Annotated in this window: 36 protein-coding genes and 3 tRNA genes (1 of these 39 cut by a window edge); 31 read left to right on the top strand and 8 right to left on the bottom strand. The window is 58.6% G+C overall.

Annotation, left to right across the window (positions count from 1 at the left end; genetic code table 11):
- Positions 1-1,169 precede the first annotated feature (1,169 nt).
- The 4 genes from ACZM8Y_RS03375 (at position 1,170) to ACZM8Y_RS03360 (ending at position 5,563) form a co-directional block, all read left to right on the top strand.
- On the top strand, positions 1,170-1,649 hold the full coding sequence (locus ACZM8Y_RS03375) for a MucR family transcriptional regulator (RefSeq protein WP_482333267.1): 480 nt from the start codon (positions 1,170-1,172) through the stop codon (positions 1,647-1,649).
- A gap of 402 nt (positions 1,650-2,051) precedes the next feature.
- Positions 2,052-2,939, top strand: coding sequence for an acetamidase/formamidase family protein (locus tag ACZM8Y_RS03370; protein WP_482333270.1), 888 nt, complete (start codon positions 2,052-2,054; stop codon positions 2,937-2,939).
- 278 nt (positions 2,940-3,217) lie between these two features.
- Positions 3,218-4,585: an APC family permease gene (locus tag ACZM8Y_RS03365; protein WP_308771767.1), complete on the top strand. Its 1,368-nt coding sequence runs from the start codon at positions 3,218-3,220 to the stop codon at positions 4,583-4,585.
- A 90-nt stretch (positions 4,586-4,675) separates the two neighbouring features.
- Positions 4,676-5,563 (top strand): acetamidase/formamidase family protein, encoded by an 888-nt coding sequence (locus ACZM8Y_RS03360; RefSeq protein WP_482333272.1) that lies wholly within the window; start codon positions 4,676-4,678, stop codon positions 5,561-5,563.
- Between the two features lie 666 nt (positions 5,564-6,229).
- Here ACZM8Y_RS03360 and ACZM8Y_RS03355 read toward each other — a convergent pair.
- Complete coding sequence (locus tag ACZM8Y_RS03355) at positions 6,230-6,463, bottom strand: hypothetical protein (RefSeq protein WP_487480123.1); 234 nt, start codon at positions 6,461-6,463, stop codon at positions 6,230-6,232.
- A 629-nt stretch (positions 6,464-7,092) separates the two neighbouring features.
- Here ACZM8Y_RS03355 and ACZM8Y_RS03350 point away from each other — a divergent pair.
- From ACZM8Y_RS03350 to ACZM8Y_RS03330, 5 genes are all read left to right on the top strand, one after another.
- A complete protein-coding gene (locus tag ACZM8Y_RS03350; protein WP_479859315.1) occupies positions 7,093-8,073 on the top strand; it encodes an asparaginase in 981 nt (326 codons plus the stop codon).
- 293 nt (positions 8,074-8,366) lie between these two features.
- Positions 8,367-9,503 carry an efflux RND transporter periplasmic adaptor subunit gene (locus ACZM8Y_RS03345; RefSeq protein ID WP_337431982.1) on the top strand — a complete coding sequence of 379 codons (1,137 nt, stop codon included), beginning with the start codon at positions 8,367-8,369 and terminating at the stop codon, positions 9,501-9,503.
- A 211-nt stretch (positions 9,504-9,714) separates the two neighbouring features.
- The gene (locus ACZM8Y_RS03340; protein ID WP_489501575.1) at positions 9,715-9,963 is read left to right on the top strand and encodes a hypothetical protein; all 249 of its coding nucleotides are present in this window, start codon (positions 9,715-9,717) and stop codon (positions 9,961-9,963) included.
- A 15-nt stretch (positions 9,964-9,978) separates the two neighbouring features.
- Complete coding sequence (locus ACZM8Y_RS03335) at positions 9,979-13,110, top strand: efflux RND transporter permease subunit (protein WP_482333275.1); 3,132 nt, start codon at positions 9,979-9,981, stop codon at positions 13,108-13,110.
- A 563-nt stretch (positions 13,111-13,673) separates the two neighbouring features.
- Entirely contained in the window at positions 13,674-14,123 is a 450-nt protein-coding gene (locus ACZM8Y_RS03330; RefSeq protein WP_479859576.1) for a universal stress protein, read from the top strand.
- A gap of 999 nt (positions 14,124-15,122) precedes the next feature.
- Here the strand turns inward: ACZM8Y_RS03330 and ACZM8Y_RS03325 are convergent.
- Together ACZM8Y_RS03325 and ACZM8Y_RS03320 are read right to left on the bottom strand one after the other, a co-directional pair.
- Positions 15,123-15,199: transfer RNA gene (locus ACZM8Y_RS03325), tRNA-Pro, on the bottom strand.
- Positions 15,200-15,343: 144 nt separating this feature from the next.
- The gene (locus tag ACZM8Y_RS03320; RefSeq protein WP_308771078.1) at positions 15,344-16,366 is read right to left on the bottom strand and encodes an NAD-dependent epimerase/dehydratase family protein; all 1,023 of its coding nucleotides are present in this window, start codon (positions 16,364-16,366) and stop codon (positions 15,344-15,346) included.
- A 278-nt stretch (positions 16,367-16,644) separates the two neighbouring features.
- On the opposite strand from ACZM8Y_RS03320, the gene panB reads away from it, so the two are divergent.
- From panB to lpxK, 3 genes are all read left to right on the top strand, one after another.
- Complete coding sequence (gene panB, locus ACZM8Y_RS03315; RefSeq protein ID WP_308771079.1) at positions 16,645-17,529, top strand: 3-methyl-2-oxobutanoate hydroxymethyltransferase; 885 nt, start codon at positions 16,645-16,647, stop codon at positions 17,527-17,529.
- A 33-nt stretch (positions 17,530-17,562) separates the two neighbouring features.
- A complete protein-coding gene (gene panC, locus ACZM8Y_RS03310; protein WP_308771080.1) occupies positions 17,563-18,417 on the top strand; it encodes a pantoate--beta-alanine ligase in 855 nt (284 codons plus the stop codon).
- 576 nt (positions 18,418-18,993) lie between these two features.
- Positions 18,994-20,049 carry a tetraacyldisaccharide 4'-kinase gene (lpxK, locus tag ACZM8Y_RS03305; protein WP_337431347.1) on the top strand — a complete coding sequence of 352 codons (1,056 nt, stop codon included), beginning with the start codon at positions 18,994-18,996 and terminating at the stop codon, positions 20,047-20,049.
- On the opposite strand, the gene ACZM8Y_RS03300 is transcribed toward lpxK, so the two are convergent.
- A complete protein-coding gene (locus tag ACZM8Y_RS03300) occupies positions 20,046-20,702 on the bottom strand; it encodes a flavodoxin family protein (RefSeq protein ID WP_482333364.1) in 657 nt (218 codons plus the stop codon). The two genes, lpxK and ACZM8Y_RS03300, sit on opposite strands and share 4 nt — an antisense overlap.
- 152 nt (positions 20,703-20,854) lie before the next feature.
- Between ACZM8Y_RS03300 and ACZM8Y_RS03295 the strand changes: the two genes are divergently transcribed.
- A complete protein-coding gene (locus ACZM8Y_RS03295) occupies positions 20,855-21,244 on the top strand; it encodes a winged helix-turn-helix transcriptional regulator (protein WP_482333362.1) in 390 nt (129 codons plus the stop codon).
- 277 nt (positions 21,245-21,521) lie between these two features.
- Positions 21,522-24,050, top strand: a complete 2,529-nt coding sequence (locus tag ACZM8Y_RS03290; RefSeq protein ID WP_482333361.1) for a ribonuclease R family protein — start codon at positions 21,522-21,524, stop codon at positions 24,048-24,050.
- Here ACZM8Y_RS03290 and ACZM8Y_RS03285 read toward each other — a convergent pair.
- The 3 genes from ACZM8Y_RS03285 to ACZM8Y_RS03275 all read right to left on the bottom strand — a co-directional run bounded on the left by ACZM8Y_RS03285 (position 23,935) and on the right by ACZM8Y_RS03275 (position 27,267).
- Positions 23,935-25,428 carry a phospholipase D-like domain-containing protein gene (locus tag ACZM8Y_RS03285; protein ID WP_482333359.1) on the bottom strand — a complete coding sequence of 498 codons (1,494 nt, stop codon included), beginning with the start codon at positions 25,426-25,428 and terminating at the stop codon, positions 23,935-23,937. The two genes, ACZM8Y_RS03290 and ACZM8Y_RS03285, sit on opposite strands and share 116 nt — an antisense overlap.
- A 1,195-nt stretch (positions 25,429-26,623) precedes the next feature.
- A complete protein-coding gene (locus ACZM8Y_RS03280; protein WP_302553204.1) occupies positions 26,624-27,046 on the bottom strand; it encodes a universal stress protein in 423 nt (140 codons plus the stop codon).
- Positions 27,047-27,132: 86 nt separating this feature from the next.
- A complete protein-coding gene (locus ACZM8Y_RS03275) occupies positions 27,133-27,267 on the bottom strand; it encodes a hypothetical protein (protein WP_302553202.1) in 135 nt (44 codons plus the stop codon).
- A gap of 76 nt (positions 27,268-27,343) precedes the next feature.
- Here ACZM8Y_RS03275 and guaB point away from each other — a divergent pair, with 76 nt between their 5' ends.
- From guaB to ACZM8Y_RS03230, 9 genes are all read left to right on the top strand, one after another.
- Complete coding sequence (gene guaB, locus ACZM8Y_RS03270) at positions 27,344-28,804, top strand: IMP dehydrogenase (protein WP_482333357.1); 1,461 nt, start codon at positions 27,344-27,346, stop codon at positions 28,802-28,804.
- A gap of 111 nt (positions 28,805-28,915) precedes the next feature.
- Positions 28,916-30,457, top strand: coding sequence for a glutamine-hydrolyzing GMP synthase (guaA, locus tag ACZM8Y_RS03265; RefSeq protein ID WP_479859299.1), 1,542 nt, complete (start codon positions 28,916-28,918; stop codon positions 30,455-30,457).
- 12 nt (positions 30,458-30,469) lie between these two features.
- Positions 30,470-30,805 (top strand): Sec-independent protein translocase protein TatB, encoded by a 336-nt coding sequence (gene tatB, locus ACZM8Y_RS03260; RefSeq protein WP_302553199.1) that lies wholly within the window; start codon positions 30,470-30,472, stop codon positions 30,803-30,805.
- Positions 30,806-31,212: 407 nt separating this feature from the next.
- Positions 31,213-31,953 carry a twin-arginine translocase subunit TatC gene (tatC, locus tag ACZM8Y_RS03255; protein ID WP_479859302.1) on the top strand — a complete coding sequence of 247 codons (741 nt, stop codon included), beginning with the start codon at positions 31,213-31,215 and terminating at the stop codon, positions 31,951-31,953.
- Positions 31,950-32,537: an imidazoleglycerol-phosphate dehydratase gene (locus tag ACZM8Y_RS03250; RefSeq protein ID WP_302553197.1), complete on the top strand. Its 588-nt coding sequence runs from the start codon at positions 31,950-31,952 to the stop codon at positions 32,535-32,537. The genes tatC and ACZM8Y_RS03250 overlap by 4 nt, the downstream gene beginning before the upstream one ends.
- Positions 32,537-33,175, top strand: a complete 639-nt coding sequence (locus tag ACZM8Y_RS03245; protein WP_302553196.1) for a nucleoid-structuring protein H-NS — start codon at positions 32,537-32,539, stop codon at positions 33,173-33,175. The genes ACZM8Y_RS03250 and ACZM8Y_RS03245 overlap by 1 nt, the downstream gene beginning before the upstream one ends.
- Entirely contained in the window at positions 33,172-33,909 is a 738-nt protein-coding gene (hisA, locus tag ACZM8Y_RS03240; protein WP_482333354.1) for a 1-(5-phosphoribosyl)-5-[(5-phosphoribosylamino)methylideneamino]imidazole-4-carboxamide isomerase, read from the top strand. Before ACZM8Y_RS03245 ends, hisA begins: the two co-directional genes overlap by 4 nt.
- A gap of 642 nt (positions 33,910-34,551) precedes the next feature.
- Positions 34,552-34,627: transfer RNA gene (locus ACZM8Y_RS03235), tRNA-Ala, on the top strand.
- 896 nt (positions 34,628-35,523) lie between these two features.
- Positions 35,524-35,599 (top strand) — tRNA-Ala (locus tag ACZM8Y_RS03230).
- Positions 35,600-36,159: 560 nt separating this feature from the next.
- Here ACZM8Y_RS03230 and ACZM8Y_RS03225 read toward each other — a convergent pair.
- Positions 36,160-37,008 (bottom strand): bifunctional methionine sulfoxide reductase B/A protein, encoded by an 849-nt coding sequence (locus tag ACZM8Y_RS03225; protein ID WP_482333347.1) that lies wholly within the window; start codon positions 37,006-37,008, stop codon positions 36,160-36,162.
- 249 nt (positions 37,009-37,257) lie between these two features.
- On the opposite strand from ACZM8Y_RS03225, the gene ACZM8Y_RS03220 reads away from it, so the two are divergent.
- From ACZM8Y_RS03220 to ACZM8Y_RS03185, 8 genes are all read left to right on the top strand, one after another.
- Positions 37,258-38,127, top strand: a complete 870-nt coding sequence (locus tag ACZM8Y_RS03220) for a YitT family protein (RefSeq protein WP_302551765.1) — start codon at positions 37,258-37,260, stop codon at positions 38,125-38,127.
- Between the two features lie 140 nt (positions 38,128-38,267).
- Complete coding sequence (locus ACZM8Y_RS03215; protein ID WP_308770948.1) at positions 38,268-38,570, top strand: DUF3467 domain-containing protein; 303 nt, start codon at positions 38,268-38,270, stop codon at positions 38,568-38,570.
- A 1,215-nt stretch (positions 38,571-39,785) separates the two neighbouring features.
- On the top strand, positions 39,786-39,875 hold the full coding sequence (gene kdpF, locus ACZM8Y_RS03210; protein WP_302551767.1) for a K(+)-transporting ATPase subunit F: 90 nt from the start codon (positions 39,786-39,788) through the stop codon (positions 39,873-39,875).
- A 9-nt stretch (positions 39,876-39,884) separates the two neighbouring features.
- Complete coding sequence (gene kdpA / locus ACZM8Y_RS03205) at positions 39,885-41,591, top strand: potassium-transporting ATPase subunit KdpA (protein WP_308770949.1); 1,707 nt, start codon at positions 39,885-39,887, stop codon at positions 41,589-41,591.
- A gap of 177 nt (positions 41,592-41,768) precedes the next feature.
- On the top strand, positions 41,769-43,799 hold the full coding sequence (gene kdpB, locus ACZM8Y_RS03200) for a potassium-transporting ATPase subunit KdpB (RefSeq protein WP_337431685.1): 2,031 nt from the start codon (positions 41,769-41,771) through the stop codon (positions 43,797-43,799).
- A gap of 104 nt (positions 43,800-43,903) precedes the next feature.
- A complete protein-coding gene (kdpC, locus tag ACZM8Y_RS03195; protein ID WP_302551770.1) occupies positions 43,904-44,461 on the top strand; it encodes a potassium-transporting ATPase subunit KdpC in 558 nt (185 codons plus the stop codon).
- Positions 44,462-44,503: 42 nt separating this feature from the next.
- Positions 44,504-45,631 (top strand): universal stress protein, encoded by a 1,128-nt coding sequence (locus ACZM8Y_RS03190; RefSeq protein WP_302551771.1) that lies wholly within the window; start codon positions 44,504-44,506, stop codon positions 45,629-45,631.
- Positions 45,632-45,638: 7 nt separating this feature from the next.
- Positions 45,639-46,371 carry the beginning of a sensor histidine kinase gene (locus ACZM8Y_RS03185; protein WP_337431686.1) on the top strand. Its footprint extends 1,007 nt past the window's final position, so only the first 733 of its 1,740 coding nucleotides appear in the window; the start codon lies at positions 45,639-45,641; its stop codon lies off the right edge, out of view.

The raw sequence follows: 46,371 nt of genomic DNA, 5'->3' as shown, positions 1-46,371 counted from the left end.
CCCCTTCCCGTAACCTCCCCTCTCTCCCTCTTCGTGCCCCGTCGCTTCCAATGCAATGCCTTTAAGAAACCCCTGCCGTGGGGCGTGATATCCTTCCTTAACGCATGACAGGCATACCGTTTTTTCTATGCTTTCCCGCTTGGCAGACCCTACGATCATGGGCTTTTGGGACTGTCACTTGGAACTTCAACATGAAGCCGTGCCATAGGAAACGGTTGATGCTTTCTTTAAATCCCAATGGAATAACTAAAAATCCCCCAACCATAGTGTCCATCGGCAGAAAGTTGAATAAAAAGTCTATACTTGTAGTGTATTATGGAGATAAAATAACCAGATACTCTTACAGGACCAAAAAGCTCTATCGTTTGCTGCTGCACAGCTTTTAAGATGCGCTGCGAAAGCAAAGACGCGTTCCTCAGAGGCGCTCCTCTAGGCTGAGAACCTTTCGTTTTTACGCTTCAGCAGGTGGAAAACTACGGCTATCAGAACTGTCGGAGAACTGGAGGAAAGAGATTGGAGGGATATTCCACATAATTGTTCTCTGGTAGTGGGATAACAAGTAGCTCTGTTATGAGATGGAAATTGTAATATGAAAACTGTAATGAGGATACTGTTGATAAAAATAAGTATGGAATAAAAAGTTTTTTACCAAAAAGTTTTTATTATGCGATATATTTTAAAAAATATGAAATATCGAACTAATCGGTATGCTCTCTGTTTGTAACGACTATATTGGGTTTACTAAAATTTAGTTGAATAATGGAAGGGTATTGACGTAGAAAAAAGGTAATCTTTTCTCTGATAAGAAGGCTACGGAATATAAGCCGTTATGGTTGCATGTAAGATGGATTATTTTTTTTCATTATATTTTAGATCATATTTTTGAATGTAACACGGCGTTTTTTATTATGAAAAGCGTCTGATAAACCCCTTGGGCAACTATGTATTTTTCCTATATGATGAAAATCAAGTAAAAATCTAAAAGTATTCTCAAGGGAATTGGCTTGTATATCGGGCAATTTTCTGAAAGATATAGATAGCCTCTCTGTATGTTCAAGTAGATTTCGTTTATGGAAAAAATTTATTCCTCTGGGAGAGGGTATATACAGCGGTACAAAAATGGCTTAGGTATGACCCGCACAATGTTATTACGTTTTACAGGAGTTGATATGATGATCAGCGATGCCGAACTTCTTAAGCTCGTTATGGATAGATACCCCGAACAGCCGGTTCCGTTTCTTATTGAGCAATTTACACTCATGAAGGCTGGCCTTATACAGGCCAATAACAAGCTCGCGGGCATGGATTCCGAGGCGCTCTCCGAATCGTTGTGTTGTGAGGAAGAAGTTCAGAAGGAAAAAAACGATTCCGAGCCCAGCGCTCCCAAGAAAAAATACACTCGCCGCAATCTTGTGGTGAAGCCGGAAGAAGCCATTTCTGAACAGGAAATCGCTTGCTGCATTTGCGGCAAGACCTTCCAAAATTTGACCACCAAGCATATTCAGAGCCACGATTTGACTGTGGAAGAATATAAGAAGCTGTGCGGCTATGGCCCAGAGCAAAAATTGATCAGCAGCAAGCTGCTTAATAAGCTTCAGGCGAATGTCTTGAAGGCTCAGCAGGCCCGTGAAAAGAAAAAGGCGGAATAGTACCTGAGCCCAGCGACACAACGGGCCGTCTACCATAAAGGAGACGGCCCGTTGGCGTTTGGGGAGGGCTTTCTTGCCTTTCCTATGGACGGCTTTTGTGAATCCGGGATTGCGTTGCTAGGGTACGCCCATATCAGAGGGGACGTCTTGTAGGCCGCCACTGTGCGGCTTATAAGCCCATGAAAGCCGCGGGGGATTGGCCAGTAATTTGTTACCGATTCGTATTATATGATCAGACAAGGGAAGCCTGAGAATACTATTTTGATATAATATGTTGAATTTAATTGTTATTTATACAATGACAAACGGATTTAAAAAGTCTAAGATGCGCGCATCTTATTGTAAGCGAAGATTCAAAACCTGCTCGATTGCCGCGAACAGGCTTTTGCCAAGGAGGGTATTATGACGGAACTCACTCGATACGTATATGCCTTTGATAAGGCGAATGAGCCCATTGCACGCGCTAAGGATGGGGATGAATTCTCATTCCGTACATTGGATTGTTACTCCGGCCAGGTTTGTACGGAAGAAGACATTGTAGGCGAATCGTTCAATTTCTCGCGTACCAATCCGGCGACGGGGCCGCTCTATGTGGAAGGGGCCATGCCCGGCGACGTGCTTGTTGTGGACGTGTTGTCCATTGAAGTGGCTGATAAGGGGGCCGTCACCACCATCCCGAATATCGGCCCGCTGTATGGCCGCTGCGTGGATCGTACCCGTATCCTGCCCGTTAAGGACGGCAAAACGGAACTCGGCGGCCTGAGCATTCCGGTCAATCCCATGATCGGCGTCATGGGCGTTGCCCCGGCCGGGGAGCCCATTGCCTGCGGCTATGCGGGAAAGCATGGCGGCAACATGGACTCCAAGAAGCTGACCGCAGGCAGCCGGGTGTACCTGCCCGTACAGGTTGAAGGCGCACTGCTTCAGATGGGCGACATCCATGCCGTCATGGGCGACTGCGAACTGTGCGGCACGGGGCTTGAAATCGGCGGGGTCATCACCGTCCGCGTGAGCGTGCTCAAGGGCCGCAAGCTTGATTGGCCCGTCATTGAAACGGCCGATGCCTGGCATGTCGTGAGCGCCCGCAAGGACTATACCTCCGCGCTGATCGACGCCTCCGCGCAGATGCAGGAGCTTGTCTGCGCCGCCTACGGCCTCGATCCCACGGATACCTACCTGTACCTGTCCCTTGAGGGCGACGTGTGCATCAATCAGGGATGCCAGCCTTGCCCTGTGGAAATCGTACTCCGCATTTCCGTGCCCAAGCGTGCCGATAAGCCGCTGCTGTAGAAACTGGGGAGGGGGACGTGAGCCCTCCTCCCGTAACGGCCTTCCTTTTCTCGTATGGAAGGGAAAGGGACAACCTCCAGCTTTCCGAAAGGGGAAAGCGGAGAGAAAACGAGAGGGAACGGCCTTACCCGAAAGGGCGGGCCGTTTTGTATAAGGGAAGCGGGGTATGCCCCTGTGCTTCTGGAGGGAAGCCCGTCCGGGGAGGGAGTCCGCGGGCGGACGCTTCGGCGTGTTTGTTTCGTGCCGCAAGCGTTGAGTCAATATTTGTGGAGGTTACAATGGCTGAAGAAAAAGGGTCCGTAGAACAATTCGGGTACAGGCAGGAACTGCACCGTACCCTGAGCCTGTGGGATTTGACCGTGTACGGCTTGCTGTTCATGGTCATCATCGCCCCGCACAGTATTTTCGGATACGTGAACCGGGATGCTCAGGGCATGGCGCCTCTCGTGTATCTGGTCGGCTTCTGCGCCATGTTCTTTACGGCGCTGTCCTACGTCCAGATGGCGAAACGGTTCCCCATCGCCGGGAGCGTGTACTCGTACGTACAGCGTGGCGTGAACCCGCATGTGGGGTTCCTCGCCGGGTGGCTCATCCTGCTCGATTATGTTTTTGTCCCCAGCCTGCTGTACATCTTTGTCGGCAACTGGTGCCAGAGCCTCATCCCGCAAATTCCGGGCTGGGTCTGGATCCTCATGTTCATCGCCGTGAACACGGCCATCAACATAAAAGGCATTGAGACCACGGCCCGCGTGGATATGTTTTTCTTTGTCGTTGAAATCGGCATCGTCCTGATCATTGTGATCGGCGGCCTCAAGTATGTGCTCGGCGGCGGAGGGGCCGGGGAACTGACCATGACGCCCATCTATCAGGCGGACAAGGTCAACCTGGCCTTCATTGCTACGGCCTGCACCATTGCGGCCTTGAACTTCACCGGCTTTGACGGGATCAGCACTTTGGCCGAAGAAGTTTCCGAGCCAGAGAAGAACGTGGGCCGCGCCATCCTGATCGCGCTGGTCGTCATCGGCACGGTGTTCTTCCTCCAGACCTACATCGTCTGCCTCATGGAGCCCGACTACAACAAGTACAATGCCTCCACCGCCCTGTTCGACGCCTGCGCCGTCGCCATCGGCGACTGGTTCCGCATCATACTGCTGGTGGTGAATATCCTTGCCGTGGGCATCGCCAATACCCTGAACGCACAGGCCGCGTGCAGCCGGGTGCTGTTTTCCATGGGCCGCGACAGGCTGCTGCCCGGCGTTCTCGCCAAGGTGCACCCCAAGTTCCGCACGCCGTATGTCGCCATTCTGCTTATCGGCGTAGTGTCGCTGGCCTGCACCATCATCTTCACCGACGAACAGCTCACCAAGCTCGTCAACTTCGGCGCGATCAGCTCCTTTATGATGCTGAACCTCTCGGTAATCTGGTTCTTCTTTGTGAAGGAACAGCGCCGCAGCGGTATGGATCTCGTGAACTACCTCGTCTACCCTCTGGCCGGTACGCTTATCCTGCTGTACGTCTGGAGCGGCTTTGACCACCTGACCCAGATCCTCGGCTTCAGTTGGCTTGCTGTGGGCATTGTCTTTGGCTACATCAAGTCCAAGGGCTACAAGGAAGTTCCCGACGCCTTCAAGAAGAGCATGATGTAACCGTTTCCGTTCTCGGAACGCTTGATTGGGCCGCCGGACGGGTTTTTCCGCCGGCGGCTTCCGCTTCCGGGGCGTCTTTCAGGAGAATCTATGCGTATTCGTCGTGAGCGTCATATCTACAGTATGGGCGTTTCCGAACCCGTCGCAACGGTGGCGGCACCCTGTTCGTTGACAGTGGAGACCTGCGACTGTTTCAACGGGCAGGTGACGGAGGATGGGCAGTCGAAAGCCCGGCTCAACTTTTCGCACGTGAACCCGGCCACCGGCCCCATCGTGGTGGAAGGGGCGGAACCCGGTGACGTGCTCTGCGTGCATATCCGGGCCATCCGTCCCGGTAAAACCGGGGCGCTCATGACCGCGCCGGGCGCTGGGGCCCTGCCGAATCGGGTGAAGGGGGACACGCGCATCTGCCCCATAGCCGATGGGCATTTCACGTTTAAAGGCGTGGAGCTCCCCCTGAACCCCATGATTGGGGTCATCGGCGTGGCTCCTGCCGGCGAGGCGGTGCCTTGCGGCACGCCGGGCGATCACGGCGGCAACATGGATACCATCGGCATCCGTGAGGGCGCGATCCTGCGTCTGCCCGTTTTCGTGGAGGGCGCGTATCTTGCCCTTGGGGATTTGCATGCGGCAATGGGCGACGGGGAAGTCTCCGTAACGGGCCTTGAGGTTTTCGGCGAGGTGGATCTCGATCTTTCGCTGGAGAAAGGCGCATCCCTGCCCTGTCCGCTGCTGCACGACGGCGATGAGGTTTCTTTCCTCGCCAGTGCCGAGTCTGTGGACGGGGCGATCCATGCTTCGACGGGTTGCATGCACGATTTTCTTCTTGCCAAGACGTCTCTCAGTGCGGACGAGGCCCTCATGCTCATGAGCCTCTGCGGTCATGCCCGCATTTCCCAGATTGTCGATCCCCTCAAGACCGCCCGTTTCGCCATGCCCGTATCGGTGTTGGCCAAGTTTGGGGTTGTGGTGGAGTAGGGGATGTGAAGATTGGGGAGGGGGAGGAAGAACCTTTCTGAAGAAAGGCTTCTTCCTCCCCCTCCCCAAACCCCACCCCCACCATCTCCCAAGACTTTTGTAAACGGCTTGGCGGCGGGTGGGGTGGCATGGCCGGAGCGTGCCCATATGGAGGATGGCACCCCCACGTGCATGAGGAAGGCTCCATGATCGCGTCAACGCGTTCCTGTCCCGTAATGACACCCCCACATGCGTGGGGAAGACCGGTTGGAGGCCGGAGCGTGTCTGTATGGAGGATGGGGTGCGGGGCGGGGTTGTTTGTTGGGTGCGCTGGCGGAGAAAAGCATCTCAGGAATGTGTGGAAAGGTTTTCTGACGTGTTCCGTTTTCTCAGCGCGTTTTTTGAAGGCTGTGTCATAGAAAACGGTTGATGCTTTACTTCCTTGAAATTCCAAAGAAATAACCAATAAAATCCCCCAATTACAGACCCCTCCAGCGGAAAATTGGAGAAAAAGCATATATTTTTCAATATATTGTTGAAACAAAACAACCGTGTACTATGACAGAGCCTTTTTGAAAGGCTATGTTATAGAAAATAGTTGATGCTTTTTCCTTGAAACTCAAAAGGGATAACCGGAAAAATGCCTTAACCGTGGATTCCACCAAGGGGAAAACTGGGAAAAAAGCTCTACTTTTCACCGCACTGTGGAGATGAAACAAACACATACTTACAGAGCCTTTTGAAAAGCCCCATTATAGCCGCTTGTTGATGTGATGTTACAGCAGGTGAGAGCGTATTGGGTTTTTCTGGGGGGATTGTTGGTGAACCCCACGGCAAAAAGTTTGGCTGTGCCGTAGGAAGCGGTTGATGCCTTATTTCTTGAAATTCCAAAGGAATAACCAATAAAATAGGCTGCGCCATAGAAAATGGCTGATGTCTTTTTCCTTGAAGTTCCAAGGGAATAACCAACAAAATGCCTCAGCCATGAAGCCCGCCAAGGGGAAAGTTGGAGAAAAAGTCTGTATTTTTACCATATTGTGGAGATAAGGCAGACACATGCCATGACAGGGCCAAAATATTCCGCAGCGGTCACCTTGAATTATATGAAATAAAAACAGCAAGTTTTATCATGGTGGAGCCTCTTGGAAAGGCTGTGCTATAGAAAATGGTTGATGCTTTTTTCCTTGAAGCTCCAAAGGGATAACCGGAAAATGCCTTAACCGTGGATCCCGCCAAGTGGAAAACTGGAAAAAAGCTGCATTTTTTACCGCACTGTGGAGATGAAACAACCACATACATAACAAAGCCTTTGGAAAAGGGACTCTGTTGTTTTGAATGGGACAAGATCTGTTGGCGGAGGGGAGGCATTTGGCGGAAAGCCTGCGCGTGGCGTATGCCTGATTCCCATGCCCGCGTCCGGGGCCTCCCCATCGGTCAAAAGTCTTTGGGGAAGGAGGGAGGAGGTTTGGAGGAGGGAGGAAGGACCTTTCTCCAGAAAGGGCCTTCCTCCCTCCTCCAAGTATCTTTTTCCGCCTTCAAGGAAGAGCGACATGGACAATAAAAAAGTAATCGTACTGACGACGGGCGGAACCATCGCCATGAAGCTTGATCCGGCGCACGGCATCGTGCCCGCGGTGAGCGGCGAGGATCTGGTGGCTTCCGTCCCGGGGCTGCGCGAGGCGTGCCCCATTGAGGTCATGGAGTTTTCCAATATCCCAAGCCCGCACATGACGCCGAAACGGATGTTTGAACTCGGCAACAAGGTGGAGGAACTGCTCCGCCATGAGGACATTCTGGGCGTCGTGATCACGCACGGCACGGATACGCTGGAGGAAACCGCCTATCTGCTGGATCTCGTGCACAACAGCGAAAAGCCGGTCTGCCTGACCGGAGCCATGCGATCGGCGGCGGAGATCAGCCCGGATGGGCCTGCGAACCTGCTCTGCGCCGTACGCACGGCGGCGAGTCCCGAAGCCCGCGGGAAAGGCGTGCTTGTGGTCATGAATGAGGAAATCCACGCCGCACGCGAGGTCGTGAAATCCCACTCCGCGAACACGGAAACCTTCGTGTCGCCGTTTTGGGGGCCGCTCGGCTATGTGGACCCCGACCGCGTGGTCTTCCGCCGCAACACGCTCGGCAGGCAATCCATCCGTCCGCCGGAGCTGGTGGAGGACGTGCATTTGATCAAGCTGGCGAGCGGCTCGGATTCGCTGCTGATCGATTTTCTGGTGGAGCGGAACGTCAGAGGGATCGTACTTGAGGGCTTCGGCCGGGGCAACGTGCCGCCGGCCGTGCTGCCGGGCATCCGCCGCGCCGTGGAAAGAGGGATTCCGGTGGTCATCACCACGCGGACTATAGCCGGGCGCGTGCTGGACGTGTACGGCTACGAGGGCGGGGCCAAAACCGTGCTGGAGGCCGGGGGGATTCTCGGCGGCGAAACCAGCGGGCCCAAGGCCCGGCTCAAGCTGATGCTGGCCCTTGGTGTGGCGTCGAGCCGTGACGGGTTGGCGGTGTTTTTCGACACGCCGTGATCGATTTCATGAAAAAGACAAACAGGCAGGCTAAAGATGGCGCGGGGCGATTCCGCGCCGTCTTTTTTTGCGGTATGGATCGGGAAGCAAACGGAGCGCAATGGCCATGAGCCGCTTCCCTGTGGCCCTCCAGATGAAAAAAAGTCTCACATTTTTTTGGAACCCCCCGGATTGTGGGCTTTTTCATTGCGGCGTCTCTTGCTACACTACCTCCGTCCCTATGAGAAACGGGATCCCAGAGAACCCCGTAACCTGCCGCGCCGCATACCGGCAGGATGCCGAGGAGCCTTTTCATGAGCTACCCGAGAGCCCTGGCAAGGGCCGTTCTGTGTATGCTGTTGTCTATGATGCTGTTGGCCTGTGAGGAGGGGGGCAAGGGCGCCCCCGGTGCCTCCGGGCCGCGTGAAGTCGTCGTCATCAAACTGGAACCCCGGCGGGAAGTCTATACGACGGCCCTCGCCGGGCGCATCGCGTCGTTTCAGGTGGCGGAAGTCAGGCCGCAGGTCGGCGGCATCCTCCAGCAGCGTTTGTTTACCGAGGGCGCGGACGTGAAGGCGGGGCAGGCCCTGTATCAGATCGATCCCGCTACGTATGAGGCCGCTTTGGACAGCGCGCAGGCCGCGCTCATGAAGTCCGAAGCCAACGTCACCCCGGCGCGGCTGAAGGCGGAGCGTTTCCGTGAGCTGCTGGCGATCAAGGCGGTGAGCAAGCAGGAGTACGACGACGCGCAGGCCGCATTCAAGCAGGCCGAGGCGGATGTGGCGGTGAACCGTGCCGCCGTGAAGACCGCCCGCATCAATTTGGAATATACGAAAGTCCGTTCCCCCATTTCAGGGCGTATCGGCAAGTCGGCGTTTACGCCCGGCGCGCTGGTGACCGCTAATCAGGCGCAGGCGCTGACCTCCGTGCGCCAGCTTGACCCGGTGTATGTGGATATCACCCAGTCCAGCCAGGATTTGCTGCGGCTGCGCGCCCAGTTCACCAACGGGGAGCTGCGTTCCGTCGCCGAGGAAGCGCCTGTCCGCCTGAAGCTCGAAAACGGTGCCATGTATCCGCATGAGGGCCGCCTGCAGTTCACGGACGTCAGCGTGGACGAAAGCACTGGCATGGTATCCCTGCGCGCCCTGTTCCCCAATCCCGAACATATTTTGTTGCCCGGCATGTACGTGCGCGCGGTCATCACCGAAGGCGTGGATGAAAACGCCTTGCTGGTTCCGCAGCGGGCGCTGCGGCGCGACCCGAAGGGGCAGGCTTCCGTGCTCCTTGTGGACGGCGGCGGCAAGGCGGAAGTCCGGCTTGTCGACGTGGGCCGTACCGTGGGCGATTCGTGGCAGGTACTTTCCGGCTTGAATCCCGGAGATCTCGTTATCGTTGAAGGCGGGCAGAATGTCCGCCCCGGCATGAGCGTGAAAATCAGGAGCGAAGGATAGCGGGGGAGGCGGAAGGCGCCGGGAAAGGGCGCGCCGCCCATCCATGCGTTTCTGGGCTTCCAGAGGGCCGGCAAAGCTCTCTTTCCGTGCGCCTTCCCGCCGTTGGCGGCTTTGGGGCAGCCAACATCCGCCCGGCGATACGGGAAATATCCCGCCGGGGGCCTTTCCCGGCGTTTTCCCCAGCGGGCGTTTCCGTATTGCCGGGGATGAAATGCCCCTTACGGAAAAGGGAAGGCTCTGGCAGCGTTTGGGACGCATCCGTTTTTTCAGGGGCTTTGCCGTAGCTTTGGGCTGGCGCGGTTTTACCGCGATTGATTTTATTGTTTTTTTGAAGGCGGTTGGTGGTGGCCCCCATGACGGGAACATTTTCCCTGCCGATGCCTTTATCTGTCATGGAAGGCAATGCCAACCTCGTGCTGCGGCAGAGGCTTTTAGGAAAGCCCCATACATAACCATATAACTTCATAGAGAACTTATGGCACGTTTTTTTATAGACCGTCCGGTGTTCGCGTGGGTTATCGCCATCCTCATCATGATGGCGGGGGGGATTTCGATATTCCGCCTGCCCGTGGAACAGTATCCGCGCATCGCGCCCCCGGTCGTCACCATTACGGCGAAATATTCCGGGGCCTCGGCCCAGACGCTTGAAGATACGGTCGCACAGGTTATCGAGCAAAAACTGAACGGCATCGACGGGCTGCTGTATATCAATTCCACCAGCGACGCTGCCGGTCAGGTTTCCATCCGGCTTACCTTCGATCCCGATACCAATCCCGACGTGGCGCAGATGCAGGTGCAGAACAAGCTCCAGCTCGCCACCTCGTCCCTGCCGGAAGAAGTGACGCGGCAGGGCCTCACCGTAACCAAGGTGGCAGACAGCTTCCTCCAGATGTACGCGTTCGTATCGTCCGACGATTCCATGAGCGCGGCGGATCTGTGCGACTTCGTGGGCTCCACCATCCTTGACCCCCTGAGCCGTGTGGACGGCGTGGGCGAAGTGTCCCTGTTCGGCGCGCCCTATGCCATGCGCATCTGGCTCAACCCCTCGAAGCTCCTTTCGTACAGCCTGACGCCGTCCGACGTGATCAATGCGGTGAAGGAACAGAACAAGCAGGTTTCGCTTGGGGAAGTCGGCGGCAAGCCCATTCTGGAAGGGCAGCAGATGAACGTCACCATCAAGGCGCAGAAACAGCTTACGTCCGTTCCGGAGTTCGAGCGTATCCTGCTGCGCGTCAATCCCGACGGTTCCGCCGTGCGCCTCCGGGACGTGGCCCGTGTGGAACTGGGGCAGGAAAGCTATACGTCTTCGGCCCGCTACAACGGCAAGCCCGCGGCGGGCCTGGGCATCAAGCTGGCCTCGGACGCCAACGCCTTGAACACGTCGAATGCGGTGGCGGCCTTCCTTGAGGATATGCGCCCCTATTTCCCGCATGGCGTGGAAGTGGTGTCGCCCTACGATACCGTGCCGTTCATCAAGATTTCCATCATTGAAGTGGTCAAGACCCTGCTTGAGGCCATCGTGCTGGTGTTCGTGGTCATCTACCTGTTCCTCCAGAACTTCCGGGCCACAATCATCCCCTCGCTGGCGGTTCCCGTGGTTCTGCTCGGCACGTTCGGCGTTATGGCGGCGTTCGGCTTCAGCATCAACACGCTGACGATGTTCGGCATGGTGCTGGCCATCGGCCTGCTTGTGGACGATGCCATCGTCGTGGTCGAAAACGTGGCCCGCGTCATGGAGGAGGACGGGCTGTCCCCGCGCGAGGCCACCATCAAGACGATGGGGCAGATCACCGGCGCGCTCATCGGCGTGGCGGCGGTGCTGTCCGCCGTGTTCGTGCCGATGGCCTTTTTCGGCGGCACCGTCGGCGCCATCTACCGCCAGTTCTCGCTGACCATCGTGTCGGCCATGATCCTTTCCGTCGTCGTGGCGGTGGTGCTGACGCCCGTATTGTGCTCCAGCTTTCTGAAACCCGGCCACATGGCCTCGCAGCACGGCTTTTTCGGCTGGTTCAACCGGAGCTTCGACCGGGCGACCATGTCCTACCGGGGGGCCGTCGGCAGGATCATCAAGGTCGGCGGCAGGATGATGGCCATATACTTGGCCATGCTCGTGTGCGCGGGCTGGATCTTGTGGCGTATGCCCACATCGTTCCTGCCCAACGAGGATCAGGGCATCCTGACCGTGGAAATCCAGCTCGGCCCGGGATCGACGGAAACGGAAACCTTGAAGATCGTCAAACAGATAGAACGCCATTTCCTTGAAAATGAAAAGGAAAACGTACAAGGCATGATGCTGACCCTCGGACGCGCATCGGGCGGCAAAGGGCAGAGCTCGGCGCAGGGGAACATCCGTCTCCGCGACTGGAGTGAGCGCAAAGACCCGGAACGGCGCGCGCAGGCCATTATCGACCGGGCGAATCAGGCTTTTTCTTCAATCATCAATGCCCGGATATTCGTATCCGCGCCCCCGGCGATCCGTTCGCTCGGCAACGCCACCGGTTTTGACTTTGAATTGCAGGATCAGGCGGGGCTTGGGCATGAAGCCCTCATCGCGGCGCGGGATCAGTTGATGGATCTGGCGCGGCGCAGCCCTCTGCTGCGGAACGTCCGGACGTTCGGGCAGGACGACAGCCCACAGTTGGAAGTCGTCATCGATCAGGAAAAGGCCGGGGCGTTCGGGCTGTCCCTCGACGCCATCAACACGGATCTTTCCGCCGCGTGGGGCGGGAAGTACGTCAACGACTTCGTGGATCGCAGCCGCGTCAAAAAGGTGTATGTACAGGCCGATGCGCCGTTCCGCATGAAGCCCGAAGATTTCAATAGGTGGTATTTCCGCAACGATAACGGCGAGATGGTGCCGTTCACGTCCATCGGCGAGGCCCGCTGGACGTATGGGCCCATGCAGCTTGAGCGCTATAACGGCGTGTCCGCCGTGCGGATACAGGGCCGTGCCGCCGCCGGGATGAGTTCGGGTACGGCCATGTTGGAGATGGAGCGGCTGATGGGGGAACTTCCCGAAGGCATCGGCTACCAGTGGACGGGGATGTCCTTTCAGGAGCGCCTTTCCGGTTCGCAGGCGCCGTTCCTCTATGCCTTGTCCATCTTGGTGGTGTTCCTCTGCCTCGCCGCGCTGTACGAAAGCTGGAGCATTCCGTTGTCGGTCATTCTGGTAGTGCCCCTCGGCGTGCTTGGGGCTGTGGCGGCGACCAGTGCGCGCGGCTTGGCCAACGACGTATATTTCCAGATCGGCCTGTTGGCGACCATAGGGCTCGCGGCAAAGAACGCCATTCTGATCGTGGAGTTCGCGCGGGAGCTGTTCCAGCAGGGCGCAAGCCTCGCGGACGCCGCGATGGAGGCGGCCCGGCTGCGCCTGCGGCCCATCCTCATGACGTCCTTGGCCTTCCTCATCGGCGTATTGCCGCTGGCGATAAGCACTGGGGCGGGTTCGGGAAGCCAGAACGCCATCGGCACCGGCGTTATGGGCGGAACGTTCGCGGCAACGGCTCTTGGGATTTTCTTTGTGCCGGTCTTTTTCGTCTTGGTCTTCCGCCTGTTCAACCGGAAGGCACGGGAAGGCCGGGGAACCGCCGATCCGAAGAAGCGTTAGGGCCGGGGATGGGTATGGTTCCGCAGGAACCTGCGCCGGGAAATTGCGGGTGGGGTTGATGGGGCTACCCCCTGAAAAGGGAAAATGTCTCTCTCTCTCTCTCTCTCTCTCTCTCTCTCTCTCCGGCGGTATTGCGGGGGGAAGGCTTTCTTTCGGAAGCGTTTCCCCCCGCAAAGCCTCCCCGCCCGTCCGCGGCTTATGAGCTTGGGAAAATCCGGGCCATTCGCGTTTTCAATGCAGCTTGTATTCAATTATACGAAATTGAAAATGAATTTTTAGAAAAGGCTCTGTCATAGTACATGGTTGCTTTATTTTAGTAATATGCTAAAATATATACTTTTTTTCAGGTTTTTCCACTGATGGGCTCTGTGATTGGGGGATTTTATTGGTTATTTCTTTGGAATGTTAAGGAAATAAAGCATTAACCGTTTTCTATGACACAGCCTTAGAAAATCATTGCAAAGGTGAATGCCTTGAAAATCCGTCCGGCTTGACTTTGACGCAACGGGAGGTACTATAGAGATAATCCTGTATTGTCCAACCCGTTACGCTGGAGGCTTCTCATGGAACTGAAGAAGATCCTTTGTGCAGTTGACCCGAAGGACAGCGTCAATCCCGCCGTGGAGTACGCGAAGATGCTCTCGGAGCTTTCAGGGGCTTCGGTTTCGGTCATTTATGTCGTCTCGTCGCGTTCGGCATATGAGAATCTACAGGTTCCCGTAGAGGACATCGCCAAGGGCATGCGGAGCATCTGGTCCCGGGCTAGGGGGGATATGGACGCCTTTGTGGAGAAGCGGTTCCCCGGCATGGACGTCAACGGGCTCATCTATGAAGGGCGCCCCGCCGAGAAGATTGTGGAAATCGCCAAGGAACTCGGCGCAGACATGATCGTCATGGGGACACACGCCCGCGAAGGGTTGGATCGGTTGTTCTTCGGTTCCGTAGCCAATGAGGTGGTGAAGTCCGCCAAGTGCCCCGTGATGACTATCCGGCCTCCCAAGAAGTCCGGGTAGGCCGCTTCAAAAGGCATCGTCAGCAAGAGAGGATCTGAGAGGATTCTCTCTTTTTGTATGAAGCCCCGCCGGATGGGACCTTTTTGCCAAAAAAATTGGCTGTGCCATAGGAAAAGGTTGATGTTTTCTTGGAATTACAAAGGAATAACCAATAACCAGTGAAGTGCCCCAATCATGAACCCATCAGCGAAAACAGGAGAAAGAGCCAGTATTTTCAGCATATTTTAGGTTATATCATTGTATTACATATAATTATTTGAAATTATTTAAATAATATTTTGTAGTTTAAAAATAAATAATTTTAATATGTTATAATTAATTAACGACACGACCTAGATATAAAACAACCGCATAATGATGGGGGCAAAAAATTAAGGCTCTGTTATAGGATGTGGTTGTTTCATCTCCACAGTGCGGTGAAAAATACGGCCTTTTTTCCAGTTTTTCCCTTGGCGGGATCCACGGCTAAGGCATTTTTCCGGTTATCCCTTTGGAGTTTTAAGGGAAAAGCATTAATTATTTTCTATGGCTGTGTCATAGAAAACGGTTGACGCTTTATCTCTTGAAATTCCAAAGAGATAACCAATAAAATCCCCCAGTCATGGAGCCTTCCAGCGGAAAAATGGAGAAAAAGCATATATTTTTCAGCATATTGCCGAGACAAAACAACCATGTGCCATGACAGAGCCTTTTCCATAACACTGCCAAAATGAAATGTTCGGTAGGGGAGAATACGATACTTTTCCGTTTATCCCGTTTGGGGCGTTTTCTCCAAGGTCCTGTCGTTAGGATGTGGTTGTCTCATCCCCACAGTATGGTGAAAATACGGCCTTTTTCTCCGGTTTTTTTGTCGGCGGGCCCCATGCCTGAGGCATTTTGGATCATTCTTTTGGAACTTCAAGAAAACATCAGCCAGTCCCTATGATAGGGATTTCTCCAAAAACGAGAAAAGGGAACCAACTTTCGTTGATTCCCTTGGGGTTATTCTCTTTGAAGTGCTGGTCGGGATGAAAGGATTTGAACCTTCGACCCCTTGAACCCCATTCAAGTGCGCTCCCAGACTGCGCTACATCCCGACACGCAGATGGAGATACCTTTCTCATGCCCCGCTGTCAACAACTTTTTGCGGGAAGTGTAAACTTTTTCTGGCTCCGGGACGCTTTGTTATTTGTTTCAATATTTATTTCAACGGATTAAATGCTGCTCCGCATCAACCCTTTTCATAGATGGGCGTCGTACCAGTCACCCGCAAGGCGCAGGCCCTGACGGACGTCATATTCGGGCTCATAGCCCAACAGCGTGCGGGCTCTGGTGATGTCCGCCAAGGAATGGCGTACGTCTCCCGCCCGGAAATCGCGGTAGGTCGGTTTGGCTTCCGCCGCTTCGGGCTTGTGGCGGACGACTTCGTCACGGATAAGCCCGAAAAGTTCGTTGAGTGTGGTCCGCTGGCCGAAGGCCACATTGTAGACGAGGTTCCGGGCCTCTTCCGCGGCATAGGACGCCAGCAGGTTTGCCTGCACCACATTGTCGATGTAGCAGAAGTCGCGGGACGTTTCGCCATCCCCGTTGACGTATACGGCGTCCCCCTTCGTCAGGGCGGCGAACCACTGGGGGATTACCGCCGCGTACGCGCCGTACGGGTCCTGACGTTGGCCGAACACGTTAAAGTAGCGCAGGCCGATGGTCTTGAAGCCATAACTGCGCGCGAAAACCTCGGCGTAGAGCTCGTTCACGTACTTGGTCACGGCGTAGGGCGAAAGGGGCTTGCCGATACGGTCTTCCTGCTTCGGCAGGTTGGGCTCGTCGCCGTAGGTGGAGCTCGAAGCCGCATAGACGAAACTCTTTACCCCGCAGTCACGGGCTGCGACGAGCATGTTGAGGAACCCGTCAATGTTGCAGCCGTTGGTCATGATCGGGTTTTCGATGGAGCGGGGCACGGAGCCGAGCGCCGCTTCATGCAGGACGTGCTCGACGCCTTGGCAGGCTTGGCGGCAGGTTTCGAGGTCGCGGATGTCTCCCTCTATGAAGCGGAACCGCTCCCACTGCTCCGGGGTGACCAGTTCCCGCACCATGTCCAGATTGTGCTGATACCCGGTGAGGAAGTTGTCGAGGCCCACGACGCGCTGCCCGTGCGACAACAGCGTCTGCAACAGGTTGGAACCTATGAAGCCCGCCACGCCGGTGACGAGCCATGTGCTCGGTTCTTGTTCGATGTGTTGAAGAAGTTCGGTATAGTTGGACATCAATGGCTCCAAAGGAAAGGGTTCGGGGCTTGCCCCCCTGAAGCCGGAAGTGTAGCCGCGCCGTCCTCCACTGTAAAGCATGGCCCCCGCAATACATCCGCTTCCCTGATGCCTTTTGGGATATTTCAACTGGTATTTTGAATTGTTCCGGCGCCGTGCCCACTGAACCTGTGCATGTCTCCCCCTCCGCGCGTATTTTGTCTTTCAAGGCACTCCGTGATAAGCTCACCACGTTCATGGTTTTTTGGGGAAGGTTCCATTTCCTTTTTGCCCGCTCTATGAGGACGGCTGTGAGTACATATCAAACTTTTTCCACTGACGAGAAACCGCTTTCCATCCTGGATATACGGGATGCCAAAAACCGGCGGAAGCTGGCTATGGTCACCGCGTACGACACGCCCTCGGCCCGTATTGTGGATCGGGCCGGGGTCGATATGGTGCTGGTGGGCGATTCCCTCGGTATGGTCATGCTCGGGCGCAATGACACCCTGTCGGTCACTTTGGACGAAATGATCCATCATTGCCGCGCGGTTGTGCAGGGAATGCATCGCGCCCTCGTCGTGGCGGACATGCCGTTCATGACGTATGAGCCGGGGCCTGATGCGGCGCTTTCCAACGCGGCGCGCCTTGTCCGGGAAAGCGGCGTCAGGGCCGTCAAGCTCGAAGGCGCTTTTTTGCCCCAGATCCGCGCGCTGGTGGGCGCGGGCATCCCCGTCATGGGGCACATCGGCCTGACGCCCCAGCGGGCCGCACAGCTTGGCGGCTTCAAGGTGCAGGGCAAGCGCGCCGAAGCCGCACAATCGTTGCTTGATGAGGCGGCGGCGCTCGAAGCCGCCGGATGTTTCGCCATCGTGCTTGAGGCCATTCCCGCGCCTCTCGCGGCGGCGATTACGGCCCGGCTTTCCATTCCCACCATCGGCATAGGGGCGGGGGCCGACTGTGACGGGCAAGTGCTCGTCCTGCACGACATGCTTGGGCTGTACAGCGGGTTTACGCCGCGTTTCGTCAAGCGGTATGCCGAACTGGGTACCCTGATGGAGCAGGCCGTGCGGGATTATGCCGAAGAGGTACGCAGCGGGGCGTTCCCCACTCCGGCGCACAGCTTCAGCATGGATGAGGAAGAGCGCGCCCGGTTGGAAAATCGGCTGCGCGAAGCCGAGTAACATTTTCTTCCTGTTATGGAGATGGGAAAGACGATGCAGATCATTCATTCCCCGGAAGCGTTGCATTCCGTGTGCGCCGAGTGGCGGCGTCAGGGGCTGAAAACGGCCCTTGTGCCTACGATGGGGTATTACCACGCCGGGCACGCCAGCCTGATTTCCTATGCCCGTTCGGTGGCCGACAAGGTGATCGTCAGCCTTTTCGTCAATCCGACGCAGTTCGGCCCCAACGAGGATCTGGAAGCGTATCCGCGCGATTTTGAAAAAGACTCCGCGCTGGCCCGCGAGCTGGGCGTGGACGTGCTCTATGCCCCCGATCCGGCAGGCATGTATGCGCCCGATCACGCCACATGGGTGGAAGTGCCCGCGCTTGCCGGCACCCTGTGCGGCCTCAGCCGCCCCGTCCACTTCCGGGGCGTGTGCACGGTGGTCTTGAAACTGTTCATGCTGGCCCAGCCCAGCCTTGCCGTATTCGGTGAGAAGGATTGGCAGCAGCTCGCCATCATCAAGAAGATGGTTTCCGATCTGAACGTGCCTGTGGAGGTCGTCGGGCGGCCCATCGTACGGGAAGCCGACGGGCTGGCCCTCAGCTCCCGCAATGTTTACCTGACGCCCGAAGAGCGCGCCCAAGCCCCGCAGATCCGCAAGTCGCTCGAAATGGCCGCCGGGCTCGCCGCCGGAGGGGAACGCGACGCCGCCAGAATCATTGAGGCCGTCCGTGGCTATCTGGCCGAGCATCTCCCCACAGGTCAGGAGGATTACATCTCCATCGTCGACCCCGCCGCCCTGACCAAGGTTGATCGCATTGGGGATGCGGCTTTGTGCGCGCTTGCCGTCCGTCTTGGCAAGGCGAGGCTGATTGACAATATGTTGTTGAAGGTTGGGGAGTGAAGATGAATCGGGGGAGGGGAGAGGAAACCTTTCTGAGGAAAGGTTTCCTCTCCCCTCCCCCGAACCCCCTCCCTTCTCCTTCCAAAGACTTTTGACCTTATCGAATCCCTGTTCGGAGAATGGGGAGGCAAGGAAGTTTTTTTGTCTTGGCTGTGTTATAGAAAATGGTTGACGCTTTTTTCCTTGAAGTTCCAAAGGGATGACCGGAAAAATGCCTTAGCCGCAGCTCCCGCCAGGGGGAAAACCGGAAAAAGGCTGTATTTTCCACCGCACTGTGGAGATGAGAAACAACCACATAGTATAACAGGGCCTTTGTCTTTCTTGTCCGTGCAAAAAAGAAGCGTTGTGGGGACTCTCTTTTCCTTGAAAATGTATTTTTTGAAGTGGTTCCGTTAAAAGCCCCTCAATTTTTTCTCCGCAGCCGGAAAAGCTGGGAAAAGGGATTCGATAAAGGCGAAAGTCTTGGGAGTGGGGGATGGGGTTTGGGGAAGGGGGAGAACCTTTCTCCAGAAAGGTTCTCCCCCTTCCCCAATCTTCCTCTTCCTCCTCTTCTCCCTTCCCCAAAAAAGGAACGCCATGAACCCGTTGATCTGGCAAAAACGACTGAGGCCGCTGCTGACGCCGGTTTCGTTGCTGTACCGCCGCATACTCGCCGCGCGCAGGGCAAAATGGGAAAGCGAAGGCTCGCCCGCGTTCCGGCCCGCGTGCCCCTGCGTTTCCGTGGGGAACATCGCATGGGGCGGGACGGGCAAAACCCCCGTGGTGGATTGGCTGCTCGGCTGGAGCGAGGCGCGGGGCCTGCGGGCGGCGGTGCTGTCGCGGGGGTATAAGGCACGGCCCCCGGAATTGCCGCTGCATGTGTCGCCGTCACGGACGCCGGGGGAGGCGGGGGATGAACCGCTTATGCTGGCGCTTGAGCACCCGTCCGCTGCGGTGATGGTGGATCCGGATCGCAGGCGTTCGGGACGCTGGGCGGAGGAACGGCTGGGCCCGGATTTGTTCGTGCTGGACGACGGGTTCCAGCATGTGAAGGTGCGGCGCGATCTTGATATCGTCCTTCTGCGGCCCGACGATCTGGGCGACGGCTGGGGCCGCGTGATCCCCGCCGGGGCATGGCGCGAAGGCCCGGAAGCCTTGGAGCGGGCCGATGTTTTCATGATCAAGTGCCCGCCGGAAGCGTGGGAGGGCCTGCGCCCGGCCTGCGAACGGCGCCTTGCCGGGTTCCGGCGGCCGCTGTTCGGTTTTTCGCTGCGCCCGGTTTCGCTGCACAGGATCGGGACGGGTGAGTGCCGGGATGCCGAAGCGTTTGCCGGGAAGCCGTATGCGCTGGCGACGGGCGTGGGCGACCCGGCGCAGGTGCGGGAAACGGCGGCCCGGTTTATGGGCCGCGAGCCCGCCGAATATATCGTTTACCCCGATCACCATGCCTATACGCCGGAAGACGCGGCAAAGCTGGAGGGGCTCGGCATGCCCGTGATCTGCACCGGCAAGGACGCCGTGAAGCTGCGGGAACTGGGGCTGGCGGATGCGTGGGCGCTGCGGGTTGAAGCGGCCTTCGGGCCCGCGCTGTGGGCCGAGGCCGCTTTCCCGCATTGGCTGGATGCGTGGGCGGAGCGCAAGGGGCTTTTCTAGCCGTTGCGCTTCACCAGAGCCTTGCCCAACTCAAAGGCTTTTTGACAGTCGATGGGGAACTGCCGTTCCCGCTGGCGGGCCTTGTCGGGTTCCGAGAAACGATCGGCCTTGTATTTACTGTAGTCGCTGAATTGGTATGTGTCGTTCACATAGAGGATTTCGGGCTTGGAGAATACCCTCTGAATGAAAGACTCCATGCTCTGGAAGCTCTCCGTGTAGTGGCTCTCAAGCATGACTTGGTAGGGCACGTTCATGGTGTAGACGAACGCCGTGGGCATCCGTTTCGGGGACAGTGCGGAATAGTCGGCGTCGTAGACGAAATATTGGAAGAGCAGCCTTTCAAAGAACATGCGCATCTTGCCGGTAATGCTGTGGAAATAGACGGGCGAGCCGAAGATGATGCCGTCCGCTTCGGCAAGGCGCTCCAGAATCGGCGTCAAACCGTCCCGGACGGCGCATTTGCCGTAGCTTTTCCCGCCGAGGCGCTTGCACTCGAAACAGCTCACGCATCCGGAAAAATCATGGCTGTAGAGATGGATCAGTTCCGTTTGCGCCTGAGGATCGGCCGCCTTCACGCCTTCAAGGGCTTTGTTCAGGATGGTTGCGGTGTTGTGGGTTTTCCTCGGGCTTCCGTTGATGGCATAATACGTCATGGCGTTCTCCTTGCGTTTGGGGCCGGGACTCCGGCCTGATGCATTCAGAGTATTGGGAAACGGCTGCGAAAAAACAAGTACGCAGTTTTTTCTGCCTTACACTGTTTGATAAGATGTTGTTTTTTTATGAACCTTATAGGAAGGTTGTTGTCATGGGCGGAAAGAGGCGTACCGGATACAGCACGGAACTTCCCGGCGCGAACGTATACACCGTGCCGTGTCCGATCATCCATGCGCTGAACCTGATCGGCGGCAAATGGAAACTGCCGGTGCTCTGGCATCTGTTCGACGCGGAATCCGTCCGCTACAACGAGCTGAAACGGAGCGTCGTCGGCATCACGAACATCATGCTGACCCTGTGCCTGAGGGAACTGGAAGCCGCCGGGCTCGTGCGCAGGGACGATTTCGGCGAAGTCCCCCCACGGGTGGAGTATTCATTGACCGGGCAGGGCAGGGAACTGCTCCCGGCCCTGCGCGAACTGTACAAATGGGGCGAGAAGCAGCTTGCCCGTAGCGCCGAGGCCGATCCGCCTTTCTCTTGAGCCGGTTCGCCGCATTCTCACGCATTGCCAGCCCGTTTCATCTGGGCCATACTCTTTCATGCCTCTTTTTCCGTCCCGAATCCGTCATTTTGTAAAGAATCCTCCGGGCGGTCCGGTCGCGCATCGTGCCCCGGCCTGACGCCCGCCTCTAAAAGTTTTAGGAGATGGAGGGGGGTGGGGGCGGGTAGGGGAGGAAGAACCCCTTCTCCAGAAGGGGGCTTCCTCCCCCTCTCCGATTCCTCTTCCCCTTTCTTCCCACATCCAAAAAGGTTTTCCTATGAAAAAGCATCCCCGCCAGCGCGGGTATTTTGGCGATACCGTCCGCAAGGGCGCTTCCGGCCCGGCCCGGCCCGGTAAAAAGAACGCTCGCCGCACGGACGACGAACAGACGTTTGTGAGCGTCCCCGGCGGGTTGGACGTTGAGGAGGTGCTGGGGCTGATGGGTAAAATCCGTCATCCCGTGCGCCTCGACGATCTGATCCGTTTCCTTGATTTGTCCCGGCGGGACAAGAAACCGCTTGAGAGCCTGCTTGATGCCCTGCAGGCCGAAGGCCGGGTCATCCGGCTTCGCGGCGGCAAGTGGGTGGAGGCGTCGCAGGCCCGGATCGTAACCGGCGTGCTGTCCATCCAGCGCTCCGGGGCTGGGTTCGTGACCCCGGACGCGGTGCAGGAGTCAGCCGAGGACGCCCCGAAGCCCGTTGACGGCGGCAAGCGCAACCGTGTGGAATCCCGGTTGCAGCCCGATATTTTTATCCATCCCGGCTTTCTTGGCGACGCGTGGCATGGCGACCGCGTGGAAGTGGCCCTGCAACCGGCCCCGCAGCACCGGGGCGGAAAGATGCGGAACCCGGAAGGCCGGATCATCCGCGTGCTCGAACGCCGCCAGAAGGAGTTGGCCGTCCACGTCACCCGGAACCAGACGCCGCGCGGCGTCCTGTGCCGCCCGGCTGATCCCCGGCTCGATTTCCTGCTCGATGTGGGTGTTTCCGCGTTGAAGGCCGCGCCGAAAATCGGGGAACTGCTGCTGGTGACGCCGGAAGAGAAGGTTGAAGACGGCCTTTGGCGGGGCACGGCCCGCGTCTCGCTCGGGCTTGAGGAAGACGCGATGGTACAGGAGCGTCTGACCAAGCTGAACCACGAAATCCCTCTGGACTTCCCGCCCAACGTGCTGGCCGAGGCCGCCGAACTGGAAAAGCGCGCGGCGGAGGGCGCGGCGGATTTGGGAGGGCTGAAACCGCTCGACGGCGTGGAGGACGCGCTGCCCATCGACCGGGTTTCAAAGGCATCCACGTCGAAACGGCAGGATCTGCGCGGCGTGCCGTTCGTGACCATCGACGGCGAGGACGCCCGCGATTTTGACGACGCGGTGTATGTCCGGCGGCTTCCCGGCGCGCCCGACGGCGCGGTATGGGAACTGTGGGTCGCCATCGCGGACGTGAGCCATTTCGTGCTGCCGGGTTCGCGGCTGGACCGGGAAGCCCGTGATCGCGGCAACTCCTACTATTTCCCGACCTCCGTGGAGCCCATGCTGCCTGAGGTTCTGTCCAACGGCCTGTGCAGCCTGCGTCCCGACGAGGATCGGCTGGTCATGGCGGCGCGGGTAGGGTTCGACGATCGGGGCATCCCGCGCACGTCGGCGTTTTTCCCGGGCGTGATCCGGTCGCGGGGACGGCTCACCTACGAAGGCGTGCAGGAGGCGTTGGACCACGGCGGCGAACTGGCGGGGCGGCATCCGTATTTAAAGGACGCCGAAGCGCTGGCGCATCTTCTGCTTGAACGGCGTCAGGCGCGTGGGAGCCTTGATTTCGATTTGCCCGAGGCGCAGTTCATCGTGAACCGCTCCACCGGCGAAGTGGAGGACATCAAGCGGCGCGTCCGGCTGTTCGCGCACCGGCTGATCGAAGAATTCATGCTGGCGGCGAACGAGGCCGTGGCCCGCTTCCTCACGGAGAAGGGCACGCCGTTCCCGTACCGCATCCATCCCGCGCCCGATCCGGATCGGCTGTCCACGCTGTTCCGCACGCTGGCGTCCACGGATCTCGCCCAGAGCGATATTCTGACCCTCAAGCGGGGCGAAAGGCCTTCGCCCTCGCGCCTTCGGGACATCCTGGCACAGGCCAACGGCACGCCGCAGGAGTACCTTGTGGGGCGGCTCGTGCTGCGATCCATGATGCAGGCCCGGTACTCCCCGGAAGCGGGCGAGCATTTCGGGCTGGCTTCCCCCTGCTATTGCCATTTCACGTCACCCATCCGGCGCTACGCCGACCTGCTGGTGCACCGGGCGCTGGCCTTTGCGCTCGGCGCGGCGCAGGGGCCGATCCTCGCCGGGCACAAGCTGCTTATGGCGGCGGATCAGTGCAATGCCCGTGAGCGCGCCGCGGCCGAGGCCGAACGGGAAATCGCCCGCCGCCTTGGGTGCCTCCTGCTGCGGGATCGCACCGGCGAGACGTTCACCGGCGTCGTTTCCGGGGTGACGGAGTTCGGCTTTTTCGTGGAGTTCGACGAGATGCCCGTCGAGGGCATGGTGCGGCTCACGGCGTTCCGCGACGACTGGTTCGAGTACGATCCTGATCGGCAGGAGCTCATCGGCGTGGGCACGGGGCGGCGCTTCCGTCTGGGGCAGGCCGTCACCGTGCGGCTGACCGACGTGCATATCGGGCGGCTTGAGGTGAACCTTGAGCTGGAAGGGGCTACAGGTACGGCGAAAAGATCCAGCTCGCGGCGTTCCGCAGGCGGCAGGGAAGCGCCGGGTAGGTCGTCGGGACGGAAACGGAACGGCTTCGTACCTCGTCATAAAAGGCGCTGAGCTGTTCCGCCAGCCGGAGATCCAGCACTTCCATGACCAGCTCGAAGTTGAGGTTGAGGCTGCGGGGGTCGAGGTTGGCGGAGCCGAGCAGGGTGTATTCGCCGTCGATGAGCAGGAGCTTGGTGTGGGCGAAGGGCGGGGGCTGGCGGTAAATCTTCACGCCCCTGTCCGCCAGCATGGGCATCTGGTGGCGCATGGCCCAGTCCACAAGGCGGTGGTTGTTCTCGCCGGGCAGGATGACGCTCACGTCCACGCCGCGCAGGACCGCGCTTACCAGCTCGCCGTGCAGACGGTGCGGCGGCAGGAAGTACGGGCTCATGATCCGCACGGAATGCCGCGCCGCCGAAATCTGGGCGCAGACGAGATCGAGGATGGTGTCCTCAGGCGTGCCGGGGCCGTCCATGAGGATGCGGCAGAGCGAACTCCCCTGTTTTTTCACGGGATGCACGGTAAAGTTCGCGTGCTCCCCGGTGGCGAAGCTCCAGTCCATGAGGAAGGCGATTTCAAGCTGCTGCGCGATGGGGCCGAGGCAGCGGAAATGCACGTCCTGCACCCGTGAGCGGCGCTTCAGGTTGACGAGGTGGTTCTGTGAAATGTTCATGCCGCCGGTGAAGCCGGTTTCGCCGTCGCAGATCAGGACTTTGCGGTGCGTCCGCAGGTTGATGGAAAACTGGGGCGGGATGAGGCGCGGCGGCAGGAAGTAGGCGAGCTTGACGTCCGGGCCGAGGCGCTTGCCCCAGCCCGGCCACAGGTGGAAGGAGCCCACGCCGTCCATGAGCAGGCGCACGTCGCAGCCGCGTTCGGCCGCGGCGCGCAGGGCGGCGGCGAAGCTCTTGCCCACTTCGTCGTAACCGAAAATGAAGCTCGACAGGAAGACCCGTTCCCTGGCCTCGCTGATGGCCTTGAGCATGACCGGATAGGCGGCTTCGCCGTTGTGCAGCACGGTGAGGCCGTTGCCTTCGATCATGCAGCGCCCGGTGATGCTGGAGCCGGGGTTGACGAGGTAGTGCCATGCGTGCGGGACTTCGTCCTTGTCGATGAAGCCTTCCGGTTTTTCCGTCAGCGATTTGCCGTGCAGATCCACAAGGCCGCCTATGACCTTCCGGGCGGCTTTTTCCATAAGCCGGACGGCTTGGCTGTCGATCCGGGCGATCCCGAACAGCCAGTACAGCGGCAGCCCGACCGGGGGCATAAAGAGGATGATGGCGATCCAGCCGAGGGCCGACCGGGAATCACGCTTGTGCAGCAGGGCATGGCAGGCGCTGTAGATGGCGAACCCGTGCACGATGGCCACGAGTACCAGCAGGATCACCGTATTCGGGACGAAGATCAGGCACGTCACGGCCAGCAGTGCGAGCAGGAGGGAGATGTAGAGCATAGGTGGACGTGGAGGAGGGCCTCTCTTGGAATCTCCGGCCCCGGCCCTGCTCCGAATCTGCTGGGGGCGAGGAGATGCGGCAGGCCTTCCTGCCCTGTATGGGACGCCGGGGGATGTTCCCGCTGAAAGGCGCGGGGATGCCGGCGGAGGGAACCCTTTCCCGGAAGGGGGCTTTCCCCTGATCCCCCAAAACGCCCGGCACGGGCTTTTCAGGATCCCTGCCCAAACCCTTTGGGCGGATTCCTCAGAAACACCCGGCACGGGGCCGCCCTTTCCTTATCCTAGGACGTGTCGTCGTTTTTTTGAATATAACTATTTGAAAATCATTCAAAATATTTTTTGTCTTGAAAATAGTTAAATAACTTCAGTAGATTATATTTAATTGGCGACACGGCCTAAGGCTGTGCCATAACAACCGGTTGATGTTTTATTTCTTAACATTCCAAGGGAACAAGCAATAAAATCCCCAAGTATGGAGCCATCAGCGGAAAAAGGGGAGAACAAGCCCGTATTTTTCACCATACTGGGGAGATCAAACAGCCGCCTGCCATGACAAGGCCCGCCCTAAAGGGCGGATGTGCCGAACTTCGTCCGCAGTACGCTTTGGAATGGGGTGCCGCTTGGGTGGGCATCCCCGCAGGCTGCAAAAAAATTCCGCGTGCGAAGCTGCGTCCGTATAGGCAACGGGGGTAAGAGCAGCAATGGCGGAACCCTCCGTCGTGCGGAACGGCGGCCCGGATACATACCTGTGCGGCGAGCTGCGTGCCGAAAAGCCTCCGCCTGCGGAACGGCGGCCGAAACAGCCCCGAACAGGGGCTTTTCTTTTATGAAAAGGCTCTGTTATAGTTTATGGTTGTTTCATCTCCACAGTACGGTGAAAATACAGCCTTTTTCTCCGGTTTTCCCTTTGGCGGGAGCCGCGGATAAGGCATTTTGTCGGTTATCCCTTTGGAGCTTCAAGGAAAAAAGCATCAACCGTTTTCTATAACACAGCCTATGAAAAACCTCCGTGTACGGAGCGGCGGCCCCATGCTTCTGAAAAAGGACGGCGTGCCGCCGCATTTCCGGCTTCCCAACGCAGGGGCTTCATCAGAGCGGCGTTCCCGCGTCCGGGAGCCGTGGGAACGGAAAGGGGCCCTTTCGGGAAAGGGCCTCCCTTTTCAGCCTGTGTATCCGGCAGTACGCCGGAAGCTCTTTACCGCACGACGAGCACGGGAACCTTGGCGAGGGTGAGCACCTTATGGGTGACGCTGCCGAGGAGAAGCCCCTCGATGTCGCTGCGGCCGCGGGAGCCCATGACGATCAGGTCGCACTTCATGTCTTCGGCGGTTTCGATGATGCCTTCGGCGGTGGAGGTATGGAGAACAATCTTTTCGCGGCAGGCGATGTTGTCCTTGGCGATGACGTCCATGACGGGCTGGGTGATGAGGTTGGCGTCGGTCTTGACGGCTTCTTCGGCTTCCCTGCGCGCATCGCCGCCGATGACGTTGGGGATGGGGGGGAGAACCGTAGCGACGACGATTTCGCCGCCTTCACGGACGAGGCTGACCGCGTGGGCCACGGCGTGCATGGAGTGTTCGGAACCATCGACGGGCAAGAGGATGCGGTTGTAGGCCATACGTGCTCCTTGATATTGACGCTGATGCGTCTGTTTGAAGGGATCGCAGCATATGTTACACGGGCCGAAACGAAGTGACAAGGCTTCTATTCGGCGGGCGGGAATACTGCGGAAACGGTGCGGATACGCTGGAACGCCGCATGGTTGCGGCGGCATGGAGAGCCCGTTTCCTCCCCGGCCTCAGATTGACAATAACGCCCTGCCAGAGTACATTTATCCATTCCATTTTTATATCCCACATTTATGGCCTCCGGTGTGCGCGACCTCCCGGAGCGTCTTTGTCCTCAGGAGGGCACGATGTCCAAAATTTTGAGCAAAGGCCTGACCTTCGATGATGTGTTGTTGGTGCCCGCCTATTCTGAAGTCACGCCGGATATGGTGGACGTGACCGCTTGGCTGACCCCGTCCATCTCCCTGAACATTCCGCTGGTTTCCGCCGCGATGGATACCGTGACCGAGTCCGCGATGGCCATTTCGCTGGCCCGCGCCGGCGGCATCGGCATCGTGCACAAGAATATGAGCATCGAGCGTCAGAAGCTGGAGATCGAAAAGGTCAAGAAGTCCGAAAGCGGCATGATCATCGATCCCATCACCGTCGAGCCCGACGACACCGTCGAGCACGCGCTGGATCTCATGCACGCCTACCGCGTGTCCGGCCTGCCCGTGGTTCGGGAAAAGAAGCTGGTCGGCATCCTGACCAACCGCGACGTCCGTTTTGTTGAAGATCTCTCCGGCACCAAGGTTCGGGACGTCATGACCAGCGAAAACCTGATCACCGTCCCCACCGGAACCACGCTTGAGGAAGCCAAGCACCACCTGCACACCCACCGCATCGAAAAGCTGCTGGTGGTCGACGAAAAGGGCGAGCTTGCCGGGCTCCTCACCATGAAGGACATCGACAAGGTTCAGAAATACCCCAACGCCTGTAAGGACAGCAAGGGCCGCCTGCGCGTCGGCGCGGCCATCGGCGTGGGGCCGGAAGGCGAAAAGCGCGCCGCCGCCCTCATCGCCGCGGGCGTTGACGTGCTCGTGCTCGACTCCGCGCACGGCCACTCCAAGAACATTTTGGATGCCGTGTCCGCCATCAAGGGCGCGTTCCCGAATTGCCAGCTCGTCGCGGGCAACGTGGCGACCTATGAAGGCGCCCGCGCCATGCTGAAGGCCGGCGCCGACACCGTGAAGGTGGGCATCGGGCCCGGCTCCATCTGCACCACGCGCGTCGTCGCCGGCGTAGGCGTGCCGCAGGTCACCGCCATCATGGAATGTTCCCGCGCCGCCCGCGAAATGGACCGCTGCTGTATCGGCGACGGCGGCATCAAGTTCTCCGGCGACGTGGTCAAGGCCCTCTCCGCCGGTGCAAACTCCGTCATGATCGGCAGCCTGCTCGCGGGCACTGAGGAAAGCCCGGGGGAAACCATCCTTTATCAGGGCCGTACCTACAAGATTTATCGCGGCATGGGCTCCATCGACGCCATGAAGGAAGGCAGCTCCGACCGCTACTTCCAGCAGAAGAGCAAGAAGCTCGTCCCCGAAGGCATCGTGGGCCGCGTGCCCTTCCGCGGTTTGGCCAGCGAAACCATCTATCAGCTTGTGGGCGGCGTCCGTTCCGGTATGGGCTACTGCGGCGCGGCGACCATTCAGGAACTCTTTGAAAAATCCCAGATGGTGGAAATCTCCGCCGCGGGCCTGCGTGAAAGCCACGTCCATGACGTCATCATCACCAAGGAAGCCCCCAATTATCGCGTGGACAACGCGTAAGCCCCCTTTCGGCGGGGAGGCCCCTCCCCGCCGCCTTCCCGGAGCCACGGGATTCTCATTGACACGGACAGACTCTGAGACAACGCTGTTTCTCGAACAAAAGGACATACGATGCCCAGTAAAGTTATCATCATAGACTACGGCTCTCAGGTTACCCAGCTCATTGCCCGCCGGGTGCGCGAAGCCGGCGTCTATTCCGAAATCCACCCCTGCGTCGTCACCGCCGAGCAGGTGAAAGCCATGCAGCCTTCCGCGATCATCCTGTCGGGCGGCCCCGCAAGCGTGGGGGAAAAGGACGCCCCCGCTCTGGACAAGGGCTTCCTTGAGCTCGGCGTGCCGGTTCTCGGCATCTGCTACGGCATGCAGCTTCTGGCCTTCAACCTCGGCGGCGGGCTGGAGCAGTCCGAAACCCGCGAGTACGGCCCGGCCGATTTGCGGTTCGTTCGTTCCTGCGCCCTGTGGGACGGCATCGATCTGACCAAGCTTTCCCGCGTGTGGATGTCCCACGGCGACACCGTGAAGACGCCCCCTGCGGGGTTCGTCGTCACCGGCAGCACCGACACGCTCGAAGTGGCGGCCATGGCCGACGAGGCCCGCAAGATCTACGCCGTGCAGTTCCACCCCGAAGTGCACCACTCCGTGGACGGCGACACCATGCTCCGCAACTTCCTGTTCAAGATCGCCAAGATCACGCCGGACTGGACGATGTCCTCCTTTGTGGAGCGCGTGGTCAACGAAGTGCGCGAAACCGTGGGCGACGGGCATGTGGTCTGTGCGCTCTCCGGCGGCGTGGACTCCACCGTGGTCGCCGTGCTGCTGCACAAGGCCATCGGCAAGAACCTGCACTGCATCTTTGTGGACAACGGCGTGCTTCGCTCCGGCGAAGGCGACGAAGTCGTCACCTACCTGCGCGAGCATTTCGATCTGAACCTCAAGCTGGTGAACGCGCAGGATCGTTTCCTCGATCTGCTCGCCGGGGTCGAAGACCCTGAGAAGAAGCGCAAGATCATCGGCCACACCTTCATCGATGTTTTCGATGAAGAGGCGCGCGCCATCGGCAACGTGGAATGGCTGGCTCAGGGGACCCTCTATCCCGACGTGATCGAGTCCGTGTCCCACAAGGGGCCGAGCGCGGTCATCAAGAGCCACCACAACGTGGGCGGCTTGCCGGAAAAGATGAACATGAAGCTCATCGAGCCGCTGCGTGAACTGTTCAAGGATGAGGTGCGTCAGGTGGGCGCGGAGCTCGGCATGCCCGAATCCGTCATCTGGCGCCAGCCGTTCCCCGGGCCCGGCCTCGCCATCCGCGTGATCGGCGAAGTGACCCGCGAGCGGCTGGACATCCTCCGCAAGGCCGACGCCATCGTGCAGCAGGAACTGCGTGATGCCGGCTGGTATCGTAAGATTTGGCAGGGCTTCGCCGTGCTGCTCCCGTTGAAGACGGTGGGCGTCATGGGCGACGGGCGCACGTATGAGCATGTCATCGCCCTGCGCTGTGTGGACAGCGTGGACGCCATGACCGCCGACTGGGCACGTCTGCCGTATGATCTGCTGGAACGGATTTCCAGAAGGATCATCAATGAAGTCAAGGGAGTAAACCGTGTGGTGTACGACGTCTCCTCGAAGCCGCCGAGCACCATCGAATGGGAATAGCGAGGCGGTATCATGTTTGGTATTGGCGGTACAGAACTGCTGGTGATTCTCGTCGTAGCGCTGATTGTCCTTGGCCCTAAAAGCGTCCCTCAGATTGCACGGACGCTCGGCAGGGCCATGGGTGAATTCCGCAAGGTTTCTACGGAATTCCAGCGGACTCTGAATACGGAAATTGAGCTCGAAGAGCACGAAAAGCGCAAGCAGGAAGCGGAAAAGGAACTGTTCGGCACCGAACAGAAAACCACCGCGGCTGCGAAGCCCGCTGAAGCGGCTTCGCCCGCCGCCAAACCGGCCGCCGCGGCAACGGCAGCCGCCCCGACGGAAACCGGTGCTTCCGTAAAGGGTTAGGCATGACAGAACGCGAAGACAAGATCCCCGCCGCGCCCTCCGGTGCGGCGGAGGAACAGGAAATCTTGCTGGATTCCCCGATTGTGGAGTCCGAGGACGGGCCCGGGGCGGTAGACGCTCCGGGCGTCTCCGGTTCGGAGGAGCCGGGCGGGGCCGCCGCATCCGCCCCCGCGGCCGAAGAAGCCGTCGGGCCGGTTCTTCCGGTTGAGGATGCCGTTGCCGGGAACCCGGAAGCGGCGGCCTCCGCTGATGCCGACGTTCCGGCGGGGCTGCCCGGATTCCCCGAAGGTGCGTCGTCGGCTTGGCCGCAGGAGGGGGCGCTGCCCGCGTCCGCCGCCGGCGGTGAGCCTCCGGCCCCCGTCGATCCTCCCTCCGCTGGGGAAGAGGGGCCGGAAGAAGAACGGCCCATGACCCTGCTGGAGCATCTTGGGGAACTGCGCAGGCGCCTTGTGCGCGGCTTTTTGGCTATCCTGATCGGCTTTTTCGCCTGTTACGGCTTCGCCCAGCAGTTGTTCTACTATCTTTCCCTGCCGCTCTTGAAGGTCATGCCCGCCGACTCCAAGTTTATTTATACGGGGGTTGCGGAAGGCTTCTTCGTCGACATGAAGGTCGCGTTCGTGGCCGGCGTGTTCGTGGCGTGCCCGTTCCTGTTCTATCAGATTTGGGCGTTCATCGCGCCGGGCCTGTACGAGGAGGAAAAGAAGTACATCATCCCGCTGGCCCTGTCTTCGGCGCTGTTCTTCATTTTGGGCGGGGTATTCTGTTATTTCGGGGTATTCCCGTTCGCTTTCGAGTTTTTCATGAGCTATTCGACCGACAACATTGTAGCGATGCTGTCGATCAACGAATACCTGAGCTTCGCGCTCAAGATGGTGCTGGCCTTCGGGCTCATTTTTGAAATGCCGCTGTTCAGCTTCTTCCTTGCGCGCATGGGGATCATCACCGCGCAGAAGATGCGGGACGTGCGCAAATACGCTGTCTTGGCCATTTTTGTCGTCGCCGCCATCCTGACGCCGCCGGATGTGTTCTCGCAGCTTATGATGGCGGGGCCCATGCTTGTGCTGTATGAAGTCAGCATCTGGGTGGCTGCGCTCGTGGGCAAGAAGAAGGTGGAGCGGGAAAAGGCGGCCGAGGAAGGTGGGGCATGATCCGTACCGGGCACGTCGCCAGAACTACGGCGGAAACCGACATCGATCTGGCCTTGCGTCTTGAAGGCAGCGGCAAAACGTCCGTCGCCACCGGGTTTGGCCTGCTTGACCACATGCTCACCCTGACGGCGTTCTGGGCCGGGTTCGATCTGTCCCTGACGTGTAAGGGCGATACGCATATCGATGCGCATCACTCCGCCGAGGACATCGCCCTTTGCCTCGGCCAGGCGTTCGCGCAGGCCGTGGGCGACAGGAAGGGCATTGCCCGTGTGGGGTTCGCCCGTGTGCCGATGGATGAGGCGCTGGCCGAAGTGACGCTTGATATTTCCGGGCGCCCGTGGCTGGAGTGGCGGGGCGACGAGCTTTTGCCGCCCGTGCTTGCGGGCGAGGAACGAGACGTCTGGCGCGAATTCTATAAGAGTTTTGCCGCCGCCGCCCGCATGAACGTGCATGTCGCGTTCCTGTACGGCAGGAACGGGCATCATTTGTTGGAATCCGCGGCTAAGGGGTTGGGGCTTGCCTTGGCTCAGGCCGTTTCCCTCACCGGTAACGTGGTGCGGAGCACCAAAGGGAGTCTCGACTGATGAGCAGACTGACCCGCCGTTTTTTCTGCCTCGCGGTTTTGGCCGTGTCCATATCCCTGCTTGCGGCCTGTCAGAAGATGACGCCCGACGCTCCCGATCTTCCCGACTTGAAGGTCGGCGTCGTCGGCGTGGAACAGCCCAAGGGGACGACTGATTTGCTTGCGGGATTCATCCCTGAGGATCGCGTGCTGGCCTCGGATCAGGCTGTGGCCACGTTCAATGAAGAACTCATGAAGCTTTTGAAGACCACGACGCACCGTTCGTATGTGTTCATCCCCAAGGCCGGGGGCGCGGATCCCCGCGAACGCAATGGCGCGCTGGCCTATTGGGCCAAGATCGGGAAGGACATGGGCGTGGATCTGCTCATCGTCCCGCAAATCCTCGACTGGCGTGAACGGGCCGGGAGCAGCGCGGGGGTGACGACGTCCGCCGCCGTGAATATCGACTTTTACCTGATCGACGTGCGCGAACCCGGCGGCGCTTTGGTGTCCCGTTCCCACTTCAAGGAAAAGCAGGTCGGCCTGAGCGACAACCTGATGAACTTCGATACGTTCTTCAAGCGCGGCGCCAAGTGGCTCACGGCGCAGGAGCTGGCGATGGAAGGGATGCAGAAGATGATCAAGGAGTTCGGTTTATGATCCTCTTTCCCGCGGTGGATATCAAAGGGGGGCAGGCCGTGCGCCTCAGGCGCGGGCGTGCCGACGACTCCACGGTCTTTTCCGACGATCCGGTTGCGGCGGCGCTGCAATGGCAGGAGCAGGGCGCGAAGTTCCTGCATCTTGTGGATTTGGACGGCGCGTTTGAAGGCGTGTCGCCGAATACGGATCTGGTGCGCCGGATTTGTGAAGCCCTTTCCATCCCGGTACAGCTTGGCGGCGGCATCCGTGACGAGGAAACCGCCCATCGCTGGCTTGATGCGGGTGTGGCCCGGCTGATCATCGGGACGTTGGCTCTGGAAGATCCCGCCCGTTTCGCGGCTCTGTGCCATGCCTGTCCCGGCCGTATCGGCGTTTCGCTGGATGCGGAAAACGGACGCCTGAAGACCCGCGGCTGGGTGGGGGATACGCCGTATACGGTGGATGACGTGGTTCCCCGTCTGGCTGAAGACGGCGCGGCGTTCCTTGTTTATACGGACATTGAGCGCGACGGGATGCAGACCGGCGTGAACGTGTCTGCCCTGACGCATCTGGCCCGGACGAGCAAGGTGCCGGTGATTGCCGCCGGAGGCGTCGCCACGTTGGATGACGTGAAGGCGCTGTATCCGTTGTCGGTATCCGCGAACCTTGAAGGCGCAATCAGCGGACGGGCCATTTACGAGGGCACGCTGGATCTGCGCGAGGCCATGAGCTGGATCGCCGCGCAGGAACGGTAGTTTTCATGTGATGAAGGGAGGGGGGCTTTCTGAAAAGGGGAAGCCCCCCTCATGGTTTTCTCTTTTCTTTCTTTCTTTCTTTCTTTCTTTCTTTCTTTCTTTCTTTCTCTTCCCCACGCCCTTTAGGTCATATTGTTAATTATATAATAGATTGAAATAATTAAATTATTTTTTAAAGTTACAAAAATATTATTTTAAATAATTTCAAATAGTTATATACTGAATGACGCCACGGCCTCGTCCTCCCTCAAGGTTTTGGGAGTTGTCGAATCCTTGTTTGGCAAGATGCTGAAAGGAAAAGCGTGTGCGGGCCTTTCGGCTTGGGGAGAGGGGCTGTTTGGGAAGGGCAAACATTCCGTAACGCTCTGACATAGGATGTGGTTGTTTTATTTTCACAATATGGTGAAAATACAGATTTTTTATCTAGTTTTTGGGGCAGGCTCTGTGGTTGAGGCATTTTATTGATTATTCCTGTGGGATTTCAAGAAATAAAGCAACAACCATTTCCTATGATTCAGCCTTCCGTAAAAATGACGGTGAAGAAGGCGTATCTTTTAGAGGAGCTTTGGAGGCTGTTTTGGGGGAGTGCGAAAAAAACGGTTGACTTTCATTCCAAGATTCGCTAAAGACTTCTTCACGCATGGGGTTGTAGCTCAGTTGGGAGAGCGCTTGAATGGCATTCAAGAGGTCGTCAGTTCAATTCTGTCCAGCTCCACCAGATTTCAAGGGTTCGTAGTGATACGAACCCTTTCTTTTTGTGCGCCGTCATGGAATGCGGCGGCTGCATTGCCGTAGCCTATGAAGATACGGCCTTTTCTCTCCAGCTTTTCCGCAGAAAAGAGATTTGGCTAAGGTGTGTTGCTGGCATTTCCTTGGAAGGCCGTGCCTCAGGAAACGGTTGATGCTTTATCCTTGGCGTTCCAAAGGGATAACCAGCAAAGTGCCTCAGCCATAGGGCCCGCCAACGGAAACATTGGAGAAAAAGGCCGTATTTTCCATCATGCTGTGGGGATGGGACAAGCATATCCCATATGGCAGGGCCAAAATAAAAGGCTCTGTCATAGTATATGGTTGCTTTATCTCCACAACACGATGAAAATGCAGACTTTTTCTCCAGTTTTCCCCTTGGCGAAACCTATGGCTAAGGCATTTTGTTGGTTATTCCTTTGAAACTTCAAGAAAAAAAGCATCAACCATTTTCTAGGACACAGCCAAATAAAACAGCAACCGTTTGCTGTGCATGGCCTTCTTTTGAAAGCTCTTTCAGAAAGTGCGGAAGAAGGCGGCGTTTCATGGGCGGCATTCTTGGCAAAGCCCTGCGGTGGGGCAGGCGTTTTCCCCCGGAATGGCTGGCTCTCGGCTGGATATAAGTTGTTTTGGGAAAGGCTCTGTCATAGTATGTAGTTGCTTCATCTCAATAGTACGGTGAAAATACAGCCTTTTCTCTCCGGTTTTCTTCTTGGCGGAATACAGGGCTAAGGCATTTTGTCGGTTATCCCTTTGGAACTTCAAGGAAAAAAGCATCAACCATTTTCTATGGCACAGCCTTGGGAAAAAGTTTGCCGAGACCGCTTGACTTTGGGGGCCAGTTCCTATAGAAGCCTTCTCACGCATGGGGTTGTAGCTCAGTTGGGAGAGCGCTTGAATGGCATTCAAGAGGTCGTCAGTTCAATTCTGTCCAGCTCCACCAGATTTTTAAAGCTGATTCAAGTGTTGAATCAGCTTTTTTTATTGCACGGAGATGCACAAGGGAGTCACCGGATTTTCCGTTTGGCTCTGTCAGAGTACATGGTTGCTTTGTTTCAGCAATATACTGAAAATATATGCTTTTTCTCCAAGCATTCCGTTGGTGGGCTCTGTGATTGGGGGATTTTATTGGTTATTCCTTTGGAATTTCAAGGAAATAAAACATCAACCGTTTTCTATGATACAGCCTTCCGTTTTGGCTTGTCGTCTCGGCCCGAAGAGGGGAAGGCGCGCGATGAAGGCCTTCTGGTTTTCATATGCTAAAAGGTCAGGGCCCTGTTATGGCATGTAGTTGTTTCATCTCCTCAGTGTGGTGAAAATACAGCCTTTTCCTTCAGTTTTCCCCTTGGCGGAATCCATAGCCAAGGCATTTTGCCGGTTCTTCCTTTGGAACTTTAAGGAAAAGGGCATCAACCATTTTCTATGGCACAGCCAAAGGCAAAAGGCCCGTGATGCTCGGGCCTTTTCTTTTGATGTGGAAGGGGCAGGGGATGCTTCCCCTGCTTATTCTCCGAAGCGGGGTACGCGGAAATGGCAGCCGCCTCTGCCCGTACGGGCCGCAAAATCCTGATGGTACGCTTCGGCGGGGTAAAAGGCGGAGGCCGGGAGCAGTTCGGTGGCCACCGCATAGCCGCGTTCCCTGAGCTTTTCCATGAGGGAAAGGGCTGTGGCTTTCTGCCGCTCATCTTTGTAGAAAATCGCTGAACGGTATTGTGTGCCGACATCCGGGCCCTGCCTGTTGATTTGGGCAGGATCATGGATTTCAAAGAACAGGCGGGCGAGTTCCTCGAAAGAAACCTTTGCCGGATCGTAGGTTACGCGAACCGCTTCGGCGTGTCCGGTTTTGCCCGTGCAGACCTGTTCATAGGTGGGGTTCGGCACCGTGCCGCCCGTATAGCCAGACTCCGCATCACGGACGCCGGGGACGGACTGGAAAGCGTCCTCCACCCCCCAGAAGCAGCCGCCCGCGAAGATGGCCTCCTCCGTGCATTCCGATGTTTTTTCCGGTATGAATTCAAGCGACAAGGAATTGACGCAATGACGCGTATTTTTGGGGGTGAAGCGTTCGCCTTCAAAAACATGCCCCAGATGGGCGTTGCAGGCGGCGCAGACGATTTCCGTCCGGTGGCCGTCCGGATCGGGGCGGCGGAGCACGGAACCGGGCACGGCGTCGTCAAAGGACGGCCAGCCGCACCCGGAATCGAACTTGTCGCCGGAGCGGTAAAGCGCAGCGCCGCAGCGTCGGCAGGCATAGGTGCCGTCGGCCTTATGGTTCCAGTAGCGCCCGCTGAACGGGGGTTCCGTAGCGCCGTGGGCGATGACCTGTTCTTCGTCGGGGGTGAGGGGTCGCATGGTGCCTCCTTGTGTTGTCAGCATATATGATGCAGGTATAATCCCTGAGCGGAAAGACAATGATGCCTTTTGCCGGGCCCGTTGAGGGACTGTTCACATGGACAAAGAATAAATATGATTTTTACATATGGTTATCCTGAATTTTGAGCGATGCTGAATGTTCCTTCCAACCAGCTTCAGGCATTGGAAAAACTCGGCATGGTGTGAGCACGCCCCACGGAGGGCATAACCTTTTGTTTCGGAGAAAGTATGGTCTCTGCCGCCGTTCGTACCTTTGCGAGGGGCATTCCTTGGAATCTCTTTTTGCTGACCCTTGGGTGCGGCCTGTTCGCACTCGGCGTGAAAGCCATCGCCATTCCCCATATGTTCATTTCCGGCGGCGTGTTCGGGACGGCGCTTCTGATCAATTACATGACGGAAACCCTGAGCCCGGCCGTGTGGAATGTGCTGCTCAACGTCCCCATATTCATTGCGGGCTGGCTGTTCGTGGGGCGGCGCTTTTTCCTGTACAGCCTGTACGGGCTGGCGGTGGTCTCCGTGGCCACGCAGTATCTGGAGATGTCCATCAACATCACCGATCCGATCCTTGCGAGCATCGCCGCGGGCTGCATCTGCGGGCTTGGGCTCGGCATCGTCCTGCACTCCATCGGCTGCGATGGCGGGCTGACCATTATTTCCATCGCCCTGCACAAGCGGTACGGCATCAGCGTCGGGCAATTCAGCCTGCTGTACAACATCACGCTGTTTGTACTGGCCTTTTCCATGTATAACCCGGACAGCATGCTGTATTCGCTGATCATGATTTTTGTGTACTCCAAGGTGATGGACTACGTTTCGACCATCTTCAACCAGCGGAAAATGGTGCTGATCATTTCCACGCAGCATGCCGCGATCCGTGAGGACATCCTGACGCATCTGCACCGGGGGGCCACGCTCCTGTCCGGTTCCGGCGGCTTTACCGGCCAACAGCGGCCCGTGCTGCTGACCGTCGTGCAAAACTACCAGATCCGGCTGTTGGAGGAGCTCATTTTCCGGCACGACAAGCAGGCGTTCGTCATCATCGAGAACACGCTGAACGTCCTCGGCAAGGGGTTTTCCTGCGTCAAGGAATATAAATGAAGGAATGCTCCTCGCCTGTCGCGGAGCCCGTTTTGAAGGGGCTTCGCCGATTTCCTCCGGCGGGGCTTTCTGGTATCTGAGGAACAGCGCGCCGGAATATCCGGCACGTAATCCGACACCTTCAACCGTGGAGAACCGCCATGTCCGAAGAACAACAGGTACGCCTGAACGTACATACCGAGAAAATGGGCACTTCTTACGCCAATGCCTTTCAGGTTCGTTATTCGCAGGATGACGTGCTGGTTTCCTTTGGCGTCAGCCTGACCGATCCTTCCTCCGAGCCGGGCGTGAAGGGCGTCGTCACCGCCGACATGCTGGAGCGTATCGCCATGACGCCCCGTACGGCCAAACGCCTGACGCTGACCCTTATCCAAAGCCTCCGTGAATATGAGGCCCGTTTCGGTGAAATCGCCGTCGAGGAGAAGGCTCCCGAAGGGCAATAGCCCGTCTGGTGAGGAATGCTGTTGGAAGAAAAGGCCGTGTCATAGGAAACGGGTGATGCGTTTTTTTTGAAAGGCTCTGTCAGGGAATGTGGTTGTTTCAACTCCACAATATGGTGAAAAGAGAGGCTTTTTCCCTCACTTTCCCGCTGACGGACTCTATGGTTGGGGGATTTTGTTGGGTATTCCCTTGGCGTTTCAAGAAATAAGGCATCAACCATTTCCTATGGCACAGCCTTTTGAAATTGGCTCTGTTAGAGTATGTGGTTGTTTCAACTCCACAGTGCGGTGAAAAGTATAGCCTTTTTTCCAGTTTTCCCCTTGGCGGGATCCACGGCTAAGGCTTTTTTCCGGTTATCCCTTTGGAGTTTCAAGGAAAAAAGCATCAATCATTTTCTATAACACAGCCTTGAAATTCCAAAGGAATAACCAATAAAGCGCCTCAGCTATGGAGCCCTTTGGTGCGAAATTAGAGAAAAAGGCTGTATTTTCACCATGCTGTGAAAAACAGCCACATTCCATGACGGAACCAGAGAAAAAAGGCCGGAAGTATCCGGCCTTTTGGGGATCATGGGACAGCAAGGGGGTGATTTTCCTTTCTTGAAGCCCCAAAGGGATAGCCGCCAAATGCCTCAGTCATGGGCCCGCCGACGGAAAACTGGATAAACGGGCTATACTTTCACCATACAGTGGCAATGAAGCCGCCGCATCCTATGACAAACCTTTTGGGATGCCTTGCGCAAAAAAAGAGAGGCGCGGCGGTGGAGCTTATGCGGGCCTCTCCATGACGAGCGAAAGGCGTATGCACATGGGCGGCGTTGCGCGGGGATCTGACGCATGAGCCCAAGTTGTGAATCGTCATGAGGTACAAAGAGATATGAGGGATATTCGTATCGTCCGCCTCGGAGGGCTTGCGTTTTGCAATCCATCCGGCTGGTGATGCCTTCCTGAGGGGCAGTCTGCCGGTATGGGGGATTTCCGGGCTCCGAACACGGTGTTTTTTGCCCCCGTCGCTTTTCATTTTGCAGGAAAAAGGCGGGCCGGTTTCCATGCGTTTTGCAACGCATGATTGCATTATGTAATGATCTCGCGCGTGCTTGTTTTTTTAACGCTATAAAATCATTGGCTATATATTTTGGCACACCCCTTGGATACTGGCTCTTGAAATCCTGCGGGCCGGAAGCACTGCCGTCCCGCGCCACATTCAAGGAGCTTGTCATGGATTGGTTTGATTTTGTTGGCCTTGCCTGCGCGGTAGGCCTTTTTGCATATATGCTGTACGCGCTGTTCAAGCCGGAACGGTTTTAGGAGGACGGCATGATCCTGCGAGACCTGTTGCAGCTTGTCCTGTTCATTTGCCTTCTGGCGGCGCTCAGCCCGCTGTTGGGGCGTTATGTCCATCAGGTTTTTTCCGGCCGCCGCACCTTCCTGCATCCCGTCCTAGGGCCGGTGGAGCGGGGCGTCTATACGCTGTCCGGCATCCATCCCGACGAAAAACAAACGTGGGGCCAGTACGCCGTCAGCGTCATCGGGTTTTCCCTTGCGGGGTTCCTGCTCACGTTCGGGGTGCTGCTTTTCCAGGATAAGCTGCCGTTGAATCCGCAGGGCTTCCCCGGCCTTTCGTGGCATTTGGCCTTGAATACGGCGGTCAGCTTCCTGACGAATACGAACTGGCAGTCCTACGGCGGGGAAACCACCGTGAGCCATTTTTCGCAGATGGTGGCCCTGACGTATCAGAATTTCGTTTCCGCAGGCGTCGGCATCGCCGTGTGCGCCGCGGTCGTGCGCGGCATCGCCCGCAACGAATCTTCGTCCATCGGCAACTTCTGGGCCGATCTCGTGCGCATCACGCTGTACGTGTTGCTGCCTTTGAGCATCATCGGGGCGCTGCTCATGCTTTGGCAGGGCATGGTTCAGAATTTCGACGCGGGCGTTACCGCGGCCACGCTTGAGGGCGGGAAGCAGTTCATCGCCACCGGGCCCGTCGCGTCGCAGATTCCAATCAAGCTGCTCGGAACCAACGGGGGCGGCTTCTTCAATGTGAACGCCGCGCATCCTTTTGAAAACCCCACGGCGCTGTCCAGCTTCCTCCAGTCTTTCTACATCCTGATCATCCCGAGCGCGCTGGTGTTCTTCCTTGGGGAGGCCGTAGGCAGCCGCCGCCACGCGTGGACGGTCTGGGCCGTCATGCTGGCCCTGTTCATCGGCGGCGTGCTGTGGATCTATTTCAGCGAACTGTACGGCACGCACCTCCTGCAGCAGGCTGCTGGCGGGGCCGTGCCCAACATGGAGGGCAAGGAAGTCCGGTTCGGCGTGTTCGGCACTTCGCTGTTCGCAACGGCGACCACGGACGCCTCCTGCGGCGCGGTCAACGCCATGCACGACAGCCTGACGCCGCTCGGCGGTATGCTGGTGCTGTTCAACATGCTGCTCGGCGAGATCATCTACGGCGGCGTCGGTTCCGGCCTGTACGGCATGGTCCTGTTCATCCTGCTGACCGTGTTCATCGCCGGCCTGATGGTAGGCCGCACCCCCGACTATCTCGGCAAGCGTATCGAAGGCCGGGAGATCACATGGTGCATGGTGGCGCTGCTGGCCTGCGCCACGCCGATCCTGTGCTTCTCCGCCGTGGCGGCGGTGAGTTCGTGGGGGACGGGCGCGCTGAACAATGCCGGGGCGCATGGCCTTTCCGAAATCCTTTATGCCTTCACGTCCGGGGCGCAGAACAACGGGAGCGCCTTTGCGGGGCTTTCCGCCAACGTGCCCGTATGGAACGTCCTGCTGGCCCTCGCCATGTTCATTGGCCGCTTTGGGGTGATGCTGTCCATGCTCGTGGTGGCGGGTTCCCTCGCCGCGCGCAAGAAGCGTCCGCTTTCGGATTCCTCCTTCCCTGTGGAAGGGCCTACCTTCGGCCTCTTGTTGCTTGGGATCATCTTCATCGTGGGCGCGCTGACCTATCTGCCCGCCCTGTCCCTCGGCCCCATCGTGGAACAGTTCCAGATGATGCGGGGAATGATGTTTTAAGGGCGGCGAAGGGAACACCAACTGATTGATTCAATCCGAGCCTGCTGGGAATAGGGCAGGCACAGGGCCGAAGGGGGCCGGGGGAACCCTTCTCCCCGACAGGGGCAGGGTTAGCCCCGCCGGGGAATGGGGCTAACCCCGCCTCCTTCCTCCGGCCCGCCCAAGGAGATTTTTCATATGCGTCACCATTCTCAGGAAACCGCGCCTTCGCTGTACGTTCAGGCCGCCAAGGACGCCTTCCGCAAGCTCGATCCGCGCATGCTCGCGCACAATCCCGTCATGTTCGTGGTCGCCGTCGGCTGCGTGTTTACGACGGCTTCCTTCTTCTCCCGCGTGGCGGCCGGTACGGACGCCGGATTCAGCGGCCAGATTTCCCTGTGGCTGTGGTTCACCGTGCTGTTCGCCAACTTCGCCGAGGCGCTGGCCGAGGGGCGGGGCAAGGCGCAGGCCGACACGCTCCGCAGCGCCCGCACGGATACCGTCGCGCACCGGCTGCTGCCGGACGGAACCGCAGAAGCCGTATCCGCTTCCGATCTGGCCCCCGGCGACCATGTGGTCGTGGAGGCGGGCGACATGATCCCCGCCGACGGCACGGTCGTCGAAGGCATGGCCGCCGTGGACGAGTCCGCCATCACCGGCGAGTCGGCTCCGGTCATCCGCGAGTCCGGCGGCGACCGCAGTGCGGTTACCGGCGGGACTACCGTGCTTTCCGACCGCATCATCGTGAGGGTCACGCAGGAGCCGGGCAAGTCCTTCCTCGACCGCATGATCGCGCTTGTCGAAGGCGCGGAACGGCAGAAGACCCCCAACGAGATCGCCTTGAACATCCTGCTTGCCGGGCTGACCCTCATCTTCATGCTGGTGGTCGTCACCCTGAAGCCGCTGGGCCTTTATCACGGCATCAACATTGATATGGTCGTGCTGGTGGCGCTGCTGGTGTGCCTCATCCCGACCACGATCAGCGGCCTGCTCGCCGCCATCGGCATTGCCGGGATGGATCGCCTGCTTCAGCGCAACGTGCTGGCCCTTTCGGGCCGCGCGGTGGAGGCCGCCGGGGATGTGGACGTGCTGCTGCTCGACAAGACCGGGACGATCACGCTCGGCAACCGCATGGCCTCGGCGTTCCTGCCCCTGCCCGGCGTGAATGCCGACGAAATGATGAAGGCGGCCTGTCTCGCCTCCTCCGGCGACGAAACCCCGGAAGGCCGTTCCATCGTGGAATTGGGGAACACCCTCGGCGTGTCCATGCATGGGCTGCCGCAGGATGTGGCCAGCGTGCCGTTCACGGCGGAAACCCGCATGAGCGGCGTGGACGCCGCTGGGGAACAGCTCCGCAAGGGGGCGACCGATTCCGTGCTGCGGTGGGTGCGTTCACTTGGGCTTCCCGAACGCCGTGAGGAATTGGATGCCCTTGTCGAGCCCGTGGCCCGCGAAGGCGGCACGCCGCTGGTGGTGGCCTCCTCCACGCGGGGCTTGCTCGGCGTCATCCAGCTCAAGGACGTGGTCAAGCCCGGCATGCGCGACCGTTTCGACCGCATCAGGGCCATGGGCATCAAGACCGTGATGATCACGGGCGACAACCGCCTCACCGCGCAGGCCATCGCTGCGGAGGCGGGGGTGGACGACTTCCTTGCCGAAGCCAAGCCCGAAGACAAGCTGCAGCTCATTCTGGAGCTCCAGAAGGAAGGCCGCCTCGTGGCCATGTCCGGCGACGGCACCAACGACGCCCCGGCTCTGGCCAAGTCCGACGTGGGGCTGGTCATGAACACCGGCACGCAGGCCGCCCGCGAAGCCGGGAACATGATCGATCTCGACTCCGACCCCACCAAGCTCATTGAGATCGTGGAGATCGGCAAGCAGCTCCTGATCACCCGCGGCGCGCTTACCACGTTCAGCCTCGCCAACGACGTGGCCAAGTACTTCGCCATCATCCCGGCGCTGTTCATGGCGGCCCTGCCGGAACTCGGCGCACTGAACGTCATGCACCTGTCCACGCCGCAGAGCGCCATCCTGTCCGCGGTGATCTTCAACGCCCTGATCATCATCCTGCTCATCCCGCTGGCGCTCAAGGGCGTGCGCTACCGTCCCCGTTCCACGGCTTCGGTCCTGCGCGGCAACTTGTTGGTCTACGGGCTCGGCGGCGTCATTGCCCCGTTCATCGGCATCAAGCTCATCGACATCGTGATTTCCGCCGTCGGCCTCGTCTAGCCGCGCGGTACGCATCACCTGAAGGGGCGTTCGTTCCTCTCCAACAGGACGTTCTCCTCCGCGGATGTCCCTTCAGGTTCCTTTTTCACATAAGGAGCTACGTCATGTTCAAGCTCATTCGTCAGTCCGTTTTGTCCACGCTGTGCCTTGCCGTGCTTTTATGCGCCGCTTACCCGCTGCTCGTCACCGGGGTGGCCAACGCCTTCTTCCCTAAGGAAGCGGCGGGTTCGCTGATCCTGCGGGACGGCGCGATCGTCGGCTCCGCCCTCATCGGGCAGCCGTTTTCCAGCGCGAAATATTTCCACCCCCGCCCCTCAGCCGCCGGGTATGACGCCGGTTCGTCTTCCGGCTCCAACTATGGCCCCACCAGCAAGGCGCTGGCCGAGCGCGTGCGGGCTTCGGAACAGGAGCTGCGTGCCGAACGACCCGAAGGCGTGCTGCCCGTGGATATGCTGACCGCTTCGGGAAGCGGCCTTGATCCCCACATTTCCCCGGAAGCGGCCCTGATGCAGGCCCGGCGCGTGGCCGAAGCCCGCGGCCTGTCCCTGGAAACGGTGGAAAAGCTCGTCCGCGGCCATGTGGAAGGCCCGGAATGGGGCGTGTGGGGTGAACCAAAGGTCAATGTGCTGCGCCTCAATCTGGCTCTTGACGAACTCCAGTAACCGGGCGAGGAAAGAAGCACTTTCCGTGTCGGGAGGATGGTCATGGATGGTTTTGCGGAACTCATCGAACGTAAGCGGCAAGGATCCCTTAAAATCTATCTGGGGTACGCGGCTGGCGTGGGGAAAACCTACGCCATGCTGCAGGAGGGGCTGCGCCTGAAACAGCAGCATGTGGATGTGGTGATCGGGTATCTCGAACCTCACGACCGCCCTGAGACGATGGCGCTCTCCGAGCATCTGGAAGCCGTACCTCCCCGCGAATGGCGTGTGGGGGACGCCGTATTCCACGAAATGGACGCCGAGGCCATCCTTGCCCGTAAGCCGCAGGTCGTGCTGGTGGACGAGCTGGCCCATACCAACGCCGACGGCTCCAAGAACGCCAAGCGCTACCAGGATGTGCTTGAAGTGCTGGCGCAGGGCGTCAACGTCATTTCAACCATCAACGTGCAGCATCTGGAATCCGTGGCGGCACGCGTGGAAGAGGCCACCGGCATCGCCGTCCGGGAGCGCATCCCGGATACTGTCCTGCGGCGCGCCGATCAGGTCGTCAACGTGGACGTGACCAAAGAGGAGCTCCGCGAGCGCCTCCGGCAGGGCAAGATTTACGCGCCGCAACAGGCTGAACGGGCGCTGTCGAGTTTCTTCACGTACGAGAACCTGTCCTTTCTCCGCGAGCTGTGCCTGCGCGAGGCATCGGGGGATCAGGTCCGCAAGATCGAGGCGCAGGAGCTCCTCAAGCCCGCTCTGGCCGGGTATGCGGTGGAAGCGGTCATGGTGGCCCTAAGTTCCTCGCCCACGGATGCCGAATCGCTTATCCGCCGCGGCGTGCGCATGGCGAACCAGCTCGGATCGCCGTGTTATGTGGTGTATGTCCGCAGGCCGCAGGAAAGCCCGACCCGCATAGATGCGGGCATTCAGCGCCAGCTTCAGTACAACCTGCAGTTGGCGACGAGGCTTGGCGCGGAAGTGGTGCAGCTTGAAGGCGTGGACATCGCCGAAACGCTGGTGAATTTCGCCAGCGAACGCAACGTGCGGCACGCGATTTTCGGCAAGTCGCGGCTGTCGCCCTTGCGGGAACGGCTGCGCGGCTCGTTCCTGCTGGATTTCCTGTATGAGGCCGTAGGCGTGGATGTGCACGTCGCCAACGTTACCCCGAAGTATATCAAGTGAGCGCGTCATGATTGTTCTTCCCACTATGCACAAGCGGATACGCCGTTCGTTTTTGCGTCTCGTGCTGCTGTTCGGGGCGCTCGGGGTCTTGATGGTGATCGGCATCACCATTGCGGGGCGCGTCCCCTCGGAACTTATCCGCATGAACTATGATTCCATCGCCTACGCGCAGGAGATGGTACGGGCCATGAACGGCATCCGGTTCCCTGGGCTATACCGCGACACCGATATGATCGGCTGGGAGAAACGGTTTGCCGACACGCTGGAGCAGGCCTCCAGCAACATTACCGAAGAGGCCGAGCGGAAGGTCATTGCGGAGCTTCAAGCCTCATGGGATGCGTACCGCCTGAACCCGGACGACGCCAATTACCGGGGCCTGCACGCCAGCATCGACGCTCTTGTTCAGGTCAACGAACGGGGCATGTTCCTGCGGCTCAGCAAGAACGCCCGGTTCCGCGACATTATGATGGCGGTGACGGCGGCGGCGTTCCTGCTCGGCACGTTTTGGGCCTTTCTCCTTGCGGACAGCGTGGCGGAGCGTCTGGCCCATCCGCTGCGGCGGGTGGCGGAACTGTTCCGCGATCGTCCGCAGCTTGGGCGGAAGCTCCATCTGCCGGAGCCGCAGACGCTGGAAGTGCGGCTGTTGTTCGACGAGCTGTCCCGTCTGTGGGATCGCCTTGGGGAACTGGACAAGCTGAACGTGCACAAGCTGGTCGTGGAAAAGCGGAAACTTGAGGTGA

The organism is Bilophila sp., from assembly GCF_057864385.1.
Note: the sequence above shows the minus strand (reverse complement) of the source record. Positions and strands in the feature narration are given on the sequence as shown.

What these genes read in the sequence shown, in the direction of transcription:
- ACZM8Y_RS03375 (WP_482333267.1), top strand. Translation starts at nt 1,170, where the DNA reads ATGATGATCAGCGATGCCGAACTTCTTAAGCTCGTTATGGATAGATAC.
- ACZM8Y_RS03370 (WP_482333270.1), top strand. Translation starts at nt 2,052, where the DNA reads ATGACGGAACTCACTCGATACGTATATGCCTTTGATAAGGCGAATGAG.
- ACZM8Y_RS03365 (WP_308771767.1), top strand. Translation starts at nt 3,218, where the DNA reads ATGGCTGAAGAAAAAGGGTCCGTAGAACAATTCGGGTACAGGCAGGAA.
- ACZM8Y_RS03360 (WP_482333272.1), top strand. Translation starts at nt 4,676, where the DNA reads ATGCGTATTCGTCGTGAGCGTCATATCTACAGTATGGGCGTTTCCGAA.
- ACZM8Y_RS03355 (WP_487480123.1), bottom strand. Translation starts at nt 6,463, where the DNA reads ATGGCGCAGCCTATTTTATTGGTTATTCCTTTGGAATTTCAAGAAATA.
- ACZM8Y_RS03350 (WP_479859315.1), top strand. Translation starts at nt 7,093, where the DNA reads ATGGACAATAAAAAAGTAATCGTACTGACGACGGGCGGAACCATCGCC.
- ACZM8Y_RS03345 (WP_337431982.1), top strand. Translation starts at nt 8,367, where the DNA reads ATGAGCTACCCGAGAGCCCTGGCAAGGGCCGTTCTGTGTATGCTGTTG.
- ACZM8Y_RS03340 (WP_489501575.1), top strand. Translation starts at nt 9,715, where the DNA reads ATGCCCCTTACGGAAAAGGGAAGGCTCTGGCAGCGTTTGGGACGCATC.
- ACZM8Y_RS03335 (WP_482333275.1), top strand. Translation starts at nt 9,979, where the DNA reads ATGGCACGTTTTTTTATAGACCGTCCGGTGTTCGCGTGGGTTATCGCC.
- ACZM8Y_RS03330 (WP_479859576.1), top strand. Translation starts at nt 13,674, where the DNA reads ATGGAACTGAAGAAGATCCTTTGTGCAGTTGACCCGAAGGACAGCGTC.
- ACZM8Y_RS03320 (WP_308771078.1), bottom strand. Translation starts at nt 16,366, where the DNA reads ATGTCCAACTATACCGAACTTCTTCAACACATCGAACAAGAACCGAGC.
- panB (WP_308771079.1), top strand. Translation starts at nt 16,645, where the DNA reads ATGAGGACGGCTGTGAGTACATATCAAACTTTTTCCACTGACGAGAAA.
- panC (WP_308771080.1), top strand. Translation starts at nt 17,563, where the DNA reads ATGCAGATCATTCATTCCCCGGAAGCGTTGCATTCCGTGTGCGCCGAG.
- lpxK (WP_337431347.1), top strand. Translation starts at nt 18,994, where the DNA reads ATGAACCCGTTGATCTGGCAAAAACGACTGAGGCCGCTGCTGACGCCG.
- ACZM8Y_RS03300 (WP_482333364.1), bottom strand. Translation starts at nt 20,702, where the DNA reads ATGACGTATTATGCCATCAACGGAAGCCCGAGGAAAACCCACAACACC.
- ACZM8Y_RS03295 (WP_482333362.1), top strand. Translation starts at nt 20,855, where the DNA reads ATGGGCGGAAAGAGGCGTACCGGATACAGCACGGAACTTCCCGGCGCG.
- ACZM8Y_RS03290 (WP_482333361.1), top strand. Translation starts at nt 21,522, where the DNA reads ATGAAAAAGCATCCCCGCCAGCGCGGGTATTTTGGCGATACCGTCCGC.
- ACZM8Y_RS03285 (WP_482333359.1), bottom strand. Translation starts at nt 25,428, where the DNA reads ATGCTCTACATCTCCCTCCTGCTCGCACTGCTGGCCGTGACGTGCCTG.
- ACZM8Y_RS03280 (WP_302553204.1), bottom strand. Translation starts at nt 27,046, where the DNA reads ATGGCCTACAACCGCATCCTCTTGCCCGTCGATGGTTCCGAACACTCC.
- ACZM8Y_RS03275 (WP_302553202.1), bottom strand. Translation starts at nt 27,267, where the DNA reads ATGGATAAATGTACTCTGGCAGGGCGTTATTGTCAATCTGAGGCCGGG.
- guaB (WP_482333357.1), top strand. Translation starts at nt 27,344, where the DNA reads ATGTCCAAAATTTTGAGCAAAGGCCTGACCTTCGATGATGTGTTGTTG.
- guaA (WP_479859299.1), top strand. Translation starts at nt 28,916, where the DNA reads ATGCCCAGTAAAGTTATCATCATAGACTACGGCTCTCAGGTTACCCAG.
- tatB (WP_302553199.1), top strand. Translation starts at nt 30,470, where the DNA reads ATGTTTGGTATTGGCGGTACAGAACTGCTGGTGATTCTCGTCGTAGCG.
- tatC (WP_479859302.1), top strand. Translation starts at nt 31,213, where the DNA reads ATGACCCTGCTGGAGCATCTTGGGGAACTGCGCAGGCGCCTTGTGCGC.
- ACZM8Y_RS03250 (WP_302553197.1), top strand. Translation starts at nt 31,950, where the DNA reads ATGATCCGTACCGGGCACGTCGCCAGAACTACGGCGGAAACCGACATC.
- ACZM8Y_RS03245 (WP_302553196.1), top strand. Translation starts at nt 32,537, where the DNA reads ATGAGCAGACTGACCCGCCGTTTTTTCTGCCTCGCGGTTTTGGCCGTG.
- hisA (WP_482333354.1), top strand. Translation starts at nt 33,172, where the DNA reads ATGATCCTCTTTCCCGCGGTGGATATCAAAGGGGGGCAGGCCGTGCGC.
- ACZM8Y_RS03225 (WP_482333347.1), bottom strand. Translation starts at nt 37,008, where the DNA reads ATGCGACCCCTCACCCCCGACGAAGAACAGGTCATCGCCCACGGCGCT.
- ACZM8Y_RS03220 (WP_302551765.1), top strand. Translation starts at nt 37,258, where the DNA reads ATGGTCTCTGCCGCCGTTCGTACCTTTGCGAGGGGCATTCCTTGGAAT.
- ACZM8Y_RS03215 (WP_308770948.1), top strand. Translation starts at nt 38,268, where the DNA reads ATGTCCGAAGAACAACAGGTACGCCTGAACGTACATACCGAGAAAATG.
- kdpF (WP_302551767.1), top strand. Translation starts at nt 39,786, where the DNA reads ATGGATTGGTTTGATTTTGTTGGCCTTGCCTGCGCGGTAGGCCTTTTT.
- kdpA (WP_308770949.1), top strand. Translation starts at nt 39,885, where the DNA reads ATGATCCTGCGAGACCTGTTGCAGCTTGTCCTGTTCATTTGCCTTCTG.
- kdpB (WP_337431685.1), top strand. Translation starts at nt 41,769, where the DNA reads ATGCGTCACCATTCTCAGGAAACCGCGCCTTCGCTGTACGTTCAGGCC.
- kdpC (WP_302551770.1), top strand. Translation starts at nt 43,904, where the DNA reads ATGTTCAAGCTCATTCGTCAGTCCGTTTTGTCCACGCTGTGCCTTGCC.
- ACZM8Y_RS03190 (WP_302551771.1), top strand. Translation starts at nt 44,504, where the DNA reads ATGGATGGTTTTGCGGAACTCATCGAACGTAAGCGGCAAGGATCCCTT.